Origin of the sequence: Methylosinus sp. PW1, from assembly GCF_000745215.1 — a bacterium.
GTDB lineage: Bacteria > Pseudomonadota > Alphaproteobacteria > Rhizobiales > Beijerinckiaceae > Methylosinus.
In genome coordinates, this window is sequence record NZ_JQNK01000010.1 from 116,608 (window position 1) to 159,563 (window position 42,956).

Here is a 42,956-nt window from a genome sequence, read left to right on the forward strand (position 1 = left end):
GTCTGCGAGGCGACGCCGATCACATAGGCAAAATAGAGAAAATCCATATAGCCGGGCTGTTGCGCGCCCGGAAAGATCAGCCCGCCGCGCTGCTCGGCGGGACGATCCGGCGCGGCGCCGCGCTCGAGATAATATTCATGCGCGTAATGCAGCGCGAAGGTGAGATGCACGAACAGCCAGGAGAGCACGACGGTCAGCACGGCGAGGGAAATATGCGCGTGCTTGGAAAATCCCTCGAGATTTTTGACCGGCCCGAGTTCGGCGACGATCGCGCCGATGGAGGCGCAGGCGGTGGCGATGGTCATCACCAGAATGACGAGCCGGCCTTCGTCCTGCAATTGCGCGCGGCGGCGCATGGAGCTCGGCGTCGAGCGCGCCATCATCTCCGCCGAGAGCGCGAGATAGAGCGTCACGAAGACGTCCCAGCCGACGAGCGCGCGCGTGACCTCGCGCCAGCTCGCGGGCAGCAGCACGCCCGCGGCCACGCCTGCGAGCAGGCAGAAGAGCAGCCGCGCGCGCGCCCTGGCGATGCGCCACAGCAGTGGGCGTCGATGGCGCGCATGAGTCTCTGCGGGGTGGCTCATCGGCGCGCTCAATTGCTGCGCAATGCGACGAAGCGCGCCGCCTGCGCGAGCACGTCCGTCGCCGCGCCGAGGCCCGTCTCGGCGAGCGCCGCTATGGCCGCCTCGACCAGCGCGTCGCGCCGCTGGCGCGCCTTGTTCATGCCGAGCAGGCCGATCAAAGTGGCCTTGTTGCGCTCGGCGTCCTTGCCGGCGCGCTTGCCGAGCGCCGCCTCGTCGCCCTCTGCGTCCAAAATATCGTCGGCGATCTGGAATGCGGCGCCGAGCGCATCGCCATAGCGGCCGAGCGCCGCCGCCACGGGAGCCGAGGCGCCGCCGAGAATGGCGCCGAAGTCGACCGAGACGCGCAAGAGCGCGCCGGTCTTCATGGCCTGGAGGCGGAGCGTCTCCTCCTGCGAGAGCGGGCTGGTCGCCTTTTCGGCCTCGAGGTCCAGCGCCTGCCCGCCGACCATGCCGCCGAGCCCGGAGGCGCGGGCCAGCGCCAGCACGAGACGGGCGCGGATTTGCGCGTCGGCATGGGTCGCCGGATCGGCCACAACGTCGAACGCATAGGTCAGCAGCCCGTCGCCGGCGAGAATGGCGGTGGCCTCGTCGAAGGCCTTATGGGCGGTGGGGCGCCCGCGGCGCAGATCGTCGTCGTCCATGGCCGGGAGATCGTCATGGGCCAGCGAGTAGCAATGGATCATCTCGATCGCCGCGGCGGCGCGCCGCGCACTCTCGCCCTCGACGCCGAAGAGGCGGGCGGATTCGAGCGCCAGAAACGGCCGCAGCCGCTTGCCGCCGCCCAGCGCCACATAGCGCATCGCCTCCAGCAGCCGCGCCGGCCGGGCGATCTCGCCCGAAAGCGGCTCCGCGCCGAGCAGGGCGCCCAGCGTCGCCTCGGTCGCGCTGGCGGCCTCGTCGAGGCGGCGGCGGAAAACGTCGTCGGTGGTCTTGGCTGCGTCGCCGGTCATGGGACCCTTTCCCGAGAAAATCATTCCATCTGGCTCGGACCTAACAAATTTGCGATCAATCCCCAAGTGGCGAGGGGAAGGGGGCGCGCAGGGGCGCGGCCCGAGAGGAAAATCCGAGACCATGACCGTTTCTTTGTTCGAACCCTTTCGGCTGGGCGATCTCACGCTCGCCAATCGCATCGTCATGGCGCCGCTGACGCGCCGTCGCGCCACCCATGAGACCAACGCCGCCAATGCGCTGATGGCCGAGCATTATCGCCAGCGCGCCTCGGCCGGGCTCATCATCGCCGAGGCCTCGCAGATTTCCCAGCAGGGGCAGGGCTACGCCTATACGCCGGGGATTTATTCGCCCGAGCAGGTCGCCGGCTGGCGCCAGGTGACGGAGGCCGTGCATGCGGCGGGCGGGCGTATCGTCCTGCAGCTCTGGCATGTCGGGCGCGTCTCGCATGTCTCTCTGCAGCCCGGTGGCGGGGCGCCGGTCGCGCCTTCCGCCATCGCCACGACGAAGCAGGTGGCGATCGAGACCGGCGCCGCCGATTGCTCCGCGCCGCGCGCGCTGGAGCTCGCCGAGATTCCGGGGCTGATCGCCGATTATCGCAAGGCCGCGCGCAATGCGAAGGAGGCCGGCTTCGACGGCGTCGAGGTGCATTGCGCCAATGGCTATCTCATCGACGAGTTCTTGCGCGACGGCTCCAACAAGCGCGAGGACGCCTATGGCGGCGCGCCGCAAAATCGCGCGCGCTTCGGCCTCGAGGTCGTGGACGCCGTGCTGGCGGAATGGGACGCGTCCCGCGTCGGCGTGCGCATATCGCCGGTGAGCCCGGTGTACGACATGTCGGACAGCGATCCGCAGAGCGTCTTCGGCTATTTCGTGGAGCGGCTGGCGGAGAGGAAGCTCGGCTTTCTCCATGTCATAGAAGGTGCGACGCAAGGCCCGCGCGATGTCGCGCCTTTCGATTATCTCGCTCTGCGCAAGAGCTTCCCCGGCGCCTATATCGCCAATAACGCCTATACGCTGGAGCTCGCGCAGGAAACGCTCGCGAGCGGACGCGCCGATCTCATCGCCTTCGGCCGGCCCTTCATCTCCAATCCCGATCTCGTCGAGCGCCTGCGTCGCCGCGCGCCGCTCACCGATGTCGATTTCGAGACAGTCTATGGGGCGGGCGCGAAGGGATATACAGATTATCCGACACTGACGGCGTGAGCCGACAGGGCAGGGCTCGTTTCTCCTTGCGGGAAACGAGCCCTGCCTAGCCGTTATTCCGCCTTGGGCGCCGCGTCCGGCGCATGGCCCTCATGGCCGCTCTCATGTCCGCCATCATGGCCCGCGCCATGGCCCTGATGCATGGATTTCATGTGATCCATCATCATCTGATCATGCATCTGATGCATTTGACGCATCTCTTGCATCATCTTGCAGCAGCCGCCCCCAGAGCCGTCGCCATGCTCCTCCTGCGGAGCGGCGGGCTTGGTCTCGACAGTCGTTTCGGCGAGCGCCGGCGCGACCGTCGCCGTCAGAAGAGCCGCCGCCAGTGTGGGAATGATATTTTTCATCGCCTCGCCCTCGCTATCGCCGGCATCTCCATAGGAAGTGGTCGCCGGCAGGGTCGATCGCAATGCGGCGACATGTCCTATTTGTCGCGTATTTTGCCGAAAGCGAGCCGTGTGGCCCGCAGGCGAATCAGCTTTCAGGCTCGGCGACAGTCTCGCAGGAGACAGAACGCAGGCGCTGCTCGGCGCGATCGCGATCGCTCGCGCGCTTGGCCAGCGAGCGTAGCAGCACAAAGCCGCGCATCGAAGGCGCCGTCACATGCACTTGGCTCGGCGGCGTTTCCTCATCCTCGCCCTCGACGGCTTCTATTTGGCGCGCATCGCCGATCAGAACGTCGATCTTGCCCTTGATCGCCGAGCGATCCGTGGCGGAATGAAAGATGCGGCCCGTTCGCGCATGAAAGGAGAGCGCGAGCAGATCCTCGGGATCGGCGTCGGCGCGCACGCGCAGCAGGCCTTTGGAGAGATCGAAGAGGCAGACGCCTTCGACGAAAGCCGAATCCTCGAAAGGCGTGACCTCCGCGCCGGGCGCGGCGCGCGGCAGCAGAGCGACGCCATTGGTCGTCGCCTCGGCGTTTTGCGCGGCGGCGAGGAGGCGCGCATAGGCGTTTCGCGGCGCGACGTCCGGCATCAGCAGCACGGCGACGATGTGAACGGAGCCCGCGACGCAGACGGTCGCGAGCGCCCAGGGCAGCCAGTCGAGATAGTCGCGAGAAATTTTCATGCGCAATGGAGCTTCACGATCTTCGGAAATGTCTGAGGGTCGGGCGCGGATTCGAGGTCGAGCGGCGTGTCATAGAGGCGCAGCGCCAGCACGAATGGCTCTTTCGACACCGGCAGCCAATTGCCGGGCCGCGCCTGCGCGCCAATGTCGATCTCGAAGGCGCCGCCCTCGCGCCGCGCGATCTCGCTCGAGGTGAAAGCGTGGCGATCGGCGGGATTGTCGATGAGCCGGCCGGTCACGCTGGTCGCGCCGAGCGTCCAGAAGCGCGCCGCGGGGGTGGTGTCGAAGACGCGATAATCGCAGCGTCCATCGAGCGGCGCGCCGCTCGAATCCGTATGGGCAAAAAAGGCGAGGCCCTGATCGCGCCCGAGCGGCGCCTCGCCCGAGCGCGCGAGCACGGCGCGCGCATAAGGGTCGATCTCCGCGCCGCCATGGCGCGGCCAGGCGGTCCATGGGCCGACATGCAGCGCGCCGAAGCCGCGGCCGAGCCCGAGCGAGACGGCGGTCATCGCAAAGCCCAGCAGCAGGCCCGCGATCATCACGACGAAAGCCCTCAGATAATTGGTCATGCGAAATCCGTCAGCGCCGATCGGCGCGCTTGTCGGTGGAACGCGTCCGCGGCTGCGAGCCGGCGGCGGGGCGCTCGGGACCATCGAGCTTCATCTTCGACTCGATTTGTCCGAGCGCCTCCAAGGCGCCGCGCGAGAGCGCCGCGGGACGCGCAGGCGCGCCGAGCTCGAGCGTCTTGGGCTGAGCGGCGGCCGCCGCTGCGAGCGTGGCGGGCGTGGCGAGTCCGCGGATCGGCTTGATGGCGATTCCTTGATGCGCATAGGCCATGATGTCGTGCCATGTCTTCGCCGGCAACGTGCCGCCGGTCATATTGGACATGCCTTCATTGTCGTCGTTTCCATACCACACGCAGCCGCCCATATTGCCGGTATAGCCGCAGAACCATGCGTCCTTATAGCCATTGGTGGTGCCGGTCTTGCCGATGACGTCGATTCCGGGGCCGAGATTGGCGCGCCCGCCGGTGCCTTCCTCGATCACGCGCTTCATCATCGTGTCGAGCTCGGCGACCTTCTCGAAAGGCACGACCTGCTCTTGCGGCGGCGCGTCGCGATCATGCTGATAGAGAATGTCGCCGCGGCTGTTGCGCGCCTCCGTGGCCGCATAGGGCGTCGTCTTCTTGCCGCCATTGGCGAATGCGGCGTAGCCGGCCGCATGCTCGAGCAGGATGACGTCGCTCTGCCCGACGGGCAGCGAAGGCGTGTCCTCGAGCGGCGTGGTGATGCCGAGCTTGCGGCAGGTGTCGATGATTTTCGCGCGGCCGGCGTGTGAATCGCCATTGCCGATGGCGATCGACAATTGAATGGCGATGGTGTTGAGCGACTTGGCGAGCGCCAGCGAGAGCGGCAGCGAGCCGGCGTAGCCGCCGCTGTAATTATGGACGCAATAATTGCCGATGCAGGTCGGGCGATCCGTCACCACCGTCGTCGGCTTGAACTTATTGCTCATCAGCGCGGTGAGATAGACATAGGGCTTGAAGGAGGAGCCCGGCTGGCGCGCCGCCTCCGTCGCGCGATTGAACTGGCTGGCGCCATAATCGCGCCCGCCGACCAGCGCGCGCACGGCGCCGTCGAGATCCATGAAGGCCGAGGCGCTCTGCTTCGCGTGATAGGAGCGCCCGCTCTCGCGGAGATTTTCCTCCACCACCTCGTCGGCGCGCTTCTGCACATTGGGATCGAGGGCGGTGCGGATGGTCAGCACGCGATCGTCGCCGAACTTGCCGGCCTCCGCGAGGCGCTGCGCCTCCTTGAAGGCGAAGTCGAGATACCAATCCGGGCTCTGGTCGCGCTTGCGCTCGACCGGCGTCGCCGGATTGCGCTGCGCGGCGACGATCTGGCTCTGCGTCATGAAGCCGGCGTCGACGAGATTGTCGAGCACGTCATTGGCGCGCGCGCGCGCTGCGGGGAGGTTGACATGCGGGGCGTATTTGGTCGGCGCCTTGAACAGGCCGGCGAGCATGGCGGCCTCGGACAGCGAGACGTCGCGCACCGATTTGCCGAAATAGAATTCCGCCGCCGCCTGAATGCCGAAGGCGCCGCCGCCCATATAGACGCGGTCGAGATAGAGCTTCAAAATCTCCTGCTTGGTGAGGCGCTCCTCGAGCCAGAGCGCGAGAAACGCCTCGTTGATCTTCCGCGTGAGAGTGCGCTCATTGGAGAGGAAGACGTTTTTGGCGAGTTGCTGCGTGATGGAGGAGCCGCCCTGCACCACGCCGGAGGAGCGCGCATTCACCGTGAGCGCGCGTCCCGTGCCGATAATGTCTATGCCGAAATGCTCGTAGAAGCGCCGGTCCTCGGTCGCCAGCACTGCCTTGATGACATAATCTGGATATTGGTCGAGCGGCACGGCGTCGTCATGCTTGATGCCGCGCTGTCCGGCGACGGCGCCATAGCGATCCAGAAAAGTGATCGAGAGATCCTGCTTCTTCAGCCAATCGTCGCTGGTCATGCGCATGGCGGAGACCGACAGCGCGAGCGCGACCATGCCCCCCGCGAGCGCCAGCGTCAGCGACTCGCAGCCGATCTCGACGGCGATCCGCCGCAGGCCGCGCACCTGGAAGCGGTTCATGAAGGCCGAGAAATTCTCATAGGCCTCGCGCGCGCCGCGGCTCGAGTCGAAGAGGCTCGAGTCGATATAGGCGTCGAGCGCCAGCAGAAGCCTTGCGGCCCGCTTGTATAAGCGCGAGGATCGAATAGGTTCGAGCAATTGCGCCGCTCCCTTGGCCCATCCGGGCGATTATGCGAACCAGGAGGCGGATGATAGCACTCCTCGAGCCGCCTTGACGATGGCCGGCCCGCAGGGATCGCCGGCAGGATGAATAAAGCGCGCGCGGCGCGAAGGACGAGGGCCGAAGACAGAGCATGGCGAGGAATGACGAAAAAGAAGCGGTCGAACCGTTCTGGATGAGGCCCTTGAGCGAATTGACGCGGGCGCAATGGGAAAAGCTCTGCGACGGCTGCGGACGTTGCTGCCTGGTCAAGCTCGAGGATGAAGATAGTGGGGAAATCTATCATACGAGCGTCGGCTGCGATCTTTTGGACGGGGAGACCGGGCGCTGCCGCGACTATGCCGGCCGCCAGACCAAGGTGCCCGACTGCGTTCGGCTGACCGTGAAGGCGCTCGCCGGCATCCCCTGGCTGCCGCCGACCTGCGCCTATCGCCTGCGCGCGGAAGACAAGCCGCTCCCCGATTGGCACCCGCTGCTGACCGGCGACCCGGCCAGCGTCCACACGGCCGGCGTCTCCGTGCGCGGCCGCGTGGCCGCCCATGAGCAGGAGGTGGAGACCGACGATCTCCCCAATTTCATCGTGCTATGGCCCAAGCGCTGGCCCCGGCGCAAGAAGGGGCGGGCGGCGTGAGGCGGAGTGTGATTTTATTCCTTGACAGCGGGACGCTGGTCCAATAGACAAGTCCCATGCTCCAGAATTGCGCTTGGGGCGAGGGACTGCGGCAGACGGGACCGCGAGCCTTCAGGCTCGCTCTTTCTAGAGCATCGCGCGTGCATCGGCGAGCGTCGAGCCCTACCGAAAGCGAGCCTGAAGGCTCGCGGTCCATGTCGCGCTAGCGTCGCAATCGACCGCGAGCCGTCTCAGTCGTCTCGCAATCGCGCCGACGACCAGCGCCAATCTCGCGGCTCGACCGCGAGGCCGGCGCGCACGGGATTGCTTTCGACATAGGCGATCGTTTGCTGGAGATCGCTTTCGTCGCGCATGTAGCGATCGAAATAGTCGCGCGCCCAGAAAGAGCCGCGAGCGCCGGTTCTCTCGTTGATTTTCGTGGCGCTGAACGCCTTCCAGCTTCGGACCGTCGCCCCGAGTGAAAAATTCGCCAAAGGCTCGACGACGACATGCGCGTGATTTGGCATGATCACCCAGGCGAAGAGACGAAACCGCGCATGGTCGAAATGGCGGATCGTATCTTCCACGATCTGCGCCACTATGGGGTCGGCTAGAGGCCGCTCACCTTCGCAACGATCGAGATGTGCGTCTATGTCGGCGCCCAGCGCAGACTTCGGCAAACTGCCCGCTGTCCTGAAGACGACATGCTGAATCCGTTCCGGCGAATCGAAGTGAGGCAGATAGCCGCGTGAATGCCAGCCTTTCGGAGATGAACGGCTCATTTGCATATAGCTCTCGGGGGGCGTGCGAGCCCGAAGGCTCGCGGTCCGGCGCATCGGCCGCGCGCGGTACCAATAGATATCGGTCGGCGTAAACGCTAGCGAGAATTGGATCGCGAGCCTTCAGGCTCGCTCTTTTCGTTCATGTGGAGCGCGACGGCTTGGCGGGCGTGGAAGAGCGTCCGACGGATCATTTCGTAGATCGTCGAAAGCGAGCCTGAAGATTTGCGGCCCGGCGCTTTCGTCCAAAGGAGGCCGATGCATGGCGCTAAAGCCAGATGCGCGCTCGCGCGACATCCTATCGCAGGCGAAGCTGCTCTATGACGCGGGCGTGACGCCGCTCGCCGAGGTGCGCGCCATGCTCGGCATGAGCGAGCGCGCTTTTTGCAGCTTTCGCAAAAGCGAGGGATGGCCCATGCGGCCGTCGCCGATCAAGCGCAAGAGCGCCGAAACGCCCACTATGTCGGAGCGGCAGGGCGCGCCGCCGACGCAGAAGGACTCGCGCAGCCTCATCGCCCGCCTCGAAGAGGCGGTGGAGCGCGAATTTGTCCGCGCCGAAGCGGTCCTCGCCACATGCGGCGCAAAGGCGGCGCCGAAGACGATGGAGACGAGCGCGCGCGTGCTCGCGAGCCTTGTGCGCAGCCTCGCGGAGCTGAAGCGCATGAATCGCGACGCCGCCGTGGCGCGAGAGGAGGACTTGCGTGTCCGAGACGCTTTCGACGACGAGCCTCCCCGCCAATTGGCCGAGCTCCGCGAGGAGCTTGCTCGCCGGCTCGAGCGCATGTGCGGCGATGGGCCGCTTGAATGAGCTGATCGACGGATTTTCCCCGCGCGAGCTCGAGACATTGCTCGCGGATTGGGAGTTTTGCGCGCGCGAGGATCAATGGCCGCCCATGCTCGCGCCGGATGGCGCGCCTTGGCGCGTATGGCTGATATTGGGCGGGCGCGGTGCCGGCAAGACGCGCGCCGGCGCCGAATGGGTGCGCGCCATAGCGCGCGGCCGGCCGCAGTTCGCGACGCGCCCCTTGTCGCCGATCGCGCTCGTCGGCGAGAGCGCCGCTCATGTGCGCGATGTGATGATCGAAGGCGTCTCCGGAATTCTCGCCGTACATCCGCGCAGCGAGCGGCCCTTGTGGGAGCCGTCGCGCAAGCGCCTCACTTTCGACAATGGCGTCGTCGCGCAGACGTTCTCGGCGGAAGATCCCGAGAGCCTGCGCGGCCCGCAATTTTCCGCCGCCTGGTGCGACGAGCTGGCGAAATGGCGCTATGCGCAGGAGAGCTGGGACATGCTGCAATTCGGGCTGCGCTTGGGAGATTGGCCGCGCCAGATCGTCACCACCACGCCGCGCGCTATTCCTCTGCTGAAGCGTCTGATGAGCGAGCCCGGCGTCGCGACGACGCGCGCGACCACGCGACAGAATGCGGCGCATCTCGCGCCATCCTTTCTCGAGAGCGTCGTCGCGCAATATGCCGGCACGCGATTGGGGCGCCAGGAGCTCGACGGCGAGATTGTCGAGGAGCGCGCCGACGCGCTCTGGACGCGCGATATGCTGGAGGCGGCGCGCATTGTCGAGGCGCCGCCGATGGAGCGCATCGTCGTCGCCATCGATCCGCCTGCGTCATCCGGTCGGCGCGCCGATCGTTGCGGAATCGTCGCGGCGGGAATGGCGAGTGGAATCGTCTACGTGCTGCAGGATGCGACGCTCGCCGCCGCGCGGCCGGCGCAATGGGCGCGCGCCGGCGTCGCGCTCTATCACCGGCTAGAGGCCGATGCGCTGATCGCCGAGATCAATCAGGGCGGCGAGATGGTGCGCGCCGTCATTCACGAGGCCGACCCGAGCGTGGCCGTGAGAGAGGTCCGCGCGACACGCGGCAAATATTTGCGCGCGGCGCCGGTCGCGCAGCTCTATGAGCAAGGACGCGTGCGTCATGTCGGCGCCTTTCCGGCGCTAGAAGACGAGATGTGCGATTTCGCCACTGACGGATTGTCATCGGGGAGAAGCCCCGATCGTCTCGACGCGCTGGTGTGGGCCGTTCACGCGCTGGCGCTGGCCCCGCGCGCGAGCGAGCCGCGCATGCGACGATTGTGAGGGCGCTTCGCGATCGCGAGCCGCGCGGCGCCGAGCCTGCTGCTTCCTACGCCCTGCCCAATGCTCACTCGATTTCAGACGGATATCTCATGCCCTCATTTCTCTCCCGCCTCTTCGGCGCACGCGCGCCGGAGCGCAAATCCTCGCGCGCCATGCTCTCGCTGCATTCCATGGCCGCGCCGCAATGGACCGCGCGCAACAATGTCGCGCTCACCCGCGCCGGCTATGAGCGCAACGCCGTCTGCTATCGCGCCGTGCGCATGGTGGCGGAAGGCGCCGCCTCCGTGCCCTGGCTCGCTTATGAAGGTCGCGTGGAGACCCCCGAGCATCCTCTGTTGCACCTGATCGAGCGCCCCAATCCTTCCGACACGAGCGTCTCCTTTCTCGAGGCGCTGATCTCCAATCTGCTGCTCTATGGCGACGCCTATGTGGAAGGCGCTTTCGTCGATGGGCTCCTGCGCGAGGCCTATTGCCTGCGTCCCGATCGGATGAGCGTCGTCGCGGGACGCAATGGCTGGCCCTCGGCCTATGTCTATTCCGTGGCCGGAGACAGCGTGCGCTATGACATTCAGGGGCGCGGCATAGAGCCGATCCTGCATATTCGCCTGTTCAATCCGCTCGACGATATCTATGGCTTCGCGCCGCTCGCCGCCGCGCAGACGGCGGTCGACACGCATAACGCCGCGAGCTTCTGGAACAAGGCGCTGCTCGACAATAGCGCGCGGCCCTCCGGCGCGCTCGTCTATGCCGGGCCGGAGGGCGGACATCTCACCGATGAGCAGTTCGAGCGCTTGAAGCAGGAATTGGAGGAGAATTTTTCCGGCGCCTTCAACGCCGGCCGCCCGCTGCTGCTGGAAGGCGGGCTGGATTGGAAGGCGCTGTCGCTCTCGCCGAAAGACATGGATTTTTCCGAGACGAAAGCCTCCGCCGCACGCGAGATCGCGCTCGCCTTCGGCGTGCCGCCATTGCTGATCGGCTTGCCGGGCGACAACACCTTTCGCAATTACGAGGAGGCCAATCGCGCCTTCTGGCGCCAGACGATCATTCCGCTCGTGCAGCGCTTGCAGAAGGCGTTTCACGCCTGGGCGCAGCCGGGCTTCGCGCCTTTCCGCTTCGACTATGACGCAGATCGCATCGACGCTCTGGCGAAAGAGCGCGCGCTCGAATGGAGCCGCATCGGCAGCGCCGCTTTCCTCACTGTCGACGAGCAGCGCGAGGCGGCGGGCTACGGCCCGATGGGAAAGCGCGTGAAATATTCGACAGATCAGCCGCGCGTCGCCGCCGGATCGCACGAGGGCGAGCAATGGACGCGCGGCGATGCGAGCGGCGCTGGCGACCTCGCGCAGGTGGCGCTGAACACGACCGCCGCGGTGGTGAACGATGCGGGCGCCCTCTTGGTTGGGGATAGCAATGACGCTCGACACTCCGTCGACCTGCTGGCGGAAGAAGGCTATGGTCACGCTATACGCGACCATGTCGGCAAAGAAGATGTAGACCTTATCGCTGCTTTGGAGAGCAAGCGAATTAGCATTGGTCTACCATTCATAGGCGTGATCGCCTATGAGCCGGCGGTCGGCTCGTTCGACACTCGGGAATCCGCAAATGACCTCGTGAACCGAGTGATAGAGACGAACAAGGATCGCGTCGACTCGGTCGCCGAAGGACGACGCGATGAGGTCACGCTCCAGAGGATATTCGGATTTCGAACCGGAAAAGAGGCATTCTTGGAGAGCGGAACGTCGAAGCCGGTCGTTCGATGGACGTTCGGCGTCAGAGTTGTTCTTCATGCCGATCCGACCAGCGATCGAGGCTATCGGGTGCGGACCGCCTTTCCTGTCGACAGCAGATCGGGCCGATGAGCGCGAAAGGGGAACATTGATGAACATTCCTGAAGCATTCTCGGATCTGGCTGAGTGGCTCATGTTCGAAGTCGAGGAAGATATCCCGGAAGGGCAGGACTACGTGGCCTATGCCATTGGTCATCTCGATGAGAGCCAGAAGATGGGCGCGGAGCGATTTATCGACGGGCTGCTACGTCAGGAGCTTTCCGATCGAGAATTGATCGACATTTGGTTTCGTGCGGGCGCCAGAATGGGCTTTGCCAAAGACGCCGATTACCGAGTCGTGTTGATAGAAGTCCTGCACCGGCTGCGGGGCGATTGAACGGCCCCGCATGGAGCGCTCGGACGGCGCGCCGCACGGGCCGTCCCCGTGGACATGATGTAAATTCGCCGCGCGGCTTCAGGGTTCAACAACAGCTGGAGCGCGGCCATGAAGGCGGACATCTGACCGATGCGCAATTCGAGCGTCTGAAGCAGGAGTTGGAGGAGAATTTCTCCGGCGCGTTCAACGCCGGCCGTCCGCTGCTGTTGGAAGGCGGGCTCGATTGGAAGGCGCTGTCGCTCTCGCCCAAGGACATGGATTTTTCCGAGACGAAAGCCTCCGCCGCGCGGGAGATCGTGCTCGCCTTCGGCGCGCCGCCGCTGCTGATCGGCCTGCCGGGCGACAACACATTCCGCAATTACGAGAAAGCCAATCGCGCCTTCTGGCGCCAGACGATCATACCGCTCGTGCAGCGCTTGCAGAAGGCGTTTCCACGGGCTCGCCGGAGGGCGGGCGGCGGATGAGCCGCGACCTCGCGTAGCTCGCGACCAGCGGCATCGAACGAATTCAGCCGCGACGACCGCTCGTCGGAGCGGCCGGCGCTTTCTCGCGTCCGAAAGGCGCTCCTATGTCCGAAATCGTCACCTCCATTATCGAGCGCGGCGATCTCGCCCATCTCGCGCTCTTCCTCTGGGCGAGCGCCGCCACTGCTTTCGCGCTGCGCGCTCTGCGTGAGCTCGGCCGTTCCATGCAGCGGCTCGACGCTTTCGTGCGCGAGCTCGCGCGCTTCAACCGCCGCTATGGGAGCGAATAAATGAGTCTGTCCGCTTTGCCCTTCCGCATTCTGAAACGTCGCGCGCCGCGCAAGCCGCCGCGTCTCGCGCCCGACATCGTGTTCAAGACTTTTGTGCGCGCCTTGCAGCGCCTACGTGAGCCGCCGCGCGGCGGCGGTCCTGCCGCGATCGGCGCGACGCGGGAGAAAGTCTGATGGCGCGAGCGCTGACACGAGACATTCACACAGCGAGCCCTCCCTTGGAGACGAAGCGCGCGCCGCTTCCCGCGGCGATCGGCGCCGATGGAACATTCGAAGGCTATGCTAGTCTGTTCGACGTGCGCGACACTTGCGGAGACATCGTCGAGCGCGGCGCCTTCGCCGCGAGCTTGCAGCGACGCGGCGCAGCGAGCGTCAAAATGCTGTGGCAGCATCGCGCCGAGGAGCCGATCGGCGTGTGGGCGCAGATCGCCGAGGATGCTCGCGGATTGAATGTGCGTGGGCGCCTCGATCTTTCTGTCGCGCGTGCGCGGGAGGCGCTGTCGTTGATCCGCGCAGGCGCGCTCGACGGGCTCTCGATCGGCTTTCGCACGCTTCGCGCCGCGAGCGATCCTAAGACCGGGGCGCGCCGATTGCTCGAGCTCGATCTCATCGAGATTTCGATCGTCACCTTTCCTGCATTGCCGCAGGCGCGTATCGCCGTGATTCCCACGTTGGCGACAACGCCGCGTCACGCGGCGGCTCAGCTCGGACAAAAGCTCGCGCGGCTTCGCATGCAGCTCGCCGCGACACGATTCGAGGCGAAGCTACAGCAGCTCTCTGCCTCGCAGTGACGCGCGCTCGCGGCTAGCGCCGCGCGCGACGATGATCTTCCCAATTCACCTGGCCTCCGAACGCGCGCGCATCCCGCGCGGCGAATTCGTGCGCCTTCATGTGGAAAAAAGAGGTTGCCGCTAATGTCGTCTCTCGAAACCAAGACGCTCTCCGGCGAGGAAGCGCTCGCTGATCTTCACCGCGCCTTCACGGCGTTCAAGGATACGAATGAAGAGCGCCTCGAGCAGATCGAGACGCGCATGGGCGTCGATGCGCTCACCGAGGAGAAGCTGCAGCGCATCGACCGCGCCATCGACGAAACGAAGCGCCGCGTCGACCGCGTCGCGCTCGATCTCGCGCGGCCGCGACTTTCGTCCGCGCCGGGCGACGATGCGCCTGCGCGCGAGCACAAATCGGCGTTTTCGCTCTATATGCGCAGCGGCGAATCCGCGGGGCTGAAGGCCCTCGAATCCAAGGCGCTGTCCGCCGGCTCCGGCCCGGACGGCGGATATCTCGTGCCCACGCCGGCGGAACAGGAGATATTGCGTCGCTTGGCGCATTTGTCGCCCATTCGCGCCATCGCCAGCGTGCGTGAAATCTCCACACATTCTTTGCGCAAAGCCTATTCCACGCAAGGACCGGCCGCCGGATGGGCGGCGGAAGCCGATCCGCGAACGCAGACCAGCAGCCAGCAGATCGTCGATCTCAATTTTCCGGCGATGGAGCTCTACGCAATGCCGGCGGCGACGCAAACGTTGCTCGACGATTCCGCGATCGACGTCGAGCAATGGATCGCCGAGGAGGTGCAGACCGTCTTCGCCGAGCAGGAAGGCGCGGCCTTCGTGAGCGGCAATGGAACCGACAAGCCCAAAGGATTCCTCGCCTATGCGACGGTCGCGGACGCCAGCTGGAGCTGGGGCAATATCGGCTATGTCGCGACCGGCGTCGCCGGCGGATTTGCGGCGAGCAATCCTTCAGACGCTCTGTTCAATCTCGTCTATGCTCTGCGCGCGGGCTATCGGCAGAACGCCAAATTCGTGCTCAATCGGCAGACGCAATCGGCCATCCGCAAATTCAAATCCACCACTGGCGAATATTTGTGGTCTCCGCCCGCCAGTCTCGATCAGCCGGCGTCTCTGCTGAACTTCCCCGTGGTGGAGGCGGAGGACATGCCCAATATGGGCGCCGATAGTCTTTCCCTCGCTTTCGGCGATTTCGCGCGCGGCTATCTCGTGGTCGATCGGCTCGGCGTGCGCGTGCTGCGTGATCCTTATTCGGCGAAGCCTTACGTGCTCTTCTACACGACCAAGCGCGTCGGCGGCGGCGTTCAGGATTTCGAGGCGATCAAGCTGCTGAAATTCGCCGCCGCATGATGTGAGTGGCGGGAAACGCGAGCGGCGCGCGACCGCGCCGCTCGCAACGGCGAAATGCGCTCGTCATTCACAGATGGACAGACCAAATGATCCCGAATCTTCTGACAGCGCCGGCCCTGGAGCCGGTTTCGCTCGATGAGGCGAAGGCCTGGTTGCGCCTCGACTCTAGCGATGAGGATCCGTTGCTGGCGGCTTTGATCGCTTCCGCGCGACTGACCCTCGAATCCTACACGCGCCGCTTCTTCGTCACGCAGAGCTGGCGTATGTGGCTGGACGCCTGGCCCGCGCAGACATTGCGACGCGGAACGCTCGCCATTCCGTTCTCCCCGTTCCGTAGCCTTTCGGCCATCCGCGTCTATGACTCCGCCGACGCCGCTCAGACGCTCGCGAGCGCGGCCTACCGCGCGCCGCCCACGCGCGACGCCGGACGTCTCGCTTTCATCTCGTCGCCGCCCGAGCCTGGCCGCGCATGCGACGGAATCGAGATCGACCTCGTCACCGGATATGGCGACAGCGCCATCGACACGCCGGAGCCGCTGCGTCGCGCCATCCTCGCGCTGGTTGCGCATTGGCATGAAAATCGTGGCGATGTGGGCGACGCCGGGGCGCCATTGCCGACAATCGCCGTGGCTTTGGCGAAGCCATTTCGGCGCGAGCGTTTGACATGAGCGCGCCGAAAATCGGCGAGATGCGTCTGCGCATGACTCTCGAGGCGCCCGTGGACACGCCGGACGACAGCGGCGGGATGATGCGAGTCTATGTCACGCTCGGCGACATTTGGGTGAAGCTGATCCCGCTCTCCGCGGACGCGCGCTTCGTCGAGCAACGGCAGGAGCTCGCGATCCAATGGATCGCGCAAGCGCGATGGCGCGGCGATGTGACGAGCGAGATGCGCCTCGTCGATGGCCAGCGGCGGCTGCGCGTCATTTCCGCCTATGACCCGGACGGTCGGCGCCGCTTTCTACTCTGCCATTGTGAGGAGATCGCATGAGACGTCGCAAATGACCAATTCGCCGATCATTGCTCTGCGCAAAGCGATACGGGTGCGGCTCTCGGCGGATTCCGCTCTCGTCGCTGCGCTCGGCGCCGCGAAAATCTACGACGAGGCGCCGCGCGGCGCCGCGGCGCCCTACGTGCTGCTGTCCGAGGCGAGGCTGCGCGACTGGTCCACTTCGGACAGCCGCGGCGCCGAGCAGCTCCTCACGATCACGGTCGTATCGATCGAACGTGGGACCGCCGAAGCGTTGACTCTCGGCGACAGGATCGTCGCGCTTCTCGACGAGGCGCCGCTCGCTCTCGAGGGGCACGTCCTCATCGATCTGCGCCATCAGGGGAGCGAGACGCGGCGCGAGCAGAATGGCCGCTTCGCCCGCGTCGATCTGCGCTTTCGCGCGACGACGGAAGCACGATGATCGCAGCAAATTCAGGAGCCTTCACATGTCAGCGCAAAAAGGAAAAGACCTGCTGTTGAAGCTCGACGATGGGAGCGGAAGCTTTGTTTCGGTCGCCGGCTTGCGCACGCGGCGTCTGTCGCTCAACGCGGACACCGTCGACGTCACCGACGCCGAATCTGCAGGTCGGTGGCGGGAATTGCTCGACGGCGCCGGCGTGAAGCGCGCGAGCCTCGCGGGATCCGGAATATTCAAGGATCAGGCGTCGGATGCGCTCATTCGCCAGCTCTTCTTCGACGGCTTGCTGCGTGAATGGCGAATCATGGTTCCGTCGTTCGGAATAATTGCCGGCGTGTTCCAAATCACCAGCCTCGATTATCGCGGCGAGCACAATGCCGAGATGACGTTCGACATAGCGCTCGAATCGGCGAGCGCGGTTTCGTTCACGGCGGGGTGAGGCGATCGTCATGGCCAATCATAAGCGGGGAGAAATTCAGGCGACGCTCGACGGCGAGAGCTATCGGCTCTGTCTCACGCTCGGCGCGCTCGCCGAGCTCGAGAGCGCGCATGGCGTGAGCGATCTCGTCGCGCTCGCCGAGCGCTTCGAGGGACGGCGCCTATCGGCGCGCGATCTCATCCGCATTATCGGATGCGGATTGCGCGGCGGCGGATATGAAAAGAACGACGATGAGGTCGCGCGCATGACCGTCGCGGGAGGGCTCGGCGACTATGTGAAGATCGCCGCCGATCTGCTGGCGGCGACCTTCGGCGACGGCGACAGCGCAAACCCTCCACCGCGGCGGAGCGCGAGCGGGTGAGGCCGGAGCCTTTCCCATGGGCGCGGGCGATGGCCTTCGGCCTCGGCGTTCTTCGTCTTTCGCCACGCGACTTCTGGTCGATGACGCCACGCGAATTGGCTTGCGCCGCGGAAGGCCTCTACGGCCGCGCGACGAGAGCGCCATCACGAGACGCTCTGGCCGCATTGATGCGCGCATTTCCCGACGGAGACCAAAAGTGAGCGATTCGACATTGAGCGAAAGCGCTGCGCAATCATCGATCGATCTGCCCTTTCAAACGCTCGATCTGACGACGACCAAGACGCTGCTGCAGGACATCAACTCTGTCGCCGCTTCGGCGACGAAAACATTGTCGAGTGGGCTCGCCAGCGCGGCGGTGAATGGAAAGAGTTTCGATACCACTCTCGCCTCCATTGCGCGCTCGCTCGCCAAGCTCGGCGTCAACGCCGGCGCGCAGGCGTTGACACAGGGCGTCACGAGCGGATTGAGCGCCTTGATCTCCGGCGCATTGAGCGGCGGCGGCGTTTCTGTGGCGCCGTTCGCCGATGGAGGCGTCGTCGCCAGTCCCACATTCTTTGGCGGGAATGGCGCGGTGGGCCTCATGGGCGAGCGCGGCGCCGAGGCGATCATGCCGCTCGCGCGCGGGCCGGATGGTCGGCTCGGCGTGGCGATGCAGGGTGCTGGCGATCCAGTGGCGGTGACAGTCAATATTGCAGCGCAGGACGTCGACAGCTTTCGGCGCTCGGAAGGGCAGATTGCTGCGGCGCTGGCGCGGGCGGTGGCGCGCGGCCGGCGTAATCTTTGAGGAGGGCGCGATGGTCGATTTTCACGAGACGCGCTTTCCGCTCGATGTGTCGCTGAATGGACGGGGCGGCCCGGAGCGACGGACGGATATCGTCGCGCTCGGCTCCAATCGTGAGGCGCGCAATGCGCGATGGGCGAATTCGCGTCGTCGCTATGAGGCCGGCTATGGAGTCAAATCGCTCGCGCAGCTCGCCGCGGTCATCGAATTTTTCGAGGAGCGACGCGGGCGGCTGTTCGGCTTTCGCTGGCGCGACCGCGCGGATTTTTCTTCCGCGCGTGCAGGGGCGATTTCGCCGCTCGACCAGATCCTCGGCGCCGGCGATGGCGTCCATGCGCAATTTCAGCTGCAAAAGACCTATGGCGCCGGATTCGCGCCCTACGCGCGAGCGATTGCGAAGCCTGTGGTGGAGAGCGTGCGCATAGCCATCGCCGGAATCGAGAAGACGCGCGGCGCGGATTTCGATGTCGATGCGACGACCGGAATCGTCACCTTCGCGCCCTCGGCTGCTCCAGCGATCGGCGCAGTCGTGACGTCGGGTTTCCTCTTCGATGTGCCCGCGCGCTTCGACACGGACTATCTCGAGATCGACGTGTCTTCCTTCGAGGCCGGCGCCATCCCGAAAATCCCGATTATCGAGATTATCCCTTGAGAAGGAGGAAAGGCAATGCGATCGGCTTCGTCGGCCATGCAGGAATCTCTCGACGCTTCCGCCTCCACTCTGTGCAATTGCTGGCGTCTCTCTCGCAAGGATGGCGCGGTAATGGGATTCACCGATCATGATCGTGATCTCGTGTTCGGCGGCGTGACCTATTGCGCCGCCACGGGGCTTTCCGCCACGCAGATCGAAGGAAGCGTCGGGCTGGCGGTCGGTAGCGGCGAGGTGATCGGCGCATTGCAGTCGGACGGGCTCGGCGAAAGCGATCTCGCCAATGGGCGCTATGACGGCGCTGGCGTCGAGATATGGCTCGTCGATTGGCGCAATGCGGATAATCGCCTGCTCGTCGACGCCATGACGATCGGGGAGGTGACGCGCAGCGAATTCGCGTTTCGCGCGGAATTGCGCTCGCTCGCGCATCTTTTCGATGAGACGCGCGGCGACAGCTATCAGCGGGGCTGCTCCGCCGATCTCGGCGATGCGCGTTGCAAGGTCGATCTCTCCCCCTCCTCCTTTCACACGACGGGCGTCGTGCTCGCGGTGACGCAGGACGCGATCGTCGCCGCGCTCGCGGAGGATTTCGACGATGATTTTTTTACCGGGGGCTCCTTGAGCGTCTCCAGCGGCGCCGATGCAGGGGTCCGCGTCGCAGTGAAATCGCATCGAAACGCCGACGGGAATGTGAGACTGGGGTTGTGGTCGCGGCTCGCGGGCGGGATTGTTTCGGGCGATGGCCTCGCGCTCGTCGCCGGCTGCGACAAGAGCGCGGCGAGCTGCCGATCGAAATTCTCCAATATCGTCAATTTCAGAGGCTTTCCGCATATGCCCGGCAATGATCTCGTCATTTCCTATCCGAGCTCGCTAACGCCGACCATGGACGGCGGGAGCTTTTTTCGATGAGCGGGATCGCGCGCGCGGCGATCGTCGCCCAGGCGAGGCTCTGGATCGGCACGCCTTATCGACATCAGGCGTCGCTCATCAATGTCGGCTGCGATTGTCTCGGTCTCGTGCGCGGCGTGTGGCGGGCGGTGGTGGGGCCGGAGCCGGAGACGGCGCCGCCCTACTCGCCGGATTGGGCGGAGGCGCTCGGCGAGGAGACTTTGGCGCTCGCCGCGCATCGGCACTTCGCCGTCGTCGAGACGAATTCGTTTCGCGCGGGCGATGTGCTTTTGTTTCGCTTCCGCGATCATTCGCCGGCCAAGCATCTCGGCATAGCGACCAGCGCGACGCATATGGTGCATGCGCATGGCGGCGCGTGTGTGGCCGAGGCGCCGATCGGCTTATGGCGCAAGAAATTGACGGGCGCATTCGCCTTTCCCGGCGTGATGGATTGAAGCTTCGAGGGCGAGATGGCCACTCTCTTGTTGCAGACCGCGGGCGCGGCGATCGCGCCGCTCGGCTCGGTCCTCGGTAATGTCCTGGGCGCTGCGGGCGGCGCCATCGTCGATGCGGCGCTGCAGCCGCGCGCTGGGACGCGCTATGAGGCAGGGCCGCGGTTGAAGGCGATGGACGGCGTGGCGTCGACTGAGGGAGCGGCGATTCCGCGCGTCTATGGACGCGCCCGCATCGGCGGCCAGATGATCTGGGCGACGCGCTTCCTCGAGCAGACGAATGTGTCGTTGGACAGCGGCTCGAGCAATCGCGGCAAGGGCGGCGGCGGAACGTCGCAGACGGTGAGCGTCTCCTATTCCTATTATGCGAATTTTGCGATTGGTCTCTGCGAGGGGCCGATCGCCTTCGTGCGACGCATATTCGCGGACGGCAATGAGCTCGACATGACGAGGCTCCCAATCCGCATCTACAAGGGCGATGAGGAGCAGCTTCCCGATGCGCTGATCGTCGCCAAGGAGGGGGCGGAGAATGCGCCGGCCTATCGCGGGCTGGCCTATATCGTCTTCGAGCAATTGGCGCTCGCGCCATTCGGCAATCGCATTCCGCAATTCACCTTCGAGGTGACGCGGCCGGTGGCGGGGCTGGGCGCGAAGATTCGGGCGGTCGATATTATTCCCGGCGCGACGGAGGCGGGCTACCAGCCTTCGCTCCAGCTGAACTTCTTTTCGCCGGGCGAAACCAGCGCGGAGAACCGCCATCAGCTGACGGCGGCGAGCGACTGGACGGCTTCGATCGACGCATTGCAGGCGCTCTGTCCCAATCTCGAGAGCGTGGCGCTGGTCGTCGCTTGGTTCGGCGACGATCTGCGTGCTGGTCATTGCTCTATTGCGCCGCGCGTCGACGCGACTTTCAAGACGATCGGCGAGTTCGACTATGTCTATGGGCCGTTTTGGCCCGCGGATTGGTCGGTCGCCGGGCTGTCGCGCGCAACCGCGCGGCTGGTCTCGCAGATCGACGGACGGGCGGCCTTCGGCGGGACGCCGAGCGACGCATCCGTGCGCGCGGCCATTGCGGATCTGCGGGCGCGCGGTCTTTCTGTCGTGTTCTACCCATTTGTGATGATGGACGTGCCGCCGGACAATGCGCTGCCCGATCCGCGCAACGGCGAGATTGGGCAGCCCGCCTTTCCCTGGCGCGGGCGCATCACTTGCGATCCCGCGCCCGGACGTGTGGACACTGTTGATGGAACCAGCGCGGCGGCGACGCAAGTCGCGGCGTTCTTCGCGCAATATCGCGCCTTCATTCTGCATTGTGCGGGATTGTGCGAGGAGGCGGGCGGCGTCGACGCTTTTCTCATCGGCTCGGAGCTCGTGGCGCTCACGCGCATTCGTTCGGCTCCTGGCGTCTATCCGGCTGTCGCGGCGTTGGCCGCTCTCGCGGATGATGTGAAAGGCGTCCTTCGCAGCGGAACCAAGGTCGGCTACTCAGCCGATTGGACGGATTATGGCGCGCATGTTCCAGTGGCGGGCGAGCTACGTTTTCCGCTCGACGCCCTGTGGGGAGCGTCGTCGATCGATTTCATCGGGATCGACGTGTATTGGCCGCTTTCCGACTGGCGCGACGGCGTAGATCATCTCGATGCGCAGAGTGCGGGGAACGTCTACGACCTCGATTATCTGACGTCGCGCGTCGGCTCTGGCGAAGGATTCGATTGGTTCTATGCGAGCGACGCGGATCGGCTCACGCAGACGCGCGCGCCGATCGAAGATTCGCTCGGCAAGGCTTGGGTCTACCGTGTGAAGGACCTTCTCGGCTGGTGGTCGAATGCGCATCACGAGCGCGTCGATGGCGTGGAGCTCGGCGCATCGACGGCGTGGACGCCGCAGAGCAAGCCGATCTGGATCGTCGAAACGGGTTGTCCGGCGGTGGATCGTGGCGCCAATGCGCCCAATGTGTTCGCCGACGCGCATTCGTCGGAGGGCGGCCTTCCCTATTTCTCGCGCGGCGGGCGCGATGATCTGATGCAGGCGCGCTTTCTCGAGGCCATGCTCGGCTATTTCGATCCGTCGGTGGCGGGCGGCGACGCGCGCAATCCAGTGTCTACGGCCTATGGCGGGCGCATGGTCGATGTGGCTCGCATTCATGTTTGGTGCTGGGATGCGCGGCCGTTTCCGGCCTTTCCCGGCTGTTCGGATGTGTGGGCCGACTCGGCCAATTGGGAGACTGGGCATTGGCTCAATGGGCGGCTCGAGGGCGCGCCGCTCGACGGGCTTGTCGCGACGCTGGCTTCGACGATCGCGACGAATGATCTCCTTGTCGCGCGGCCGGCGATCGAAGGCTTCGTGGATGGCTATGTGCTCGACAGCGCAATGTCGCCGCGCGAGGCGATCGATCCGCTCGCGTCTCTGTTCGGCTTCGACGCGGTGGTGTCGGGCGGCGCGTTGCGCTTCGTCTCGCGTGGAGCCAAGAGCGTGCGCGAGATCGGCGACAACGATCTCGTTCCGCGCAAGGATGGGACGCTCATCGAGCTGCGGCGCGCGCAGGAGAGCGAGCTTCCGCATGAGATCGCTCTGTCCTTCGGCGATTCGGAATTCGATTATCGCACGGGCCGTGTGCTGTCGCGTCGGCTCGAGGGCTATTCGTCGCGGCGCAGCGAAGCTGAGACGGCGGTGATGATCGCTCGCTCCAATGCGCAGCGTCTGGTCGATGTATGGCTGCAGGATATTTGGGCCGGGCGCGAGACGGCGCGTTTTTCTGTGCGGCCTGGGCTCGCGACCTTGGAGGCCGGCGATGTCGTCTCATTGGCGCGCGCGCCGGGACGCCATTGGCAGATCACGCAGATCACAGATGGCGCGGCGCGTGAGATAGAGGCGCGCGCGCTCGATCCGAGCGTCTATGACGTTTGCGCGCGCTCCGTCGCCTGGCGCGCCTTGGCGTCTCCCGGCGTGATCGGCCCGCCGCGCGTGGTTGTCCTCGACCTTGCGATCGCTGAGGATGGCGAGACCGCATTGTCGCATGTCGCCGCTTTCGCCGATCCTTGGCCGGGGGCGTTGGCCATCCGCCGGAAGCTCGGCGCGTCGTTCGAGTCGGTCGGGTTGATCGAGAAGCGGGCGACCGTCGGCGAGACTTTGGATGCGCTCGCTCCAGGACCGCTCGGACGTTTCGATCGCGGCGCCAGCGTGACAGTGAAGCTCGCTTCGGGCGCGCTGGCCTCTGTGGATGATGGAAGCGCTTTTGCGCTGCGCTCTTCGATAGCGATCCGCGGCGACGACGGCGCCTGGGAGGTCTTCGTTTTCACGCGCGCCGAGCTCGTCGCGACGAGGACATATCGTTTGTCTCGGCTGCTGCGCGGGATCGGCGGAGAGGATGCGCTGGCGTCTCGCAGCGTTGCGGCGGGAGCGACGGTCGTGCTGCTCGACGATGCGATCGTTCCGCTCGCTGTCGATGTCGCGGAGATCTATTCGGCGCGCGTCTATCGCATCGGTCCGGCGGATCGTGATTATGACGATCCGACCTATGTCGAGCTGGAGGTCGCGGCGACGCGCAAATCGCTGCTTCCCTATTCGCCGACTCATGCGCATGCGCGGCGGACAGCGGATGGCGTCGTCGTCTCCTTCATTCGGCGCGGGCGCGTCGACGCCGATTCCTGGGAGCCGGTCGATATTCCGCTCGGCGAGGAGAGCGAAGCCTATGACATCGTCATCGCGCTTCCTGGCGGCGCCGCGCGCGTGCTGAGCGTGGCGAGCGCTTCGGCGTTCTATTCGGCGAGCGCGGAGCTCGCCGACTTCGGGGCGTCGCAGACGAGCTTGGCCGTGCAGATATTTCAAATCAGCGCCAGCGCCGGACGCGGCTTTCCGCTCGTCGCGACGCTGCCCATCGAGTGAGCTTCCATGACCGATACGATTCATTTGGCTCTGCCCTGCATCGATGCGGCGCAGGCGCAGAAGCATGTGACGCATAATGAGGCGCTGCAGCTGCTCGACGCGCTGACGCAGCTTTCCGTGATCGATCGGCGCGCTTCTCCGCCTGTTTCTCCCATCGACGGCGATCGCTGTCTCGTCGTCGCCACGGCGGCGGGCGCCTTCGCCGGCAAGGAGCGGAAGATCGCCGTGTATCTCAGCGGCGCTTGGGCGTTTCTCGCGCCGAAGGCGGGTTGGCTCGCCTATGTGGAGGCCGAGCAGCTCATGCTGCTCTACAGCGGCTCCGCTTGGATCGATGCGGGGCTCGCGTTGCGCGAGCTCGAGAATCTGTCGCTGCTCGGCATAGGGACATCGGCGGACGCCGCCAATGCGTTTTCGGTGAAGGCGAACGCGGCGCTGTTCGCCGCGCGGACAGTCGCGGAGGGCGGGGCCGGCGATTTTCGCGTCAAGCTCGAGAAGGAGACCGCCGCCAACACGGCGTCGCAGCTCTATCAATCCAATTGGTCCGGCCGCGCCGAGACGGGACTTATCGGCGACGATAATTTTCATGTGAAGGTCTCCGCCGACGGGACGACATGGCGCGAGGCGCTGATCGTCGATCGCTCGACGGGTCGCGTCGCTTTTCCCAACGGCGTTGGCGACGGCGCTTCGGCGGCGTTTCGCAATCGCTTGCGCAATGCGACTTTTGCGATCAATCAGCGCGCCGTGTCGGGAACAGTGTCGCTCGCGGCCGGGCAATATGGCCATGACGGCGTGAAGGCCGGCTCCTCCGGCGCGACCTACACATTCGCGACCAGCGGAGTCGATACGACCCTCTCCATTTCGGCCGGCTCCTTGATTCTGCCGATCGAGGCGCAGCTGATGGAGGGCGGGGATTATGTGTTGGCGCATGATGGAGCCGCGCAGGCGCGCGTCTGGCAGGGAACGGGCTTTTCCGGCTCTGGCTCTTATGCTGCGGCGGCGCGAAGCGCGCCGCTTCTCGTCTCGGGGCTGACGGCGAATGCGCAGACCAATGTCGAATTCTCCAGCGGCGCGATCCTGCGGCCGCAATTGGAGCCCGGCGTCTATGCGACGAGGTTCGAGCGGCGGCCGCCGGGCGTGGAGCTGGCCTCGTGCCAGCGCTATTTTCAATCCTTGCTGGTCTCGCATCTCTTCACCGCGAGTGCGGGCACGCAATTCGGCGGCACCGTCATGACGTTGCCGGTGACGATGTTCGGAATCCCGACCCTGTCGGCGCTGGCCGGTGGCTCGCAGACCAATGTCATGATGGACGGCGTCAATTCGATGGGCAAGGCGGCTCTCAGATATTTCATGGCGTCCAATGCTGCAGGATCGGTCGAAGCCTATGATCGCGCATTCACGGCGTCGGCGGAAATTTGAGACGGAGAGTTGCGACATGGCCTATTCGATCATTTGCGATTTCGCGGGCGAACCGTTGCAGGACGTGGTGCGGCGAGACGCCGATGGCGCGCTCGTTCCGACCGATGCGCAGAGCGCAGACAGTCTCGGCTATCGTGATTGGCTCGGCGCCGGAAATGCGCCGACGCCTCTTCCGATTCCAACGCTCGCGGAGGCGAAGAGCAAGCGGCTCGCCGCTCTCGCCGAGCGTCGATGGCGCGCCGAGACGGCGGGAGCCTCGGTGAATGGCATGAGCCTGCCGACCGATGAGAAGACGCAGGCGAAGCTCACCGCGGCTGTCGTGGCCAGCGTGCTCGACAATAATTATGCGGTGAATTGGAAGCTGGCGGATGGCGCATTCGTCACATTCGACCATGCGACCTTGATCGCCGTCGCGCAAAGCGTGCGCGCGCATGTGCAGAGCTGCTTCGATCGTGAGGCGCAGCTCGTGGCCGCCATCGTCGCCGCGCAGGACAGCGCAGCGCTCGCGGCGATCGACATAGAGTCGGCCTGGCCGGCCTGACGCCGCGCGGCGCGCTTTTTCTGGAGTGAAAGGACTTGAATATGGTCGATATGAAAGCGCCGGCGCGCTCCGCGCTGGGCGCGGGCTTTGTGCTGGGTGAAGCCTGCGAGGCGAAGCTGGTCGGCGTGCATCCCGATCTCGTGCGCGTCGTGCGCGTCGCGGCGGCGCGCTGCGAGCAGAGATTCGTTGTTTTCGAAGGCGTGCGGACCATAGCGCGGGAGCGCGCGCTCATCGCGCGCGGGGCGTCGGCGCTGAAGAATCCCTTCCGCTGCCGGCATGTGCCGACGCAGGATCCGCAGCATGGGCTCGTCGGACATGCGGTCGATCTCGTTCCGCTCATCGAGGGACGGCCGCAATGGTCGTGGCCGCAGATCTATCCGATCGCGCGCGCGATGAAGGCGGCGGCGCAGGCGGAGCATGTGACGATCGAATGGGGCGGCGATTGGCGCGCGCTGAGGGACGGCCCGCATTATCAGCTGCCATGGGCGCTCTATCCGTGAGGGCGGCGCATCGATTTCCGCGCCGGGCGGTCTCCCGGCGAAACGAAAGGATGACGACTATGGGTCTTTCGCTTTCTTCCGCTTACGCTTGGCTCCGCTCGCGAGTCGTGGAGCCTTCGACCTGGGCCGGGACCGGCGTGGTGGCCGCGATCGTTCACTCTTTGGCGCCCGGCGCGCTGGGCGACGGCGTGCTGGCGACGGGGGCGGCGCTCGGCGGGCTGATCGCGATCGTCGCGCCCGAAAAAGCGTCGGATTGACGGGTGGGCGGCGTCGGAGAGGTTCGACGCCGCCCCGCTCACTTCGTCAGATTCGTTTATGGCGTTCACTTGGCGTTCACTTGGCGTTCAGCAGGCGCATCGCATAGATTTTGCGGGGAAAAGCGAGAATGCGTCGGATCGTGTCGAAAATTTTGGCGTTCATCGTCGCCGCGCCGCAGGCCGCATCTGCGATGGCCGCGGATCGGCCGGCGCTGCAATGTCTGCCGATCGCCGAGACCCGCCAGCTCATCTCCGATCGGCGGCTCGGCGATCCTTTCGCCCTGATGCAGGCCGCGAGCGTCGCCGCCCATGCCGAGCCGATCAACGCCAAGCTCTGCCGCGAGCATGAGGAACTGGTCTATGAGATCAGCCTGCTGCGCCGCGATGGGCGAGTGGTGCGGATTTATCTCGACGCGGCGACCGGCCAGCCCCATGCTGGCCATAAAGAACCTTGAAAAGGCGATTCGTCTGGGTGACGGAGGCGGGGCTTGCGGCTGCTGGTCGTGGAGGATGACAAGGATTTGAACCGGCAGCTCGTCGCGGCGCTGGAGCAGGCGGGCTATGCGGTCGATCGCGCCTTCGATGGCGAGGAGGGGCATTTTCTCGGCGACACCGAGCCCTATGACGCCGTCGTGCTCGATATCGGCCTGCCGAAAAAGGACGGCGTCACCGTGCTCGAGGAATGGCGCGCCGCCGGGCGGATCATGCCGGTGCTGATCCTCACTGCGCGCGACCGCTGGAGCGACAAGGTGCAAGGCTTCGACGCCGGCGCCGATGATTATGTGGCCAAGCCTTTCCATATGGAGGAGCTGCTCGCGCGGCTGCGCGCGCTGCTGCGCCGGGCGGCTGGGCACGCCACCAGCGAGATCGTCTGCGGCCCTGTGCGGCTCGACACCAAGGCCGGACGCGTCGTCGTCGATGGCGCGGCGGTGAAGCTCACCTCGCATGAATATCGGCTGCTCGCCTATTTGATGCATCATTCCGGGCGCGTCGTGTCGCGCAGCGAGATCGTCGAGCATCTCTACGATCAGGACTTCGACCGCGACTCCAACACGATCGAGGTTTTTGTCGGTCGGCTGCGCAAGAAGCTCGGCGTCGATCTCATTCAGACGGTGCGCGGGCTCGGCTATATGGCGGCGCCGCCCGAGCCGGCGAAGCGCTGAAGACGCGATGCGGCGATTGGGCTTTCCGGGGCGATCGATCGCGGCGCGGCTGTTCTTCGCCGCCGCGGCGCTCAGCTCCGTCGTGCTGATGATCGCCGGCCTCGCCCTTACCGAATATTATCGACGCACGGCGGAGGATGTATTCGAGCAGCGGCTCGGCGTCTATCTGCGCGCCATCGTCGCCGATGTTTCCGAATCGGGAGAGGATGGGCGCAGCGGGCCGGGGCAGCTCGGCGATCCGCAATTCGAGCTGGCGCGTTCGGGATGGTATTGGCAGATCACCCGCCTCGACGACGAGGCGCATGAGATAAAGGCTTCGCGCTCGCTGTTCGCCGCGAAGCTGCCGAAGCTCTCCGATCTGCATGTGCCGGCGGAGACCGGCGGCGTCAGGCGCGGCGTTGCGTTGGGGCCGGACGGGCGCTGGCTGCGCATCGTCGAGCGCGTCATCGATGTCGGCGATATCGGCGTCTATCTCGTGCAAGTGGCGGCGACGACGGAGGAGACCGAGAATCAGATCGCGCGCTTTCGCTGGTCGCTCATCGTCGCCTTTTCCCTGCTCGCCATTGCGCTGGCGCTCGCCACCGCGGTCCAGGTGAGCGTCGGCCTGCGGCCGTTGAAGCTGCTGCAGCGGGAATTATCGCTCATTCGCCGCGGCGAGCGCGGGCGCATAGAGAGCGCCTATCCGACAGAGGTGGCTCCGCTCGCCGAGGAGCTCAATCTGATGATCTCCGCCAATCGCGACATTGTGGAGCGCTCGCGCACGCAGGTCGGCAATCTCGCCCATGCTTTAAAGACGCCGCTCAGCGTCATCGTCAATGAGGCGGACGCCGCGCCCTCGCCGCTCGCCGCCAAGGTGGGCGAGCAGGCGACGCTGATGCGCGATCAGATCTCCTTTTATCTCGAGCGCGCGCGGGCGGCGGCGCGCGCCGGCGCCATAGGCGCGACGACGGAGGTCGCGCCCGTGGTGGCGGCGCTGCTGCGCACTTTCGGCAAGATCTACGGCGAGCGCGGCGTCGCCTTTTCCGGCGAGGCGGGGGCGGAGCTGCGCTTTCTCGGCGAGCGGCAGGACCTCGAGGAGATCGTCGGCAATCTGCTCGACAACGCCGGCAAATGGGCGGCGAGCGAGGTGCGGTTGTCCGTGGCGCTGGAGAATGCGGAGGCCGGGCGCCGCCGGCTCGTTTTCACCATTGACGATGATGGTCCGGGTCTCGCGGCGGAGTTTCGCGCGCAGGCGACGCGGCGCGGCCAAAGGCTCGACGAGACACGGCCGGGGACGGGGCTCGGCCTGTCCATCGTCGCGCATCTCACCGCCGATTATGGCGGCGCGCTCGCGCTCGACGACAGTCCGCTCGGCGGGCTCCGAGCGCAGGCGCGATTGCCGGGCCTTTGACAGAGTGAGGGCCTTGCGGCAAAGGAGAGCCGATTGCGCCAGCGGGGAGAAGTCATGTCGAGACAGGCGAATTCGACGATCGTCAGAATCGCGGCGGCCGTGGGCCTGTCCTGTGTCGCGCTCGCCGTCTCGGGCTGCAATTCCACCGAATCTTCCGCTCCGGCCGCGGCCGTCGTCGTCGCGCCCGAACCTCCCGCGCCGGGCGTCATCGGCGCCGCGATCGGCCGCGAGCTGGACTCCGCCGATCGCGTGACCGCCGTGGCCGCGCAACAGGAGGCGGTCGCCTCCGGCCAGCGCAAGAGCTGGCGTGGAACTCATGGCGCTTATGGCTTTATCGAGCCGGGGCCGGAAGCGGGTTTGGGCGGCTGCCGGGATTATACGCATAAGATTTTCATCGACGGCCGGCCGCAGCAGGCCAAGGGCCAGGCTTGCAAGAAGCCGGACGGCGCTTGGCGCGTGACGAGCTGAGCCGCTCAGGAATAGAAGGACGGCGTCGGATAGGCGTCGTTCAGCGCGAAATCGCCGATCTCCTTCAGCTTGTGATCGATGGGATCGTGCAGCGTATGCGTGCGGGCGTTGCGCCAGAAGCGATCGAGCCGCAAGCGCGCATGGGTGGCGCGCGCTCCCATGATCTCGAAAATGCGGGAGCCTATGTCGAGCGCGGCGCGCGCGCTCACGGTTTTGGCCGTGGCGATCTCTATCGCTATCGCGCCGCGCTGCTGCGGCGTGATGGCGTCGCCCTTCTCCCAGCCGGTCTGAAAAGCGCGCGCGGCGCGATCGAGCAAGGCCTCGGCGGCGGCGGCCTGCGTCCATAATTCGCCGGTCGTGTGGAGAATGAACGGATCGGCCCCGATGCGCGCGGCGCCCTCGCTCGGCAGTCCGCGCACATAGGCCTTGGCCTCGTCCAGCGCGCCGCGCGCGAGCCCGGCGAAAATTGCGCTGAGCAAAAGCTGCACGAGACAGGGCCGCAGCGCCGCGAAAGGGGAGCCCATTGGGCCGGGCGAGACCAGCAGCTCGTCCTCGCGCACTTCCACGCGCTCGAAGGAGACCGCGCCGCTGTCGGTCTGGCGCTGGCCCATATTGTCCCAATCATCGTGAATGCGGACGCCTGCGCGCTTCGTCGGAATGGCGGCGATCTTCAGCCTGTCCTGCTCGTCGAGGGCGGAGACGATCAGCATGTCGGAATCGCTCGCGCCGGAGCAGAAGGTCTTGGCGCCGTCGAGCCGCAAAACTCCGCCATCGCGGGAAAGGCGCAGGCGCGGGTCCTTGGGATTGACGGCGTTGCCCCAGAAGCAGCGCTCGCGCAGCGTCTTCTCCATCAGCGCGCGCGCTTGCGCGGGCGTGCCGAAGATTTGCGGCGTGACCACCATCAAATGGTGAAAGGCGAAGAGATGGGCGAGAGCGCTGTCGACCGCCGCCATTCGCCGCACGGCCTGCGTGATCTCGATCCAATCGGCGCCCGCGCCGCCGAGCGCGCGCGGAATGGCGAGGCCGAGCAGGCCGCTCGCGCGAATGAGATCGCGCTCGTGTTTCGCCGTGCCGCCTTCCGCGTCTCGCCGCGCCGCCGTGGCGGCGAGCTCGGCGAGCAGCGGCTCGAGCGCAGGATCGCTTGGAAAGCTCGCTTCGAGCGCGGACATGAGGAACAGCCTCCTCGGGGGATAGATAGCGGCGGCGCCTGGTGCGGACGGCGGGGATCGAACCCGCATGGGCATGGCCCGAGGGATTTTAAGTCCCTTGCGTCTACCGGTTCCGCCACGTCCGCGATTCGCGCAGTGATAGCGCAGCGCGCAGGCCGCGGCAAACGGAGACCTCAACCTCGGGTTAACCATGAGGACGATAAGCCTTTGCGGTTCGCCCGGAAGCCGCCACGCGCGGCCGGGCCGCGAAGCGCCGGAGAGTCGATTGCTCAGCTCGACCGATCAAGCTTTCCGCCGCGACATCGCGCGGCCGTCTCGAATCGCTCTCGGCGCCATGGCGCCGCTCGCCGCTTGCGCGGCGATCTTCCTGCTGCTGCGGCCCTATTACGGGCTCGAGCATGATGCGGTGATCTATATGGGCCGCGGCCTCGCCGATCTCGATCCGCAGGGCGTCGGCCGCGACATCATGTTCCGCTACGACGGCCAATCGAAATTCAGCGTCTTCTCGCGGCTGGTCGATCTGCTCATTCCGGCTCTCGGCCTCGCCGCGGCGGCCAAAGCGCTCGCTTTGACGGGCTGCGCGCTCTGGTTCGCGGCGCTGGCGGCGCTCGCCTCGCGCCTCGCGCGAGGGGCGGCTCTCTTCGCGCTGCTGCTGCTCGCGGCCGCATTCGACAGCTCCTATGGCGGGTTCGGCGTCTTTCATTTCGCCGAGCCTTTCGCGACGCCGCGGCCTTTCGCAGAGGCTTTCGTTCTCGGCGCTCTCGCGGCGCTGCTCGCCGAGCGGCGATGGATCGCGATCGTCTTTCTGCTGGCGGCGGCGGCCTTTCACCCGATCATCGCCGCGCCGGGATTTCTGGTCGCGCTGCTCTATGAAGGAATGAGAGATCGGCGCATTCTCATCGCCGCGCTCGTCGCCGGGGCGGGGGCGCTGGTCGCGGCGCTCGCCGGGGCGCCGCTGCTCGAGCGGCTGACGACGCGCATCGATCCGCAATGGGCGGCGATCATCTCCCTCCGCAGCGATTATATTTTCCTCTCCGACTGGCCGGCGAGCACATGGATCGCAATGCTGCGGCAGGCGAGCACTCTGCTGCTCGCCGCGACCCTTTCGCCGCCTCCCGCGCGGCGTCTGCTCTTTTGCGTGATCGGCGCGGTCGGGCTCGGACTTTCGGCGAGCTTTCTGCTCGGCGATGTGCTGATGCGCGAGCTGGCGGCGCAGGCGCAGGCCTGGCGCGCGCTCTGGCTCGCCGCCGCTTTCGCGCCGCTGGCGCTCGGCCTCGCCGCGCCGGCGCTGTGGCGGGACGGCTTACAGGGCCGCATCGCGCTCACGCTTCTCGTGACGAGCTGGATTTTGCGCGCGGCGCCGGAGAGCGCCTTTCTCGCGCTCGTCGCGGCGCTCGTCTGGTGGAGCCGGGCGCGCTGGCGCCATATTCCGCTCGGCTCGCTGGAGCGCGCGCTCTTCGCGCTCTGCGGCCTCTGCGCGGTCATCGTTTTCGGCGCGGCGCTGTGGTTCGCGCGGGAATATGTCCGCGTCGCGCCGAGCGAGGATTCGGTTTTGTCCGCTGTTCTGCGCACGGGCGAACCATTGTATGTTCCTGCGCTCTTCGTTGGCCTCGCCATCGCGGTCGACATTTGGCGGCCGCGTCTACGCCATGCTCTGTTCGTCGCAACCGTCGCCGCGCCCCTCGCCGCCTTCTGCTGGAGCCTCGATCCGTCTCCGCTCGGGCGGCCGCTCGATCGTCAGGCGGAACTCGAGGCGCTCATGGCGGAACATCCCGGCGAGGCGCTCTGGGTCAATGAGAAGCTCGCGCCCTGGGTCTGGCTCGGACGCGCCAATTGGGCGTCGCCGGTGCAAGGCTCCGGCATTGTCTTCGCGCGGGAGCTGGCGCTCGTCTGGCGAGAACGGACGGGTCTGTTGCGCGATCTCGGCTGGGTCGCGGACAGCGCGTTGAAGCCGCGAACCGGCGATGTGATCGATTTTCCACCGTTCACGCGCGGCGCGCTGGAGCGGCTTTGCGGGCGTTCGGACGCTCCGGCCTGGGTCATCGGCGCGACCAAAGCGCCGGAGGCTCCAGGCCTCGACGCACATTTCTGGCGCGGCCCACTCCGCTATTCGCCGCATGTGTTCCGGGAGGCGCCGGAATGGGTCCCGATCGAGCATTACGCCATTTTCGATTGCGCGGCCTATCGGCGATAGGCGCCCGTCAGGACGATCCGCGCGCGATCGGCGCCTGGAAGCTGAGGCCCGTGTCCCAGGGGAAAAAAATCCAAGTGTCCTGCGAGACCTCGGTGACGAAAGTGTCGACCAGCGGCCGGCCTTGCGGCTTGGCGTAGACGGTGGCGAAATGCGCCTTGGGCAGCAGGGCGCGCACGACCTTCGCCGTCGCGCCCGTGTCGACGAGATCGTCGACGATCAGCACCTCCTCGCTCGGCAGGGTGAGAATCGTCTCGGAGAGCGGCTTCAGCACGCGGACCTCGCCGCGCTGGGTCTCCTCCTGATAGCTGGCGACGCCGATCGTATCGATGACCCGAATGCCGAGCTCGCGCGCGACGACCCCGGCCGGCACCAGCCCGCCGCGCGTCACCGCGACAATGGCGGAGAAGCCGCCCACCGCCGAAAGCCGCCAGGCGAGCGCGCGCGCGTCGCGGTGGAACGCGTCCCAGGAAACCGGAAAGGCCTTGTCTTCCATTGTCGTGATCTCCCCCTTGCCTCAGAGCGGCGTTCCATTGGCGGTGAGCTCGACGATCAGCTTGCGCACCTTCTGCGTCGCCGCCTCCAGCACGGCGCCGTCGCGGCTCCGCAGCACGATCTGATTGCGCACGCCGGCGCTGGAGAAGGAGGGGTAGGAGCCGACCGTCACTCGCTCATGCTCCTTGGCGATGCGCTCGAGATCGGCCGCGTAGCGTCCTTCTGGAATATTATGGGCGTCGACGGTCGCGACCTGCACCTTCACGCCTTTGACGATGCGCCCCGCGGCGGCGTCCAGCATGGCCTGCATGATGATCGGCACGCCGGCCATGACGATGACATTGCCGATCATGAAGCCCGGCGCCTTGGAAATGGCGTTCTCGATGAGATCGGCGCCCTGCGGAATGCGGGCCATGCGCCGGCGGGCGGGATTGAGATCCTGCGGGGCGATGCGCTCCAGCAGCATGGCGATGGCGCGCTCATCCTCGCCGATCGGCACGCCGAAGGCCTTGGCCACGGCGTCGGCCGTGATGTCGTCATGGGTGGGGCCGATGCCGCCCGTGGTGAAGACATAGCCATAGCGAGAGCGAAGCGCGTTCAGCGCGGCGACGATCTCCTCCTCAATATCAGGCACGACGCGCACCTCGCGCAGATCCACGCCCAATTCGCCGAGATATTTGGCGATATAATTGGTGTTGAGGTCCTGCGTGCGGCCGGAGAGGATCTCGTCTCCGATCACGAGCACGGCGGCCGTAACGATCTCTTCGCGCTCCATCGGGGCCGCTCCTCGGTCAGTCTCGCCCGAACTCTATGCCACCGCCGCGGCCGAGGCCAGCCTCGGAGCCGCCCGCTGCGTCGATGCGTATCTTGCTTTGCGCCGTCAATTTCTTAATTTATAAGCTGAAGCCGGCGAGGACCAACAGAGAGCGCAGCATGACATTCGTCGAGTCCCATCTCGCGGGCTCGGGCCGCAAGAGCGGCCAGATCAAGCTTCACGGCCCCGAGGATTTCGAGGGCATGCGTCTCGCTGGCCGCGTGACGGCCGAGGCGCTGGACATGCTCGTCCCGCATGTGAAGCCCGGCGTCACCACCAAGGAGCTGGACGATCTCGTCTTCGACTTCGCGATAGCCAACGGCGCCTATCCGGCTCCGCTCGATTATCGTGGCTATCGCAAATCCATCTGCACCTCGATCAACCATGTGGTCTGCCACGGCATTCCAGACGACAAGCCCCTGCGTGACGGCGATATCGTCAATGTCGACGTGACCTTCATCATCGACGGCTGGCACGGCGACGCCAGCCGCATGTTCGCCGTGGGCGAGGTTCCGCGCCGCGCCCAGCGCCTCATCGACGTGACCTATGAGAGCCTGATGCGCGGCATATCCGTGGTGAAGCCGGGCGCCACCACCGGCGACATAGGCGCGGCGATCCAGCGTTTCGCCGAGGCCGAGCGCTGCTCCGTGGTGCGCGATTTCTGCGGCCATGGGCTCGGCCGGCTGTTCCACGACGAGCCGAATATTCTGCATTACGGCGTCGCCGGGCAGGGCGTGGAGCTCCGGCCCGGCATGTTCTTCACCATTGAGCCGATGATCAATCTCGGCCGGCCGCAGGTGAAGATCCTCGGCGACGGCTGGACCGCCGTCACCCGCGACCGCTCGCTCTCGGCCCAGTTCGAGCATTCGCTCGGCGTGACCGAGACGGGGGTGGAAATCTTCACCGCCTCGCCCGCCGGGCTCGACAATCCCAATGGCGCCTCGTCCAATGGAGCCTCGCCGGACGCGGCCGCCGGCGCCGAATGAGCGAGACGCGCGTCCCTCGGCGCCGACCGGCCGGCGACAAGCCCGCCGACGGTCTGCGCGAGGAGGCGCCGCATTTTCATGGCCATAGGCAGAGGCTGCGCGACCGTTTCCTGGAGGCGGGCGAGGCCGCGCTCGCCGATTACGAGCTTTTGGAGCTGGTGCTCTACCGCGCTATTCCGCGGCGCGACGTCAAGCCTCTGGCCAAGGCGCTGATCGCGCGATTCGGTTCTTTCTCCGAGGTGGCGGCGGCGCGGCCGGAGCGGCTGCGCGAGATCGACGGGCTCGGCGAGGGGGCGATCTGCGAGATCAAGCTGATGGAGGCGACGGCCCGGCGCCTCGCGCGCAGCAATTTGCAGAAGCGGACCGTGCTCGGCTCCTTCATCGATGTGATCGACTATTGCCGCACCGCCATGGCCTATGCCGAGCGAGAGGAGTTCCGCATTCTCTTCCTCGATAAGCGCAACGCCTTGATCGCCGATGAGGTTCAGGGCGTCGGCACGGTGGATCACACGCCCGTCTATCCGCGCGAGGTGGTGCGGCGGGCGCTGGAACTGGGCTCTTCCGCACTGATATTGGTGCACAACCACCCCACTCACTGATTTCGATCACGCAGGATCACGCTCAATACCGTTGTAACACTAAAGAAATTGGCGTTTTTGAGCATTGCGTAGTGGGGGCGGTTCTGGCAAATTGGGGGCGGTTGAAGGGATAGAAAACGGCTTTCCGCCCCCAGCAAACGATCCCCGTTTCTCCTCGACCGATCCCAGTTGCGGACAAGGAGGAAACGCTATGCCAGCCCTGACCGACACCGCGATCCGACATGCGCTGAAGCGTGTCGAGATCAGCCGCAAGCAGGAGAACCTCGCCGATGGCGAGGGGCGCGGCACCGGCCGGCTCGTCCTCGTTCTCAAGCCGATGCCGAAGCGCGTCACGGCCGACTGGATGGCGCAGCAATGGCGTGACGGCAAACGCACCAAGAAGAAGATCGGCGCCTACCCTTCGACGTCGCTCGCGCGGGCTCGTGAGGTTTTCAAGCGCGACTATGCCGACGTCATCCAGAAGGGCCGGAGCATCAAGATCGCATCCGACACCCGCCCCGGCACTGTCGCTGACCTCTTCGAGGGATACGTCGCGTCACTCAAGGCCGCCGATAAGCCCTCCTGGAAGGAAACGGAAAAGGGTCTCAACAAGATCGCAGACACCCTTGGGCGCAACCGCCTCGCCCGCGAGATCGAGGCCGAGGAAGTCGTCGAACTGATCCGCCCGATCTATGAGCGCGGCGCCAAGTCGATGGCCGACCATGTGCGCTCCTACCTCCATGCGGCCTTTGGCTGGGGCATGAAGTCGGACAACGACTATCGGCAGCAATCGGCTCGCCGCTTTCGCATCCCCTTCAATCCGGCCACAGGCATTCCGACCGAACCGAAGGTCAAGGGCACCCGCTGGCTCGACGAGGACGAGTTCGTGCGCCTCTATCGTTGGCTGGAATGCCCCGATACGCCGGTTCATCCGCCCTATACCCGTGCCGTCAGGATCATCATGCTGACCGGCCAGCGCGTCCAGGAGATCGCCAGCCTTCACATTGATCAGTGGGACGCTAAGGAAAAGATCATCGACTGGTCGAAGACCAAGAACGATCAGCCCCATGCCGTTCCGGTGCCCGGGCTGGCCGCAGAGCTACTCGCGTCCATCAACGTCAACGAATACGGCTGGTTCTTCCCATCTGCGACAGACCCGTCCAAGCCTGTCAGCCATGGCACGCTTTACTCGTTCATGTGGCGCCAGCGGGACCGCGGCGTGATTCCCTATGTAACGAACCGCGACCTGCGCCGGACCTTCAAGACGCTGGCCGGCAAGGCGGGGGTCTCGAAGGAAATCCGCGACCGCCTCCAGAACCACGCTTTGCAGGACGTCAGCTCCAAGCACTATGACCGCTGGCACTACATGGTGGAAAAGCGCGCCGGCATGGCGAAATGGGACAAGTTCGTCCGCTCCATGCTCGCGAAGAAGCGCCTGAAGGCGGCCGCATGACATCCCGTCTGTCCGGCGAGAGGGCGAAAAAACAAAGGATGAGCAGCCCATGACTGGAGAGGTTCGGCAAGACGAAATGGTCCAGCAGGCGATCCGAAACCTGTTCCTCGGTTCCGTACCGGAACGGGACGATGAGCTTTCGTCGCTCTGGGGGCACCTCGACCTGGTGTTCCGGTTCCTTCCCGATGACCACGAAGATGGCCGGCTCATCATGGATGCCGGCAGCTATCGCTATATCCGGTTCAATCACCGCGTCGTGCGATCCTTCTGGATCGGGGCTTTCGCCGCATGGGAAGGCTCCAGGGCCGTCGCGGAGAGCAAGGACTTCCCTGCGGTCGACCTGACGCGGTTTCAGGAACTGGTCGCGGCATTCGAGACGGCCGTTCAGAACGATCAGTCGGACGAGGCACCTTTGCCAACAGGCGTTCCCGAGCCGGGGACGTTGCCGGACAAGGACAGAGATCCTCAAGGCCGGGCGGCCTCGGAACTGTCCATTATCGCGGTGGCCTGGGCCTTGCTACATGAGGTCAGACACATCCGGCACCAGCGGGAAGGCACGAGTGCGAGTGTCCATGGCGACACAAGGGAGGCGCGGCAACACGAGGAATTTTCCTGTGATGAATTTGCGACCCGGTTCATTCTGGAGCATGCGCAGCGCTATTCTGATGAAAGCGGCTACGATCCTGTCCTTGTCCGTCGCAAGCGGGAGATGTCGATCTATTTCGCCCTGTTCGCGCTGACCCTGCTTGCAAAGGACAGTTGGGCGGCATCCGATACGCACCCCTCGGTTCAGGATCGTATCGACGCGGTATGCGGCTTGATGGGGAATGATCGGGATGAATTGGCCGAGGCAATTGCCCACACGGCCTTTGCAACACTGCGGACGTTATGGCCGTCGGCGCCGATGATCGTGGCGGGCGAACGCTCATGCGTATCGTAATCGGCCTGACGCTGCTGGCAGCGCTGACCACGGCGACCGCAGCCAAGGCCGACCCCTGCAAGGCCATTCCCGACCGCGGCCCGATGCCGTCCTATCTCCACCGGGGCGCGCACTTCTCCGGTCCCGTGGTCTATGTCGGCGACGGCGACTCCCTTGTCAATCGGCATCGAAAATTGACCCCCGATCGGCGTTCAAAATTGACCCCCTTTTGGCGTAGGGCGGAACGCGAGCGCTCGCCCCGGCGGAGCTGGCGGGGTTGCGCAGCCGGGGCGAGTGCGTTTCGGTTCGCGATGTGATCGGGAAGCGTCAGGCGCGGTTCTTGAAGCGCCAGCTTTCGTTGCCGGTCTCGACGATGTCGCAATGGTGGGTGAGGCGATCGAGCAGCGCGCTGGTCATTTTCGCGTCGCCGAACACGCTCGGCCATTCGCCGAATGCGAGATTGGTAGTGATGATGATAGAGGTGCGTTCGTAGAGCCGGCTGATCAGATGGAAGAGCAATTGTCCGCCAGATTGCGCGAAGGGCAAGTAGCCGAGCTCGTCGAGTATGATGAAGTCCATTCTCGTGAGATATTCCGCGAAGCGTCCCTGACGACCTCCTCGCGCTTCGGTCTCGAGCCTGGTGACGAGTTCGACGGTGTTGAAGAAGCGGCCGCGTTTTCCAGCGCGAATGCAATTTCTTGCAATCGCTATCGAAAGATGGCTCTTCCCCGTACCGGTTCCACCGACGAAAACACAATTACGTTGTTGGTCGAGGAAGCCGCCGTTCGAGAGATCGCGCACCAACCCTTCATTGATCGGCGTACCGTTGAACTGGAAGCCGTCGAAGTCCTTCGCCAGCGGCAATTTGGCGATCGTCATCTGATATTTGATGGAGCGCGCGTGCTTTTCGGCGATTTCCGCCTCGAGAAGATCGCCGACGATGCGTGGCGGCTCATGCTGCCTCTTTATGCCACTCGACATCACCTCGTCATAGGCGTTCCTCATGCCGAAGAGCTTGAGCTCTCCCATGAGATCGAAGAGCTTGGTGCGTTCCATCAGCCTGTTCTCCTCAATTGATCATAGCGGGCGCAGTCGGCGAGCGGCATGTGCAGCAGCATCAACGACTCGGGCGTCGGGATCGTCGGCGGGGGCGGCGGCTCGCGCCGGCGGGCGAGAATGTTGAGAATGACGTCGGCGGAATGGACGCCTTGGCCGAGCGCCTCCGCGCAGGCGGCTTCCACCGCGGTCAATCCGTCCTCGACGACGGCGGCCAGAACCTTGACCATCTGTCGATCGCCATCATTGCTGCCGGCGAGCTTGCGCCGCACGCGCTCGATCGCTCCCGGCAACACCCAGTCCTTGAACGGCGCGCCGTTCCGTAGCGCGCCGGGCTTGCGCGCGAGAACTGGCACATAATGCCAGGGATCGAAGATCGTCGCGCCGCGCCCGAAGGCCCGAGCATGTTCGGCGACCACCCGCCCTTTTTGGCGGAAGACGATGCGGTCGGCGTAGGCGTGGATCTCGACCGGGGCGCCGACGGCGCTCGCATTGACCGAGTATTTATTGTTGTCGAAGCGCACGAGGCAAGTCTTCGACACCGACGCGGTCAGCTCGTGGAATCCGTCGAACCGCCCGCGCAGCGGAACGAGCTTCGGGCGCTCTTCTTCGAATGCCTCCCAGACCGTCTTGTCCGCGATTTCCGGATGCGGATGAGCCTTGGCGTAGGTGACGCATTTATCGAGAAGCCAGGCGTTCATATCGTCGTAGGTCTTGAACCGCAGGCGCGGCGTGAAGAACCGCTCCCGCGCCAGGCCGACTTGATTTTCGACCTGGCCTTTCTCCCAGCCGGACGCTGGCGTGCAGGCGACCGGCTCGACGAGATGATGGCTGCACATTTGCGCGAAGCGACGATTGAACTTGCGCTCCTTGCCGACGAAGATCGTCTCCACCGCCGTCTTCATATTGTCGTAGATGCCGCGCGTGCAGGCGCCCCTGAAGAAGGTAAAGGCGCGATCATGCGCGTCGAAAACCATCTCCTGCGTCTCACGCGGATAGGCGCGAACGAAAGGCATGCGGCTGTGGCACAGACGCATGTGCGCCACCTTCACGGTCGTCGTCACGCCGTCGAGCACAACGATCTCGTGGCTCCAGTCGAACTGGTAGGCTTCGCCCGGCTCGAAGCTCAACGGCACATAGGCGGCCGCCGTCGCCGCGCCTTGCTCGCTGCGCCATTTGCGCGAGTAGCGACGCACAGCGTCATAGCCGCCCGCGTAGCCCAGGCCGCTCAGATCTTCGAAAATACGGATCAGGGTTAGCCGCTCGCGCGGCGCCTTCTTCTCGTTCTCCGCGAGAACCTCATCGAGCTTGTCCGACCAAGGCCCGAGCTTGGGAAACGGCTGATTGTCGCGCTCGTAAGCGAAGGACGTTGCCTCCGACCGCAGCGCCTTGCGGACCGTGTTCCGTGAAATGCCCAGATCGCGAGCGATCTCCTTGATCGTCTTGCCCTTGACGAAATGTTCGCGACGGATTCGTCCGATCGTCTCCACAATCAACATCCCCCACCACCCGCCGTTTCAACCAAAACGGGCGGACTGTCCGGACTTCACCAGAGGGGGTCAATTTTCAACGCCGATTCCCCTCGTATGGGGGTCAAACTTGCACGCCGAATAACATCTTCTGCTCTCCGAACTGGGCGATCCCTTCGCCGCTGCCCTGGCGGCGCAGGACGGATCTGGTGCGGGCGCCTGGAGCACAGGCAGCGACGACGCACCGATCCTCGAAGAGATGGTTCGTGCCTTCTGCCGAGGTGGCGACCAGCTTCACGCGATCGAGCGCCTCATCACCCGTATGGAGGCGACCGGTGGCGGCGAAGCCGATCCTATTCCGGCAGAGTTCCGCGCGCTCTGGGACACTTTTCGGATCGCCCTTGCGACCGGGGGAGCGAGCTCATGACCGATGAACGGTTTCGCGCCGAGACGCCACTTGCGCCCCTCAAGGTCTTCCAGCGGCGCACCGTCGATTACGTCTTCGACCGCCTCTATGGCCAGGACAACCCCGTCCGCCAGTTTCTGGTCGCCGACGAAGTCGGCCTCGGCAAAACGATGGTTGCGCGCGGGGTGATCGCCCGCATGATCGAGCATCTGTGGGACACGACCAAACGGATCGACATCCTCTACATCTGCTCGAACCAAGCGATCGCCGCGCAGAACCTCAACCGGCTGAATGTACTTGGACGGCGCGAATTGACTCTGCCGACCCGTATGACCCTGGTTCCCCTGCAACTGCGCGGCCAGGCGGGCCTGGACGCCAACAAGGTCAACTTCATCAGCCTGACGCCTGGCACCACCTTCGATCTGCGCTCCGCGACGGGCGTGACGCAGGAACGCGCCTTGCTGTTCCATCTCCTGCGCGACCTCGTTACGCGCCCGCGCGGCCTGCACAACCTGTTGCAGGTCACGGCCGGCGTCGAGGGTTGGAACCGCGCTGTGGACAACCTCACCCTCGAAGGCGTCGACAAGCGCATCATCGAGCGTTTCCGCCGCGACGTGCAGGCGGATCGCGACCTCTTCGAGGAACTCGAACGGATTTGCGAACTCTTCCCGCGCCGCCGGGACACCTATCCCGCAGAAATGACACAGCCCCGCAACAGCCTGGTCGCCCGTCTCCGCGCCAAGCTGGTCCCACGCCTGCGTGGATGCGCTGCAACCCGACCTCATTCATCATGGACGAGTTCCAGCGGTTTCGGGATCTGCTGCATGGCGACAGCGACGCGGCGATCCTCGCGCGCGAGCTGTTCGACTACTCGGGGAGGGCGACGGGCACGCCGCCCGCACCTTGCTGCTTTCCGCCACACCCTACCGGATGCTCACGCTCGCCGGCGACGAGGCCCGACGAAGGCGACCACTATCAGGACTTCCTTGAGACCCTGAGTTTCCTCTACGGCCGGGAAAAGGGGCCGGAGGTGGCAGCCACGCTGGCGCGTGAAATGCGCGCCTTCCGCGGCCTCCTGCATGCCCTGCCACAGTCACATGCCTCAGCGGTCGAAACCCCGCCAGACCATCGAGCGGCGCCTGCGCCGTGTGATCGCCCGAACCGAGCGGGTCGCATCCACAGTCGAGCGCGACTCCATGATGAGCGAGCCTCCCATCACGGTCTCGATCGCGCCCGCCGACCTCGCGCAGGCATCCGCCGTTTCTCAGGTGGCGCGCACGCTTGATGCGCCGGAGATCATCGAATACTGGAAGTCTTCGCCCTATCTGCTCAATTTCATGCGCCACTACAGCCTGAAGCGGCTGCTGGAAGACCAGATCGACGCGCCTTCGGCCGTGCTCCGCACCGCAATCCAGGCGGCTCGACCGGCCATGCTCGATCACGACGCCATCGACGCCTATGCGCCGCTGGACCCGGCCAACGGTCGCATGCGCGCGATCATGGACGACATCTTCGGCCAGCATCTGGAACAGAACCTCTGGATACCCGCCGCCATGCCCTATTACGGCGAGGCGCGAGCCGGGCGCCGCTGACCAAGGCGCTGATATTTTCGTCCTGGTCCATGGTGCCCGATGCGATCGCAGCCCTGCTGTCCTACGAAGCCGAACGGCGCATGGGC

Annotated in this window: 48 protein-coding genes, 1 tRNA gene and 3 pseudogenes (1 of these 52 running past the window's edge); 38 read left to right on the top strand and 14 right to left on the bottom strand. The window is 65.5% G+C overall.

Annotated features, from left to right (window positions below; translation table 11 throughout):
- A protein-coding gene (locus K369_RS23905; protein WP_036296777.1) for a DUF1345 domain-containing protein crosses the window boundary here: on the bottom strand, positions 1–584 show its 5' portion. It extends 124 nt beyond the left edge of the window; 584 of the gene's 708 nt are visible here — the first part of the coding sequence; the start codon lies at positions 582–584; its stop codon lies beyond the left edge, outside the window.
- A gap of 8 nt (positions 585–592) precedes the next feature.
- Positions 593–1,534: a polyprenyl synthetase family protein gene (locus K369_RS23910; RefSeq protein ID WP_051949596.1), complete on the bottom strand. Its 942-nt coding sequence runs from the start codon at positions 1,532–1,534 to the stop codon at positions 593–595.
- 121 nt (positions 1,535–1,655) lie between these two features.
- Here K369_RS23910 and K369_RS23915 point away from each other — a divergent pair, with 121 nt between their 5' ends.
- Positions 1,656–2,738: an alkene reductase gene (locus K369_RS23915; RefSeq protein WP_036296783.1), complete on the top strand. Its 1,083-nt coding sequence runs from the start codon at positions 1,656–1,658 to the stop codon at positions 2,736–2,738.
- A gap of 53 nt (positions 2,739–2,791) precedes the next feature.
- Here K369_RS23915 and K369_RS23920 read toward each other — a convergent pair whose 3' ends face one another.
- The 4 genes from K369_RS23920 to K369_RS23935 form a co-directional block, all read right to left on the bottom strand.
- Positions 2,792–3,088, bottom strand: a complete 297-nt coding sequence (locus tag K369_RS23920) for a hypothetical protein (RefSeq protein ID WP_156968060.1) — start codon at positions 3,086–3,088, stop codon at positions 2,792–2,794.
- A 127-nt stretch (positions 3,089–3,215) separates the two neighbouring features.
- A complete protein-coding gene (locus tag K369_RS23925; protein ID WP_198033211.1) occupies positions 3,216–3,809 on the bottom strand; it encodes a hypothetical protein in 594 nt (197 codons plus the stop codon).
- Positions 3,806–4,378: a DUF1214 domain-containing protein gene (locus K369_RS23930; protein ID WP_036296923.1), complete on the bottom strand. Its 573-nt coding sequence runs from the start codon at positions 4,376–4,378 to the stop codon at positions 3,806–3,808. The genes K369_RS23925 and K369_RS23930 overlap by 4 nt, the downstream gene beginning before the upstream one ends.
- A gap of 10 nt (positions 4,379–4,388) precedes the next feature.
- A complete protein-coding gene (locus tag K369_RS23935) occupies positions 4,389–6,581 on the bottom strand; it encodes a transglycosylase domain-containing protein (protein ID WP_036296794.1) in 2,193 nt (730 codons plus the stop codon).
- A gap of 155 nt (positions 6,582–6,736) precedes the next feature.
- Here K369_RS23935 and K369_RS23940 point away from each other — a divergent pair, with 155 nt between their 5' ends.
- On the top strand, positions 6,737–7,234 hold the full coding sequence (locus K369_RS23940; RefSeq protein WP_036296798.1) for a YcgN family cysteine cluster protein: 498 nt from the start codon (positions 6,737–6,739) through the stop codon (positions 7,232–7,234).
- A gap of 230 nt (positions 7,235–7,464) precedes the next feature.
- Here the strand turns inward: K369_RS23940 and K369_RS25840 are convergent, their stop codons facing one another.
- On the bottom strand, positions 7,465–7,995 hold the full coding sequence (locus K369_RS25840; RefSeq protein ID WP_198033212.1) for a transposase: 531 nt from the start codon (positions 7,993–7,995) through the stop codon (positions 7,465–7,467).
- A 259-nt stretch (positions 7,996–8,254) separates the two neighbouring features.
- Here K369_RS25840 and K369_RS23950 point away from each other — a divergent pair, with 259 nt between their 5' ends.
- The 29 genes and pseudogenes from K369_RS23950 (at position 8,255) to K369_RS24075 (ending at position 29,742) form a co-directional block, all read left to right on the top strand.
- Positions 8,255–8,800 (top strand): hypothetical protein, encoded by a 546-nt coding sequence (locus K369_RS23950; protein ID WP_036296802.1) that lies wholly within the window; start codon positions 8,255–8,257, stop codon positions 8,798–8,800.
- A complete protein-coding gene (locus tag K369_RS23955) occupies positions 8,784–10,082 on the top strand; it encodes a DNA-packaging protein (protein ID WP_051949597.1) in 1,299 nt (432 codons plus the stop codon). The genes K369_RS23950 and K369_RS23955 overlap by 17 nt, the downstream gene beginning before the upstream one ends.
- 89 nt (positions 10,083–10,171) lie before the next feature.
- Positions 10,172–11,320: pseudogene (locus tag K369_RS27875) on the top strand (phage portal protein); the annotation flags it as partial.
- Positions 11,318–11,941: an RNase A-like domain-containing protein gene (locus K369_RS27880; protein ID WP_245278314.1), complete on the top strand. Its 624-nt coding sequence runs from the start codon at positions 11,318–11,320 to the stop codon at positions 11,939–11,941. The pseudogene K369_RS27875 and the gene K369_RS27880, both read left to right, overlap by 3 nt.
- Positions 11,942–11,960: 19 nt before the next feature.
- A complete protein-coding gene (locus tag K369_RS26840) occupies positions 11,961–12,245 on the top strand; it encodes a hypothetical protein (RefSeq protein WP_036296806.1) in 285 nt (94 codons plus the stop codon).
- A gap of 8 nt (positions 12,246–12,253) precedes the next feature.
- Positions 12,254–12,676, top strand: a pseudogene (locus K369_RS26845) (phage portal protein); the annotation flags it as partial.
- A gap of 137 nt (positions 12,677–12,813) precedes the next feature.
- On the top strand, positions 12,814–12,999 hold the full coding sequence (locus K369_RS23975) for a hypothetical protein (protein ID WP_036296811.1): 186 nt from the start codon (positions 12,814–12,816) through the stop codon (positions 12,997–12,999).
- Complete coding sequence (locus K369_RS26850) at positions 13,000–13,173, top strand: hypothetical protein (protein ID WP_156968061.1); 174 nt, start codon at positions 13,000–13,002, stop codon at positions 13,171–13,173.
- 44 nt (positions 13,174–13,217) lie between these two features.
- Positions 13,218–13,790, top strand: a complete 573-nt coding sequence (locus tag K369_RS23980; RefSeq protein WP_371033332.1) for an HK97 family phage prohead protease — start codon at positions 13,218–13,220, stop codon at positions 13,788–13,790.
- Between the two features lie 123 nt (positions 13,791–13,913).
- Positions 13,914–15,143, top strand: a complete 1,230-nt coding sequence (locus tag K369_RS23985) for a phage major capsid protein (RefSeq protein WP_036296816.1) — start codon at positions 13,914–13,916, stop codon at positions 15,141–15,143.
- A gap of 86 nt (positions 15,144–15,229) precedes the next feature.
- Positions 15,230–15,811 carry a head-tail connector protein gene (locus tag K369_RS23990; protein ID WP_036296929.1) on the top strand — a complete coding sequence of 194 codons (582 nt, stop codon included), beginning with the start codon at positions 15,230–15,232 and terminating at the stop codon, positions 15,809–15,811.
- The gene (locus tag K369_RS23995; RefSeq protein WP_036296818.1) at positions 15,808–16,134 is read left to right on the top strand and encodes a head-tail adaptor protein; all 327 of its coding nucleotides are present in this window, start codon (positions 15,808–15,810) and stop codon (positions 16,132–16,134) included. The genes K369_RS23990 and K369_RS23995 overlap by 4 nt, the downstream gene beginning before the upstream one ends.
- Positions 16,135–16,144: 10 nt before the next feature.
- The gene (locus tag K369_RS24000; RefSeq protein ID WP_036296821.1) at positions 16,145–16,555 is read left to right on the top strand and encodes a DUF3168 domain-containing protein; all 411 of its coding nucleotides are present in this window, start codon (positions 16,145–16,147) and stop codon (positions 16,553–16,555) included.
- A 25-nt stretch (positions 16,556–16,580) separates the two neighbouring features.
- Entirely contained in the window at positions 16,581–16,991 is a 411-nt protein-coding gene (locus tag K369_RS24005; protein ID WP_036296824.1) for a phage major tail protein, TP901-1 family, read from the top strand.
- Between the two features lie 10 nt (positions 16,992–17,001).
- Entirely contained in the window at positions 17,002–17,352 is a 351-nt protein-coding gene (locus tag K369_RS24010) for a gene transfer agent family protein (protein ID WP_036296827.1), read from the top strand.
- Positions 17,349–17,552, top strand: a complete 204-nt coding sequence (locus K369_RS25845; RefSeq protein ID WP_256381009.1) for a rcc01693 family protein — start codon at positions 17,349–17,351, stop codon at positions 17,550–17,552. Before K369_RS24010 ends, K369_RS25845 begins: the two co-directional genes overlap by 4 nt.
- Positions 17,553–17,563: 11 nt before the next feature.
- Positions 17,564–18,136, top strand: a complete 573-nt coding sequence (locus tag K369_RS24015; RefSeq protein WP_245278311.1) for a phage tail tape measure protein — start codon at positions 17,564–17,566, stop codon at positions 18,134–18,136.
- Between the two features lie 10 nt (positions 18,137–18,146).
- Entirely contained in the window at positions 18,147–18,785 is a 639-nt protein-coding gene (locus K369_RS24020) for a DUF2460 domain-containing protein (RefSeq protein WP_036296931.1), read from the top strand.
- Positions 18,786–18,800: 15 nt separating this feature from the next.
- On the top strand, positions 18,801–19,691 hold the full coding sequence (locus tag K369_RS24025; RefSeq protein WP_036296832.1) for a DUF2163 domain-containing protein: 891 nt from the start codon (positions 18,801–18,803) through the stop codon (positions 19,689–19,691).
- Positions 19,688–20,125, top strand: coding sequence for an NlpC/P60 family protein (locus K369_RS24030; protein ID WP_036296834.1), 438 nt, complete (start codon positions 19,688–19,690; stop codon positions 20,123–20,125). Before K369_RS24025 ends, K369_RS24030 begins: the two co-directional genes overlap by 4 nt.
- Before the next feature lie 15 nt (positions 20,126–20,140).
- Entirely contained in the window at positions 20,141–24,007 is a 3,867-nt protein-coding gene (locus K369_RS24035) for a glycoside hydrolase/phage tail family protein (protein ID WP_036296837.1), read from the top strand.
- 6 nt (positions 24,008–24,013) lie between these two features.
- The gene (locus tag K369_RS25030; protein ID WP_051949593.1) at positions 24,014–25,423 is read left to right on the top strand and encodes a DUF2793 domain-containing protein; all 1,410 of its coding nucleotides are present in this window, start codon (positions 24,014–24,016) and stop codon (positions 25,421–25,423) included.
- 16 nt (positions 25,424–25,439) lie between these two features.
- Positions 25,440–25,964: a DUF4376 domain-containing protein gene (locus K369_RS25035; protein WP_051949594.1), complete on the top strand. Its 525-nt coding sequence runs from the start codon at positions 25,440–25,442 to the stop codon at positions 25,962–25,964.
- 41 nt (positions 25,965–26,005) lie between these two features.
- A complete protein-coding gene (locus tag K369_RS24050) occupies positions 26,006–26,464 on the top strand; it encodes a M15 family metallopeptidase (protein ID WP_051949595.1) in 459 nt (152 codons plus the stop codon).
- 59 nt (positions 26,465–26,523) lie between these two features.
- Entirely contained in the window at positions 26,524–26,721 is a 198-nt protein-coding gene (locus tag K369_RS24055; protein ID WP_036296840.1) for a hypothetical protein, read from the top strand.
- 128 nt (positions 26,722–26,849) lie between these two features.
- A complete protein-coding gene (locus K369_RS24060) occupies positions 26,850–27,176 on the top strand; it encodes a PepSY domain-containing protein (RefSeq protein ID WP_036296843.1) in 327 nt (108 codons plus the stop codon).
- A 33-nt stretch (positions 27,177–27,209) separates the two neighbouring features.
- Entirely contained in the window at positions 27,210–27,884 is a 675-nt protein-coding gene (locus tag K369_RS24065; protein WP_036296846.1) for a response regulator transcription factor, read from the top strand.
- 7 nt (positions 27,885–27,891) lie between these two features.
- A complete protein-coding gene (locus tag K369_RS24070; protein WP_036296849.1) occupies positions 27,892–29,274 on the top strand; it encodes a sensor histidine kinase in 1,383 nt (460 codons plus the stop codon).
- A 54-nt stretch (positions 29,275–29,328) separates the two neighbouring features.
- The gene (locus tag K369_RS24075; protein WP_036296852.1) at positions 29,329–29,742 is read left to right on the top strand and encodes a lipoprotein; all 414 of its coding nucleotides are present in this window, start codon (positions 29,329–29,331) and stop codon (positions 29,740–29,742) included.
- Positions 29,743–29,747: 5 nt separating this feature from the next.
- Here the strand turns inward: K369_RS24075 and K369_RS24080 are convergent, their stop codons facing one another.
- Together K369_RS24080 and K369_RS24085 are read right to left on the bottom strand one after the other, a co-directional pair.
- Positions 29,748–30,911: an acyl-CoA dehydrogenase family protein gene (locus K369_RS24080; RefSeq protein WP_036296855.1), complete on the bottom strand. Its 1,164-nt coding sequence runs from the start codon at positions 30,909–30,911 to the stop codon at positions 29,748–29,750.
- Between the two features lie 39 nt (positions 30,912–30,950).
- Positions 30,951–31,036 (bottom strand) — tRNA-Leu (locus tag K369_RS24085).
- A gap of 140 nt (positions 31,037–31,176) precedes the next feature.
- Between K369_RS24085 and K369_RS24090 the strand changes: the two genes are divergently transcribed.
- Positions 31,177–33,105, top strand: a complete 1,929-nt coding sequence (locus tag K369_RS24090) for a hypothetical protein (protein WP_036296857.1) — start codon at positions 31,177–31,179, stop codon at positions 33,103–33,105.
- Positions 33,106–33,112: 7 nt separating this feature from the next.
- On the opposite strand, the gene gpt is transcribed toward K369_RS24090, so the two are convergent.
- Together gpt and K369_RS24100 are read right to left on the bottom strand one after the other, a co-directional pair.
- On the bottom strand, positions 33,113–33,598 hold the full coding sequence (gpt, locus tag K369_RS24095) for a xanthine phosphoribosyltransferase (protein WP_018264318.1): 486 nt from the start codon (positions 33,596–33,598) through the stop codon (positions 33,113–33,115).
- A gap of 21 nt (positions 33,599–33,619) precedes the next feature.
- Complete coding sequence (locus K369_RS24100; protein WP_036296860.1) at positions 33,620–34,372, bottom strand: molybdopterin-binding protein; 753 nt, start codon at positions 34,370–34,372, stop codon at positions 33,620–33,622.
- Positions 34,373–34,530: 158 nt separating this feature from the next.
- Here K369_RS24100 and map point away from each other — a divergent pair, with 158 nt between their 5' ends.
- The 4 genes from map (at position 34,531) to K369_RS24120 (ending at position 38,368) form a co-directional block, all read left to right on the top strand.
- Positions 34,531–35,397, top strand: a complete 867-nt coding sequence (gene map, locus K369_RS24105; RefSeq protein WP_051949598.1) for a type I methionyl aminopeptidase — start codon at positions 34,531–34,533, stop codon at positions 35,395–35,397.
- Entirely contained in the window at positions 35,394–35,996 is a 603-nt protein-coding gene (locus K369_RS24110; RefSeq protein ID WP_245278312.1) for a RadC family protein, read from the top strand. Before map ends, K369_RS24110 begins: the two co-directional genes overlap by 4 nt.
- Before the next feature lie 190 nt (positions 35,997–36,186).
- Positions 36,187–37,428 (top strand): site-specific integrase, encoded by a 1,242-nt coding sequence (locus K369_RS24115; protein WP_036296863.1) that lies wholly within the window; start codon positions 36,187–36,189, stop codon positions 37,426–37,428.
- Between the two features lie 49 nt (positions 37,429–37,477).
- Complete coding sequence (locus K369_RS24120) at positions 37,478–38,368, top strand: phage exclusion protein Lit family protein (RefSeq protein WP_036296866.1); 891 nt, start codon at positions 37,478–37,480, stop codon at positions 38,366–38,368.
- Between the two features lie 306 nt (positions 38,369–38,674).
- Here the strand turns inward: K369_RS24120 and istB are convergent, their stop codons facing one another.
- From istB to K369_RS26855, 3 genes and pseudogenes are all read right to left on the bottom strand, one after another.
- Positions 38,675–39,403 carry an IS21-like element helper ATPase IstB gene (gene istB / locus K369_RS24125; protein ID WP_024882319.1) on the bottom strand — a complete coding sequence of 243 codons (729 nt, stop codon included), beginning with the start codon at positions 39,401–39,403 and terminating at the stop codon, positions 38,675–38,677.
- Positions 39,336–40,902, bottom strand: a pseudogene (istA, locus tag K369_RS24130) (IS21 family transposase). The gene istB and the pseudogene istA overlap by 68 nt, the downstream one beginning before the upstream one ends.
- 94 nt (positions 40,903–40,996) lie before the next feature.
- Complete coding sequence (locus K369_RS26855; RefSeq protein WP_156967742.1) at positions 40,997–41,170, bottom strand: hypothetical protein; 174 nt, start codon at positions 41,168–41,170, stop codon at positions 40,997–40,999.
- A gap of 125 nt (positions 41,171–41,295) precedes the next feature.
- Here K369_RS26855 and K369_RS27350 point away from each other — a divergent pair, with 125 nt between their 5' ends.
- Both K369_RS27350 and K369_RS27355 read left to right on the top strand, forming a co-directional pair.
- A complete protein-coding gene (locus tag K369_RS27350; RefSeq protein WP_198033214.1) occupies positions 41,296–42,276 on the top strand; it encodes a hypothetical protein in 981 nt (326 codons plus the stop codon).
- 99 nt (positions 42,277–42,375) lie between these two features.
- Entirely contained in the window at positions 42,376–42,870 is a 495-nt protein-coding gene (locus K369_RS27355; RefSeq protein WP_198033215.1) for a hypothetical protein, read from the top strand.
- Positions 42,871–42,956 lie beyond the last annotated feature (86 nt).

What these genes read in the sequence shown, in the direction of transcription:
- K369_RS23910 (WP_051949596.1), bottom strand. Translation starts at nt 1,534, where the DNA reads ATGACCGGCGACGCAGCCAAGACCACCGACGACGTTTTCCGCCGCCGC.
- K369_RS23915 (WP_036296783.1), top strand. Translation starts at nt 1,656, where the DNA reads ATGACCGTTTCTTTGTTCGAACCCTTTCGGCTGGGCGATCTCACGCTC.
- K369_RS23920 (WP_156968060.1), bottom strand. Translation starts at nt 3,088, where the DNA reads ATGAAAAATATCATTCCCACACTGGCGGCGGCTCTTCTGACGGCGACG.
- K369_RS23925 (WP_198033211.1), bottom strand. Translation starts at nt 3,809, where the DNA reads ATGAAAATTTCTCGCGACTATCTCGACTGGCTGCCCTGGGCGCTCGCG.
- K369_RS23930 (WP_036296923.1), bottom strand. Translation starts at nt 4,378, where the DNA reads ATGACCAATTATCTGAGGGCTTTCGTCGTGATGATCGCGGGCCTGCTG.
- K369_RS23940 (WP_036296798.1), top strand. Translation starts at nt 6,737, where the DNA reads ATGGCGAGGAATGACGAAAAAGAAGCGGTCGAACCGTTCTGGATGAGG.
- K369_RS25840 (WP_198033212.1), bottom strand. Translation starts at nt 7,995, where the DNA reads ATGAGCCGTTCATCTCCGAAAGGCTGGCATTCACGCGGCTATCTGCCT.
- K369_RS23950 (WP_036296802.1), top strand. Translation starts at nt 8,255, where the DNA reads ATGGCGCTAAAGCCAGATGCGCGCTCGCGCGACATCCTATCGCAGGCG.
- K369_RS23955 (WP_051949597.1), top strand. Translation starts at nt 8,784, where the DNA reads ATGGGCCGCTTGAATGAGCTGATCGACGGATTTTCCCCGCGCGAGCTC.
- K369_RS27880 (WP_245278314.1), top strand. Translation starts at nt 11,318, where the DNA reads ATGGGAAAGCGCGTGAAATATTCGACAGATCAGCCGCGCGTCGCCGCC.
- K369_RS26840 (WP_036296806.1), top strand. Translation starts at nt 11,961, where the DNA reads ATGAACATTCCTGAAGCATTCTCGGATCTGGCTGAGTGGCTCATGTTC.
- K369_RS23975 (WP_036296811.1), top strand. Translation starts at nt 12,814, where the DNA reads ATGTCCGAAATCGTCACCTCCATTATCGAGCGCGGCGATCTCGCCCAT.
- K369_RS26850 (WP_156968061.1), top strand. Translation starts at nt 13,000, where the DNA reads ATGAGTCTGTCCGCTTTGCCCTTCCGCATTCTGAAACGTCGCGCGCCG.
- K369_RS23985 (WP_036296816.1), top strand. Translation starts at nt 13,914, where the DNA reads ATGTCGTCTCTCGAAACCAAGACGCTCTCCGGCGAGGAAGCGCTCGCT.
- K369_RS23990 (WP_036296929.1), top strand. Translation starts at nt 15,230, where the DNA reads ATGATCCCGAATCTTCTGACAGCGCCGGCCCTGGAGCCGGTTTCGCTC.
- K369_RS23995 (WP_036296818.1), top strand. Translation starts at nt 15,808, where the DNA reads ATGAGCGCGCCGAAAATCGGCGAGATGCGTCTGCGCATGACTCTCGAG.
- K369_RS24000 (WP_036296821.1), top strand. Translation starts at nt 16,145, where the DNA reads ATGACCAATTCGCCGATCATTGCTCTGCGCAAAGCGATACGGGTGCGG.
- K369_RS24005 (WP_036296824.1), top strand. Translation starts at nt 16,581, where the DNA reads ATGTCAGCGCAAAAAGGAAAAGACCTGCTGTTGAAGCTCGACGATGGG.
- K369_RS24010 (WP_036296827.1), top strand. Translation starts at nt 17,002, where the DNA reads ATGGCCAATCATAAGCGGGGAGAAATTCAGGCGACGCTCGACGGCGAG.
- K369_RS24020 (WP_036296931.1), top strand. Translation starts at nt 18,147, where the DNA reads ATGGTCGATTTTCACGAGACGCGCTTTCCGCTCGATGTGTCGCTGAAT.
- K369_RS24025 (WP_036296832.1), top strand. Translation starts at nt 18,801, where the DNA reads ATGCGATCGGCTTCGTCGGCCATGCAGGAATCTCTCGACGCTTCCGCC.
- K369_RS24030 (WP_036296834.1), top strand. Translation starts at nt 19,688, where the DNA reads ATGAGCGGGATCGCGCGCGCGGCGATCGTCGCCCAGGCGAGGCTCTGG.
- K369_RS24035 (WP_036296837.1), top strand. Translation starts at nt 20,141, where the DNA reads ATGGCCACTCTCTTGTTGCAGACCGCGGGCGCGGCGATCGCGCCGCTC.
- K369_RS25030 (WP_051949593.1), top strand. Translation starts at nt 24,014, where the DNA reads ATGACCGATACGATTCATTTGGCTCTGCCCTGCATCGATGCGGCGCAG.
- K369_RS25035 (WP_051949594.1), top strand. Translation starts at nt 25,440, where the DNA reads ATGGCCTATTCGATCATTTGCGATTTCGCGGGCGAACCGTTGCAGGAC.
- K369_RS24050 (WP_051949595.1), top strand. Translation starts at nt 26,006, where the DNA reads ATGGTCGATATGAAAGCGCCGGCGCGCTCCGCGCTGGGCGCGGGCTTT.
- K369_RS24055 (WP_036296840.1), top strand. Translation starts at nt 26,524, where the DNA reads ATGGGTCTTTCGCTTTCTTCCGCTTACGCTTGGCTCCGCTCGCGAGTC.
- K369_RS24060 (WP_036296843.1), top strand. Translation starts at nt 26,850, where the DNA reads ATGCGTCGGATCGTGTCGAAAATTTTGGCGTTCATCGTCGCCGCGCCG.
- K369_RS24070 (WP_036296849.1), top strand. Translation starts at nt 27,892, where the DNA reads ATGCGGCGATTGGGCTTTCCGGGGCGATCGATCGCGGCGCGGCTGTTC.
- K369_RS24075 (WP_036296852.1), top strand. Translation starts at nt 29,329, where the DNA reads ATGTCGAGACAGGCGAATTCGACGATCGTCAGAATCGCGGCGGCCGTG.
- K369_RS24080 (WP_036296855.1), bottom strand. Translation starts at nt 30,911, where the DNA reads ATGTCCGCGCTCGAAGCGAGCTTTCCAAGCGATCCTGCGCTCGAGCCG.
- gpt (WP_018264318.1), bottom strand. Translation starts at nt 33,598, where the DNA reads ATGGAAGACAAGGCCTTTCCGGTTTCCTGGGACGCGTTCCACCGCGAC.
- K369_RS24100 (WP_036296860.1), bottom strand. Translation starts at nt 34,372, where the DNA reads ATGGAGCGCGAAGAGATCGTTACGGCCGCCGTGCTCGTGATCGGAGAC.
- map (WP_051949598.1), top strand. Translation starts at nt 34,531, where the DNA reads ATGACATTCGTCGAGTCCCATCTCGCGGGCTCGGGCCGCAAGAGCGGC.
- K369_RS24110 (WP_245278312.1), top strand. Translation starts at nt 35,394, where the DNA reads ATGAGCGAGACGCGCGTCCCTCGGCGCCGACCGGCCGGCGACAAGCCC.
- K369_RS24115 (WP_036296863.1), top strand. Translation starts at nt 36,187, where the DNA reads ATGCCAGCCCTGACCGACACCGCGATCCGACATGCGCTGAAGCGTGTC.
- K369_RS24120 (WP_036296866.1), top strand. Translation starts at nt 37,478, where the DNA reads ATGACTGGAGAGGTTCGGCAAGACGAAATGGTCCAGCAGGCGATCCGA.
- istB (WP_024882319.1), bottom strand. Translation starts at nt 39,403, where the DNA reads ATGGAACGCACCAAGCTCTTCGATCTCATGGGAGAGCTCAAGCTCTTC.
- K369_RS27350 (WP_198033214.1), top strand. Translation starts at nt 41,296, where the DNA reads ATGACCGATGAACGGTTTCGCGCCGAGACGCCACTTGCGCCCCTCAAG.
- K369_RS27355 (WP_198033215.1), top strand. Translation starts at nt 42,376, where the DNA reads ATGCCTCAGCGGTCGAAACCCCGCCAGACCATCGAGCGGCGCCTGCGC.